The organism is Candidatus Tectomicrobia bacterium (assembly GCA_016192135.1).
Lineage (GTDB): Bacteria > UBA8248 > UBA8248 > UBA8248 > UBA8248 > 2-12-FULL-69-37.
Window position 1 is genome coordinate 283,817 of sequence record JACPUR010000001.1, and the last position, 54,195, is coordinate 338,011.

The window sequence follows — 54,195 nt, forward strand, 5'->3', positions numbered from 1 at the left end:
GGCGCATCCGGGCGGAGGAGAACCTCCTCTGGTCCGAGCAGGTGTTCGACAGCAAGCGCCGGCTGCAGGCGCTGTTCGACGGGATCACGGACGGCATCTGCATCGTGGGCAAGGACTTTCGCATCCAGTTGGTCAATCGCGCGATGGCCCGCCTGCTGGGCAAGCGGATCGCGGACCTCCTGGGCCGGCCTTGGGGCGGCGAGAACTCGCCCGTGCCGGCGGCGCTGGCCGACCGCGCGCCCGCGGCCGGCACCTTCGAGGACGGGCGGCGGGGCTTCTCCGAGCGGAAGATCGCCCTGCCCGACGGCGGGCGCATGGACATCGACATTTACACTTACCCCATCTTCGGCGCGGAGGGCGAGACAGCCCAGGTCGTCCTCTACCTCAAGGACGTGACCGAGCGGCGGGCCCTCGAGCGCGAGGTGCAGCAGCGCGACCGGCTGAGCATCGTGGGCAAGATGAGCGCCCAGGTGGCCCATTCCATCCGCAACCCGCTCTCGGCCATCAACCTGAACGCCGAGCTCCTGGAGGACGAGCTGGTCCGCTTCGGCGAGGCGGAGACGGCCGAGGCGTGGGCGCTCCTGCGCTCGATCAAGGCCGAGGTGGATATCCTGCGGCAGGTCACCGACGACTACCTGAAGTTCGTCCGCATGCCCCGCTCCGACCGGCGGCCGGGGGACGTGAACGACCTCCTGGACGATCTGCTCCTGTTCTACGCCGAGGAGGCCTCCACGCTGGGCATCGAGCTCCGGCAGGAGCTCTCGCCCGACCTGCCCGAGGTGGCGCTGGACGAGGCCCAGATGAACGTGGCCCTCCACAACCTGATCCGCAACGCCTTCGACGCCATGCCCGGCGGCGGGCGGCTCACCGTCCGGACCCGCCTCGCCGGCGGAGGCGTCGTCATCGAGCTGAGCGACACCGGCTGCGGCATCGCCCCCGAGGACCAGGCCGTCCTCTTCACCCCCTTCTTCACCACCAAGGCGAACGGCACGGGCCTAGGCCTCGTGCTCTCCCAGCAGATCGTGAGCGAGCACAAGGGCGTCATCCGCTTCTCCAGCCAGCCGGGGCGGGGGACCACCTTCAGCATCGAGCTTCCCGCCGCCGCTCCCACGGAGGCGCACGTAGAGGCATGAGGCCCAACAGCGGGATCCACGTCATGGTGGTGGACGACAAGCGCGGGAGCCGGGAGGCCCTCGAGAAGATGATCGCCAAGGAGGGCTTCCGCGTCTCCCTCGCCCACGACGCGGAGACGGCCCTCCAGGCCCTCGAGCGCGAGCCGGCGGACGTGGTGATCACCGACCTGCGGATGCCCGGCATGGACGGCATCCACCTCCTCAAGGAGGTGAAGCGCCGCAACCCGCGCACGGAGGTCATCCTCATCTCGGGCGTCGGCACCGTGGAGTCCGCCGTCGAGGCCATGCGCCAGGGGGCCTACGACTTTCTCACCAAGCCGCTCGAGCGGGTGGTGGTGCGCAAGGCCATCGAGAAGGCGGTGGAGATGCAGGAGCTCATGCGCGAGAACGAGGACCTCCGCGCCCAGCTCCAGAGCTTCCGGGACGACTCGGGCCTCATCGGCAACCACCCCGCCGTCCGCGCGGTGAAAGAGCTCGTCCGCCAGGTGGCGCCCACCTCGGCCAACGTCCTCATCCTGGGCGAGAGCGGCACCGGCAAGGAGCTCGTGGCCAACGCCATCCACTCCCAGAGCGAGCGCAAGGCGGGGCCCTACATCAAGCTCAACTGCGCGGCGCTCCCCGAGACGCTCCTCGAGAGCGAGCTCTTCGGCTACGAGCGCGGCGCCTTCACCGGGGCGGCGCAGCGCAAGGAGGGCCGCTTCCGGCTGGCCCACGGCGGCACCCTCTTCCTCGACGAGATCGGCGACATGCCCCTCGTTCTCCAGCCCAAGATCCTGCGCGTGCTCCAGGAGGGGGAGTTCGAGCGCGTGGGCGGCACCGAGACGCTCCAAGTGGACGTCCGCATCGTCGCCTCCACCAACCGCAACCTCGAGAGCGCCGTCGCCGAGCGTTCCTTCCGCGAGGACCTCTACTACCGCCTGAACGTCATCAGCATCCACATGCCCCCCCTCCGGGAGCGGCGGAGCGACATCCCCCTCCTCGCCGAGCACTTCCTCCAGCGCTTCGCCTCGAAGAACAGCCGCCCCGTGCAGGGCTTCTCGCGCGAGGCGGTGGATCTGCTCGCGGGCTACGACTGGCCGGGGAACGTGCGCGAGCTCGAGAACACCGTGGAGCGGGCCGTGGTGCTGAGCCGGGGCGAGATCCTCTCGGCCGAGGACCTCCCCCCCAGCATCATCCGGGCCCTGAAGGCGCCCGACGAGCGGCCCTTCCCGCCCGAGACGCCCGTCCTCACCATCCCGGTGGGCACGCCGCTGGCCGAGATCGAGCGGCGCGTCATCCTCGAGACGCTGCGCCAGGCGGGCGGGGACAAGAGCGAGGCCGCCCGCCAGCTCGGCATCGCCACCCGCACCATCTACCGCAAGCTCGGCCAGCCGGACGGGAAGGGGTAGGGAACATCTTGCAGGGGAATCGGATGTCATTCTGAGGGCCAGAGGCCCGAAGAATCTGCTTCTTACTTAAAAGCAGATTCTTCGCTTCACTTCGTTCCGCTCAGAATGACGGCCGGGAGGCATTCGCAGGGGCGCTCCATTGAACGCCCCTGCATGCGCGCCCCCTACCTCCCCGGCCCCATCTCCTCCTTCCGGTACCCTTCCGGCACCTCGAAGAGCGAACCGGGGAAGGACTTGCGCGCGATCTCCTGGACCTCCATCCGCTCGGAGGCCTTGTCCTCGGAGAACGAGACGGTCTCGACGGGGATGCCGGGCGGCTCCGAGCCCTGGAACACCCCGAAGACGGCGCCCATCTGCTTGGCGGTCTTGGACATGAAGGCGAAGAAGGATTCGAGCGTCTGGGCCTCGGGGGGATCGACGCCGATGGAGGCGGCGCGCGCGAAGCACGTCTCGGCCTTCTTGCGGCCGTCGACGAGCATCTCGTAGCGGTCGCAGGTCCACTTCCCGGCGCGCGCGTTCGAGGCGATCTTCCGGTATTCCACCTTGGAGGGGGCGGAGTGCTTCTTGAGGGCCTCCCCCATCATCCCCTCCATGAGCTTCCGCTCCTCGGGGGAGAGGTCCTTCATCTGCTCGCGCAGGCCCTCCATGGCCTTGCCCATATCCTTGCCCACCTTCTCGGCCTGCTGATGCGTGAGCTCGGTGTAGGTCTTCTCCCGGGAGTTGAGGCTCCAGAGGAGGTTCTTGTCCCGCCGGTAGATGGCGACGTTCCCGCCCTCCTCGATCCGGAGGGCCTCCTTCTCGATGGACATCCGCGCGGGGGTCTGGCTGTCGGAGGCGCCCGAGAACGTCAGGAGGAACCCCGCCCCGGCCGGGGGGGCCGCCGCGAGGGAGAGAACCATCCATGCCCATGCCGCGCACGCGGCGATGGCCGTCCGCATCGATATTCCCCTTATTTCGGGAGGGTCCGGCGGCCGCCCTCGATTATCCCACATTTCCCCCCGGCCCGTGAGGCGGGGAAATACCCGGATGGCCCGCCCCCGGGTGCCTGATTTACAATTAAAAGAATGAGGCCGCTCCGGGCCGCCGGGGGCGGCGGTGGAGGGCCTGGCCATGGTGATCGAGGGCCGGAATCTCATCGGCGGCGAATGGGTTTCAGCGGCGGGCGGCGCCGCGTTCGAGAGCGTGAACCCCGCGCGGACGGACGAAGTGATCGGCCGCTTCCCGCGCTCGGGGGCGAAGGACGCCGAGCGGGCCGTGGCGGCGGCGAAGGAGGCTTTTCCCGGCTGGCGGGCGCTCTCGCGCATCCGGCGGGGGGAGTTCTTCGACGCCTTCGTCCAGCTCGTGAAGGCCGAGCAGGAGCCCCTGGCCGATCTCCTCGCCCGCGAGTGCGGGAAGCCCCGGAACGAGGCCCTGGCCGACGTGGTCGAGGGTATCCACATGGCGCAGTACGTCTTCGGCGCCTCGCGGATGCCGCTGGGCGAGGTGCTGGCCAGCGAGTTCGCCGCGAAGGACTCCTCCGTCGTCCGCAAGCCCAAGGGCGTGATGGCCGTCATCACCCCCTGGAACTTCCCCTTCGCCATCCCCCTCTGGCTCCTGGGCCCCTCCCTGGTGGAGGGCAATACCGCCGTCTTCAAGCCCTCCGAGGACACCCCCGCCGTGGGCCACCGCCTCGCCGAGCTGATGCGCGAGGCGGGCTTCCCGGACGGGGTCGTGAACCTCCTCCAGGGCACGGGCGAGGAGGCGGGCGACCCCCTCATCCGCCACAAGGACGTGGAGGCCGTGCTCTTCACGGGCTCCTTCGAGGTGGGCCAGCTCATCCGCAAGGCCTGCGCCGAGAGCGAGCACCGCCTCGCCGTCTGCGAGATGGGCGGCAAGAACGCCCTCATCGTGCTCAAGGACGCGCGCATGGACCTGGCCGTCCGCGCGGGGCTCCTGAGCGCCTTCAAGACCGCCGGCCAGCGCTGCGTGAGCGCGGGGCGGATTCTGATCGAGGAGCCGCTCTACGAGGAATACTGCCGCCGCTTCGCCGGGCTGGCCGCGCGCATCCGGGTGGGGGACCCCCTCGACCCGGCCATGTTCATGGGGCCCCTCATCAACGAGGCCGCGGTCCAGAAGGTCACGGGCTACAACAAGCTCGCCCGGGAGGAAGGGGGCGAGATCCTGCTCGACCGGGCCGAGCTCCCCGACGGGGAGCGCCGCGGGGGCCACTTCATGGGGCCCTTCGTCTACAAGCTGGCGCCCAGCCCGAAGAGCCGCGTGCTGCGCGAGGAGGTATTCGGCCCCCACGTGGCCCTCGTGCCCGTGCGGGACCTCGACCACGCCATCGAGGTCTACAACGACACCCCCTACGGCCTCGCCTGCGCCGTCGCGACCGAGGACTACCGCAAGGCGCGGCGCATCCAGCGCGAGTGCGAGTTCGGCCTGGGCTACGTAAACCTGCCCACCATCGGGGCCGAGGTGCACCTGCCCTTCGGCGGGGTGAAGCGCAGCGGCACGGGCATGCCCTCGGCCGCGGCCCTCTTCGCCGCCGTCACCCACCAGGTGGCCTGGACGGTGAACCACGCCGAGGAAATCGAGCTGGCCCAGGGGCTGTCGTCGAAGGTGGATTGACCCGGTGGTTCGCCAACCTCTGCAGGGGCGGGGTACTCGGCTCCGCCGAAGGCTTCGCCGGAGGCAGCTGCCTCGCCCTGGGGGGAAAACGGCTCCACCCTCGCCTCTGTAGGGGCGGTTCGCGAACCGCCCCTACGGAAACCAAGCCGCCACGGCCCTTGCGCCGTTTCCCCTCCACCTCCGGGAAGGACCCAAAAACCGGTGGAGTGAAGTGTCACCCATGTACCCGGTTGCACAGAGGGGGAGATCGTCTCGGGCCGTTCCCTCCCCCCGCCCCCTCCCGGCGGGAGGGGGAAATTCGAAAGGCCTTCACCGTTGACATCCCGCGGTGCCTGGGAGCCGCCGTTCGTGTAGGGGCATTCAATTGAACGCCCCTGCGGATTCATCAGGCGGCGAGGGGATTCGATTTCCGTAGGGGCGACCGGCCGGTCGCCCCTGCATTTTGCCCTGCAGAATTGTGGCGAGGGCGGTTCGCGAACCGCCTCTACGGTCAGGGGTCACGCCGTTCAGATTATTTCCCCGGCTTCCACTCGCGCGCGAGGCGCTGGGCCTCGGCGATCTGGGCGGGGGTCATCTTCTGGGCGAGGGCGTCGCGGGCCTGGGCCGCCTGGTCCTGCGCCTCCCCGGCGGGAAGCCGCGCCGCGGCCAGGTTGAGCCACATGTGGGCTCGCACGTGGTCCTGGGGCACCCCCCGGCCCGCCTGGTACATCACGCCCAGGTTGTAATAGGCGGGCGGGAAATCCTGCGCGGCGGCCATGCGGTACCATTTCACCGCCTCGGCATGATCCTGAGGCACCCCGCGGCCGTTCTGGTGCATGAAGCCCAGGTTGTTCTGGGCCGAGGCGTGGCCCTGCCGGGCGGCCAGCCGGTACCAGCGCACGGCCTCGGCGTCGTCCCGGGGGACGCCCTGGCCCCGGGCGTACATGAAGCCCAGGTTGTTCTGGGCGGCGGGGCTCCCTTGGCGCGCGGCCAGCCGGAACAGCCGGACCGCCTCGCCGGGGTCCCCTTTCACTCCCCGGCCGTGCTGGTAGAGGATGCCCAGGTTGTTCTGGGCCGTGGGATCGCCTTGCCGGGCCGCAGGGTGGTACCACCGGGCGGCCTCGGCGTAGCTGCGCCCCACCCCCCGTCCCTCGTCGTACATGAGGCCCAGGCGAAGCTGAGCGGGGGTGCTCCCCCGAAGGGCGGCCAGCCGGTACCATTTGACCGCCTCGGCCGCATCCTGCGGGACGCCCCGCCCCTCCTCGTGGAGCTCGCCCAGGCGGAACTGCGCCTCCGGCTCCCCCGCCTCGGCCCGCGCCTGGAGGGAGGGCTGGGGGGGCTCCGCGGCGCGCTTTTCCTCGGGCCTATCCAGCGCGGCGCAGCCGGCCAGGGCGAGGACGAGGACGAGGAGAAGGTACGCGGCGAGAAGGCGTTTCATGGGTAGGGCTCCCGGGCGGCGTTGAATTATAGGGGCCGCGCGGGGATTCTTCCAAGGGGGCGGGATCTTGGGACGAGGCGCGCGTCCATGTTCTGTAGGGGCGAGGCATGCCTCGCCCCTACAGACCTGCGCGTCCACCTCCCTGTGATAAGCTTCCCCCGTCCCCCATTCGAAATGGGGCTGGAGGTTCCATGCGCGGGCGCTTCGTCACGTTCGAGGGGATCGAGGGGTCGGGCAAGTCCACCCAGCTCGGCCTCCTGCGCGCCTGGATGGAGGAGGGGGGTCTCCCCGTCCTCGCCACCCGGGAGCCGGGAGGGACGGCGCTGGGCCGGGCCATTCGCCAGGCGCTCTTGACCCCTGGCGAGGGCGCGGTGGCGCCCGAGGCGGAGCTTCTCCTCTACGAGGCCGACCGGGCCCAGCACGTGCGCGAGACCGTCCGCCCGGCGCTGGAGCGGGGCCTGAACGTGCTCTGCGACCGCTTCTTCGACTCCACCACGGCCTACCAGGCCTTTGGAAGAGGGCTCGACGGGGAGCGGGTGCGCGCGCTGAACGCCTGGGCGGCGGGGGGATTGGCGCCGGACCTGACGTTTCTTTTCGATCTTCCGGTGGAGGAGGGGCTCCGGCGGGCGCGGGGCCGGGGGCCGGGCGACCGGCTGGAGCGCGAGGCGCTGGAGTTCCACGAACGGGTGCGCCGGGGCTTCCTCGCGCTGGTGGAGCGGGAGGCGGGGCGCTTCCGGGTGATTCCCCCGGGAACGATTGAAGAGACGCACACGCGCGTTGTCGAGGCCGTGAAGGAGGCTTTCGGATGGGCTGGGAGAACCTCCGCGGCCAAGACGCGGCCGTAGCCGCCCTCCGGCGCGACCTCACCTCGGGGCGGGTGGCGCACGCCTATGTCTTCCACGGGCCGCCCGGCGCGGGGAAGGGCACGGCCGCGCGGCTCTTCGCCCAGGCCCTCCAGTGCGAGGCGCCCGAGGCGGAGAGGCCCTGCGGGGCCTGCCTCCCCTGCCGCAAGGTGGCAGGGGGCGTGCACCCGGACGTGGTGACCGTCCGGCCCGAGATGGACCGGAGCGGCAAGCCCAAGCGCTCCATCGGCATCGACGCGGTGCGCGAGCAGGTGCTGGCCCGGGCCTACCTCCGCCCTCAGGAGGGCCGCCGCCAGGCCTTCATCCTGGACAACTCGGACGAGCCGGTCACCGTGGACGCCTTCAGCGCCCTCCTCAAGACGCTGGAGGAGCCCTCGCCGGACACCCTGCTCCTTCTTCTCACCCCGAACCTGCAGGGCCTGCCCGCCACCATCGTCTCCCGCTGCCGGAAGGTGCGCTTCCGGGCCCTCGCCCGGGCGGACCAGCGCGCCGTCCTGGCCTCCCTCCAGGAGGCCGGTCGGTGGGAGGGGGAGGGGATGGAGCCGGACGAGGTCATCTCCCTCACCATGGGCCGCCTGGGGCTGGCCCTGGAGGGCGGGGCCGAGGCCTTGGCCCGGCGGCGGGAGGCCGCCCTGGAGTTCATCGAGGGGCTCTCCGCCCCTCCCGGGAAGGCGGACGAGGTCCAGCTCCTCCTCCTGGCGGGGGGGCAGGTGGCCGGGGGGGAGGCTTCACGGGAGGCGGCGGTCCGTTTTTTGGAAATGCTTCGCGGGCTGCTTCGGGATATACTGATCCTCCAGGCGGCGCCCGGGGCTGTGGAGCCCTGGCACGCGGACCTGGAGGAGACCCTGGCCGGCATCGGCCGCCGCTGGGGCATGAACGGTCTGACCGAGGCGCTCGACCGCGTGGAGGCGGCCCTCCACGATGTCGGGGTGGTGAATACGAACCCGGCCCTGACCCTCGAGGCCTTGGTGTTCGCGCTGCGGGCCACGGTGGCCCTCAACGCATAAGAGGTTGGAATGACAGAGGAAACACCAACCGGGACCTTCCAGAAGGGTTCCGATCTGCTGCCTGAAGGATATCAGCCCCCCGATCCCCGCGAGAAGATCAAGGTGGTGGGCGTCCGCGCGCGCGATGCGGCGCGGCCGGTCTACCATCTGATGGACGGCCTCTGCCTCCGCGTGGGGGACAAGGTGGTGACCGAGTCCGCCGCCGGCGAGGCCGAATGGGGCGAGGTGGTCGAGAGCCCCCGGGTGCTCGAGGCCCGCTACGTGCCGGGCCCCCTGGGGAAGGTGCTCCGCCGCGCCAGCGAAGAGGAGGTGAACCGCGTCGCCCGCGCCGTCAGCCTCGAGGCCCGCGCCAAGGCGCTCTGCCTGGAGAAGATCAAGGAGTTCGATCTCCCCATGCGGCTCATCGACGTGAAGTACGCCTTCTCGAACCAGAAGGCCACCTTCTTCTTCTCGGCGGAGGGAAGGGTCGATTTCCGGCGCCTCGTCCGCGCCCTGGCCGAGCAGCTCTCGGTGCGGGTCGAGATGCGGCAGATGGGGGCCCGGGACGAGGCGGGCATGATCGGCGGGTGCGGGGACTGCGGGCGGCAGTACTGCTGCTCGACCTTCCTCAAGGCCTTCGACCCCATCTCGGTGCGAATGGCGAAGGACCAGAACCTGAGCCTCAACCCCTCCAAGCTCTCGGGCGGGTGCGGGCGGCTCAAGTGCTGCCTCCGCTTCGAGCACTCGCACTACCTGGCGGTGAAGAAGACCCTGCCCGCCTGCAAGAAGAAGGTGGGCGGCTGCAACTGCGGGGCGACGGTGATCCGGCAGGACCTGCTGAAGGAGGAGATCACCCTCGCCCTGGAGACGGGGGACCGGCTGACGGTCCATTCGAGCCAGCTCACCCGCCTGCCCACGGGGCAGTTCGCGCTGAAGACGCCGATGGAGGTGCCTGTGGCGGCGGCGAAGGGCCGTCCCGGCGGGCGAGAATGACCAAGCCTTTCTACATCACGACGCCCATCTACTACGTGAACGACAAGCCGCACCTGGGGCACGCCTACACCACCGTCGCGGCGGACGCCAAGGCCCGCTTCCACCGGCTGCGCGGGGAGCCCGCCTTCCTCCTGACCGGGACGGACGAGAACGCCCAGAAGGTCGAGCGCGTGGCCCGCGCCGCGGGGGAGGACCCGCTCGCCTTCTGCGACGCCTACAGCGCCAAGTTCCGGGAGCTGTGGGCCAAGCTCAACATCCGCTACGACGACTACATCCGCACCACCGAGGAGCGCCACAAGCTGGGGGTGCAGGAGATCTGGCGGCGCGTCCGGGAGGCGGGCGACATCTACCTCGGCTCCTACGCCGGCTGGTACGCCGTGCGCGACGAGGCCTTCTACGCCGAGGAGGAGATCAGCGAAGGCCCGGACGGCAAGAAGGTCGCCCCCACCGGCGCCGAGGTGGAGTGGGTGGAGGAGCCGAGCTACTTCTTCCGCCTGGGCAAGTACCAGGAGCCCCTGCTCGCGCACTACCGCGCCCATCCGGAGTTCGTCCAGCCCGAGACCCGGCGGAACGAGGTGGTCCGCTTCGTCGAGAGCGGCCTGCGCGACCTCTCCGTGAGCCGCACGAGCATCAAGTGGGGCATTCCGGTGCCGGACGACCCGGCCCACGTCGTCTACGTCTGGTTCGACGCCCTGAGCAACTACCTCACCGCGGGCGGCTTCGGCCCCGGGGGCGCCGCGCCGGGAAACCCCTGGCCCGCCGACCAGCACTTCATCGGCATGGACATCATCCGCTTCCATGCCGTCTTCTGGCCCGCCTTCCTCATGTCGGCGGGGGTGCCTCTCCCCAAGCAGGTCTTCAGCCACGGCTGGTGGACGGTCGAGGGGCAGAAGATGTCCAAGAGCCTCGGGAACGCGGTGGATCCCCACTGGCTCATCGAGGAGTACGGGGTGGACCCCATCCGGTACTTCCTCCTGCGGGAGATCGCCTTCGGGCTGGACGGGGACTTCTCCCACCGCGCCCTCATCGAGCGCATCAACAGCGACCTCGCCAACGACCTGGGGAACCTCCTCCACCGCACCCTGAGCATGGTGAAGCGCTACCGGGGGGGCCGCGTCCGCCGCGCCCCGGGCGGGGAGGGGGAGGCCGAGGAGGCGCTGCGGCGGAACGCGCGCGAGTGCGCCGGGCGCTATGTGCAGCAGATGGAGGCCACCAATTTCCAGGAGGCCCTGCGGGCGGCGCTCCAGGTGGTGGGCGCGGCGAACAAGTACCTGGACTCGAGCGCCCCCTGGGCCCTGGCCAAGGAGAAGCGGGAGGAGCGCCTGGACGCCGTGCTCTACCACGCGGCGGCCTCGGCCCGGCTCGCGGCCGTGCTCGTCTCGCCGGTCATGCCCGCGGCGGCCGAGAAGATGGGCCGCCAGCTCGGCCTCCCCGAGGGCTGGCTCTCCGGGCCCTTCGACAGGCTCGCGGCGCTGGAGTCCCTGCCGGACTCCCTGGAGACGAAGCTGGGGGAGCCCGTCTTCCCCCGCATCGAGGAAGATGCGCGGGAGGAGATCCAGCGCAAGGTGGCGGCGCGCATCGCGGGGGGCGAGGCCCTTCCGGTCCCGGCGGGGGAGAAACCCGGCCCGAAGGCCGGGGAAGGGGAGGCGGACGCCGGCGGGGAGGCGGCCAATCTCGTCACCATCGACGACTTCCGGAAGCTCGACCTGCGCGCCGCCAGGGTGATGGCGGCCGAGGCCGTGCCGAAATCCAAGAACCTGCTCAAGCTCCAGGTGACGCTGGGGGGCGCGCCGCGCACGGTCGTGGCCGGCATCGCCCGGCACTACGCGCCGGAGGCCCTGGTGGGCCGGACGATCATCCTCGTGGCGAACCTCGCGCCCGCCAGGCTGATGGGCATCGAATCGCAGGGGATGCTCCTCGCCGCGCGGGACGGCGACCGACTGCTGGTCGCGGGCGTCGAGGGCGAGATTTCCCCCGGCGCAAAGATCCAGTGATGAGCCGGTCATTTTGAGGGGCGCCCATCCGGCGGCGGGCCGTTCAATCCGAGAAGGGAATTTTCTTTGCCCCCTCCCTCCGGGAGGTCGGGCCCGCATGGGCCCGAGGGGGGAGGGAAGGCCACCAAGCGATTTCCCCCACCCCAGCCCTCCCCCGGAGGGGGAGGGAAAGACAGCGGGAGCGATTTCCTGTCTTGCTTCCAAAGGGAGGAATGACAGGAATCATTCCCGGCTTTGCAGCCTGAAGGGCCTCCCCGGGAGGCCGAAGGAAACGTGATGAGCGAACAGAATCCCGGCGGCGCTCCGGGCGGAAGCCCGGGCGGTTCGAACGGAGGGGGCACTCCCCGCCCGGGAGGCGGCTTCCACCGCCGGCGCCGCGGGCGCCGGTTCGGGCGAGGCGGCCCGCCCCGTCCCGGCCAGCGCCCGCAGGGGCAGCCGGAGGCCGGGGGCGAGGGGCAGCTCCCGGCGGCCCTGCCTCCCCCTCCCGCCGCGCGCGAGGACGGCCTCGTCCTCGTGGACACGCACTGCCACCTGGCGGACGCGGCCTTCGACCGCGACCGGCGGGCCGTGGTCGAGCGCGCCCACGCCCAGGGGGTGGCCTTCATGCTCTCGGTGGGCTCGGACGCCGAGAGCAGCCGGAAGACCATCGACGTGGCGGGCTCCTTCCGCGGGGTGTACGCCGCCGTCGGGATTCACCCCCACGAGGTGAAGGGGATCGACAATAAGACGCTCCCCGCCATCGCCTCCATGGCGAGCCACTCGCGCGTGGTGGCGGTGGGGGAGATCGGCCTCGACTACTACCGCAACAACTCCCCCCAGAAGGCGCAGCGCCACTGGTTCCGCGAGCAGGTGCGCCTCGCCGTAAAGGCGGGCAAGCCGGTGATCGTCCACTGCCGCGACGCGGGGGAGGACGTGCACGCCATCCTGGCCGAGGAGAAGGTGTGGCGGGCGGGAGGGGTGGTGCACTGCTTCACGGGCGACGCCGAGCTGGCGAAGAAGTTCCTCGCCCTCGACCTCCACCTCGGGGCGGCGGGGCCCCTCGCCTTCGACGACGGCCAGGCCCTGCAGGAGGTCTTCGCCCAGGTGCCCATCGAGCGCGTCCTGGTCGAGACGGACAGCCCCTACCTCGCGCCCCCGCCCATGCGGGGCAAGCGCAACGAGCCCGCCCTGGCCTACCAGGTGGCCGAGACGCTGGCCCGGATCCACGGCCTGTCCACCGGCGAGGCGGCCCGCATCACCACCTCGAACGCCCGGCGGCTCTTCGGGATCGGGCCCGAGCGGAAGGGCGGCAGCTTGGCCTACGCGCACGAGGGCCGCCTCTACCTCAACATCACCAACCGCTGCCAGAACGCCTGCTACTACTGCGGCCTGCTGAGCGACCGCGTCTTCAAGGGCCACGACCTGACCCTGCCCTCGGAGCCCGCTGAGGAGCCGGGCGCCGCCGCCATCCTCGAGGCGGCGGGCGACCCCTCCGGCTACGACGAGGTGGTCTTCAGCGGCTTCGGGGAGCCCACCCTCCGGCTCGACGTGCTGGCGGAGGTGGCGCGGGGGCTGAGGGAGAAGGGGGCGAAGCGCATCCGCCTCGTCACGAACGGCCTGGGCAGCCGCACGGCGGGCTACGATATCGTGCCCGAGCTGCGGGGGGTCCTGGACGCCGTCTCGGTGAGCCTCCAGGCGGCGACCCCCGAGGCCTACGCCAAGGTGTGCAAGACCCAGGGCATCGAGAACCCCTACCCCTCGGTCAAGGACTTCGTCCGGAGCGCGCGGCTCCACTTCCCCGAGGTGGAGGTCACCGCCGTCCGCATGCCCGGCATCGACATCGCGGCCTGCGAGAAGGTCGCCCGCGAGGAACTGGGCGTGCCCTTCCGGGCGCGGGAGTACGTGCTGACGGATTAGCTTCTCCAAATTCCTTTCATAAGAACCCGCCCGTCGTTTCGGACACTGGTTTCGTCACCACCTCCGCCCCAGCAGGAAGCCGGCCACGAGGAGCCCCGCCCAGCCTCACCCACATGGGGGACCCTCCCCCCCAATATGGGCCGGGGCCCGCGCGGCGGTCCTCGCCCGGCCCGCGCCCTCTGGAGAAGCGCCTCTGGACCGGCTGGAAAGGACCGGACGATACATGAAAGGGAAGAAGCCAGCCCTCTTAAATCCGATCGGCAGGGGCGGGTCCTTCAGGCCCATGGGCGCTTCTTTTTTCTCTCTGCCACGAACCAGCGCGAAATTGGACGAAATTGCGGTAAGCGGCCCTCCGCCTCCGGGGTGTATCTTGCCCGAGGGGCGCGGCGCGCCCGCGCGTTTTCGCGGGGCGCAGAGCCCACACGCCCATGGAGGGAGTAACGGCGAGTAACGCTTAGTAACGGGAAAAGCCCATGAAAGGAATATGTGGCGCGGTAAGACCACCTCCGGGCGTTCATCTGTAGGGGCGGGTCTGAAACCCGCCCCCGCGGGACCGGGAGGTCCATCGGGTGGCCGTCCCGCGGCCTGTCGCGGTTAGTCTCGCTTATTGACCCAAAAAGCCCATCAAAAATAAGGTGCCGCAGCCGGATCAGGGAGAAATTTGGGCTTATCCGGCTCAGATCCGGATGTCCACGAGGCGCCCCCGGTGGGGGAGGGCGCCGGCCGGAGGAAGCCCGCCGAGGGGAGCGGGCCGGAGAAGGACGCCCTCCTCGATGGGCTCGAGGCCGAGGACGGAAAGCCCGGCGGGGGACCCGCCTGGGCCGGCGCGCGGCGGAGCGGACGTCCGTGCCGGCCCGAGGACGCCTCCCCGTCCCTCAAGCCCGGCTGAGCCGGAAGCCCGCCCAGGCCAGGTAGCCCGAGATGAGGAGCGCCGCCCAGCTCACCCACATCGGGGTGGTCCAGGCGCCGACCACGGCCGGCCAGCCGTAGAACACCCGGAACAGGTGCAGCAGGGCGATGATGGCGAAGATGGCGGCCGTGAACTGGTGGTAGGTGTGTCGCGTCATGGCGTGATCCTCCTGATTCACGCATATGGCCTCCGCCCGACGCCCGCGCACTCAGGTCAAGGCCGGACCCGGGTCAAATTTGAATATCGATGAGCCTCCCCCGGTGGGGATGAATCCCGGCTGGGGGAGTTCCCTGCGCCGGGGAGGGATGGAAGAGCGCGGCTCCCTCGTCGAGAGGCTCGAGGTCGAGGACGAGGGGCCCGGCGGCGAAGGGCGCTGGGGTCCGGCCGCCCGGCCGGGCGGGGCCGCTTTCCGCATAAGGAGGCTGGGGCCAGGGGCGGCCCGGGACGCGGAGGTCCATCCCTCATCCTCCAGGCGTCGCGGGGGTCACCGGCGCCCCCGAGCGAACGGCATGGCTGCCGGCGGGACGGGAGAGGCGGCGATCCGGACGAAATGATCCCCCGCCTCGGCCTCTCCTCCGCGCTCCCGGCGGATACCCTCCCCGCGGAGCTGGATGATCTTTCCCTCCGGGGTGTAGGGCAGGAGGAAGACCTGCCGCGTCCCGCGCAGGGTGCCCACCCGGATGGTGCCGCCCTCCCAGAGCCGGGCGCGCGGCACGGCCGCCTCGCTGTGGATGTCCGGCCCCCGGCGCCGGAAGACGGGATGGGGGCGGATCGAGACGGAGAGGTAGAGGTCGCCCGGCGCCGCGCCCGGCGCGCCCAGCCCCCCGGCGGCCCGCAGGCGGAGGATCTCGCCTTCTTCCACCCCCGCCGGGACGCGCGCGCGCAGCCGCGCGCGCTCCAGGGATTCGCCCTTCCCCCCGCAGCGGCGGCAGCCCCTCCCCGCGCAGCGCGGGCAGGGGAAGGGCTTGGGGTAGCGCAGGAGGGCCTCGCCCCCCAGGGCCGCCTGGAGGAAGGGGAGGGCGAGGCGGAAGGAGAGGTCGCGCCCCCGCCGGGGCGGCGCGGGAGGGGCGGGCGTTTCATCCTCGGCCAGCGCCAGATGGTAGGCCTCGGCCAGCTCCCGGAAGCGCTCCTCCAGGCCGGGGCGGCCGGGATGGAGGTCGGGATGGCAGGCCAGCGCGTGGCGGCGGAAGGCCCGGCGGATCGCCTCGCGCCCCGCGTCCGGGGAGAGGCCCAGCGTCTCTAAGGCGCGGGCCCGCCGGGGGAAAAGCGAGAGGGCCATGAATCGGGTCTCCGGCTAAGGTTCCTTGCACGCCCTGAAATCCGTCCGGTCGATTTGTACTGCCAATGGCATGCAGTTCAATGTGGGAAATGTACTGCCAATGGAATGCCAAAATCAAGCGGAAAAATCTGATGTCCACCGAAAATTTTGGCTTGATTTATGGTGCCATTGGCACTACATTTGCTTGGGAAAAGGCCGGTAGACCCTGTCTTTGTAGGGGCAGGGCATGCCTCGCCCCCGGGCGAGACGCGAATAGAGAGGCGGCCATGGACGACCCCAAGACCCCCGCCAAGCGCCACCACGACCGCCCCATGCAGATCCGCATGACCCAGGAGCTGCTGGACCTCATCCAGCGCGCCTCCGAGAAGTCGGGCCTCTCCACCTCGGGCTGGGTGCGGGACCGCCTCGCGCGCGTCGCCCGCCGGGAGCTGCGGGGCATTCCGGACGAAACCCCCCGCCAGTCCTACCGGGACAAGGGCAAGCCGTAGTCCTGCTCCGGCCGGGTGTGCTACCATCGGGCATCCGACGCGCGAGACGCCTTCTCCCGCCCTGCCAGGCGGACGGACGGATCGGCGCATGTGTGGCCCGCCGCCGGGCTTCCAGCGGATTTCACATCCAGGCGGTTTCGCGCAGGCGCCGGGGGGAGGTCACGCTCCCCGCGTCCCGCCAGGGGGGAAGCTCCGCCGGGAGGCGCCGGGCGGGAGAGGAATCCCGGGGAAATCCCGGGCCGGGGGGAGGACGCCATGAACAAGATCGAGTGCATCGGCCGCATTCCGCTTTTCCAGGGCTTCCCCCGGCACCTGCTCCGCAAGATCAGCACCTTCTGCGTCGAGCGCAGCTACGGGCCCGGCGACCTGCTCTGCCGCGAGGGCACCAAGGGCCTGGGCCTCTTCTTCATCGTGGAAGGGAAGGTCGAGATCTTCGGCTCCGCCTCGAACGGCAAGGAGAAGCGCCTCGCCACCCTGGGGCCCGGCGAGGTGGTGGGCGAGATGATGATCCTCGACCGGAGCCCCCGCTCGGCCAGCGCCCGCGCCCTCGACGACGTCACCTGCTACCTCATGCCCGAGTGGGACTTCCGGCGCCTGCTCAAGGCCTACCCCGAGATCGCCGTGCGCCTCCTCCCCACCCTCGCCGGCCGTATCCGCGCGATGGACAAGGCGATGCTGAGCTGACGGGAAGGGTGGATGGGCCAGGCGATCCGTAGGGGCGGCCCCCCGTGGCCGCCCTTCAACGGGGCAGGCACAGGGGCCTGCCCCTACGGTTTCATCCTGCCAGTGACGTTTCGCGGGGGGGGCTTGCATGCCCATCCGCCTGAAGCGCGCCTACGAGCCCCCCTCGCCCGGGGACGGCCTGCGCGTCCTCGTGGACCGCGTCTGGCCCCGGGGGCTCACGAAGGACGAGGCCCGCATCGATCTCTGGCTCAAGGACGCCGCCCCCTCCACCCCGCTCCGCAAGTGGTTCGCCCACGACCCCGGGAAATGGCCCGGGTTCCAGCGGCGCTACAAGGCCGAGCTCAGGCGGGAGCCCGCCCGGAGCGCCCTGGCCGAGCTCAAGCGGCTCGCCAGGGAGCACAAGACCGTCACGCTCGTGTTCGGCGCCAAGGACGAGAAAAGGAACCAGGCGGTGGTGATCAAGGGGCTCCTTGGAGGAGTGTGATGACCAACGGGCAGGATGACGAGGAAGATCAAAGGGAAAATTTGGAACGCCAATTCGATTTGTTGCACAGGGAATATTACGGAGCCGAATCATTCTATGGGACGTTAGAGTCAGGATATATGGTTGCACAATCCTTCTTCTTTGTTTCGGCTGCCACTTTGCTGCTTTTTGGGAAGCCTCTTCTGGTCAGTATTTTGGAGGCGGGGCTTTCTTTTGCGGCTTTTTGGATGAGTTTTTTTATTCGAAGGATATATCGAAATAACTTTTTGTATTCAACGTCGAGGGGAAAAGTACTGGATGAACTTGCACGTGATGTTAATTATGGCTTTCGAGCTCGAGTAGAACAGTTGGTCAGCGACAGTAGAACTCAAAGGAACTGGCATTGGAGGGGTTGGCCCTCACGAGATTGGATACCTTTCATCTTTCTCGTGTTTTGGTCGGTAGTTTTTGGCATAAGCGTCATATGCGTTGTCGTATTTTCGTCGCCTTGGGTTGTCAAACTTTTGATTGTACTTCGAGAGATTTCTAAAGGAGTCTAAGTGCGGAGAAAATTTTTTAGGTTCCCCCCCCTCATGCTGCCCTCTTCGGCCCTGGGATCTTCTCAATCACCTTCTTCATCCGCTTCCCGGCGAACCAGAGGTCGTGCTCCTGCTGGAGGCTGAGCCAGAGGCCAGGGCCGTTGCCGCAGAACTTGCCGAGGCGCAAGGCCATCTCGGGGGTGATGGAGGACTTCTCGGCCAGGATGCGGTGGAGGGTCTGGCGCGAGACCTTGAGCTGGCGCGCCGCCGCGCTCACCGAGAGCCCAAGGGCGGGCAGCACGTCCATCCGCAGGATGACCCCAGGGTGGATGGGGGGCAACAGGATTCTTCGTTTGCGGTTTCTGCCGACGAAGTATTCCTTGCGCCTGGGCATGCGTTTCCCTTTCCTGCGCGCGATGCGGATGTCTATTATAGGATAGAAGCAGATCCTTCGCTTCGCTCAGGATGACGGCTCAGCCGACGTCCTCTGTAGGGGCGGCCCCCTGTGGCCGCCCTTGGTGGGGCAGGCACGGGGGCCTGCCCCTACGTTCGTCTTGCGTCTCTCCATCTCCCCCACCCCGGCACGAACCTGGGCACGCGCCTTTGGTACTCCGCGTACGCCGCGCCGTGGGCGGCGAGGAGGCCGCGCTCCTCCCAGCGGACGGCGAGGAGGACGTAGAGGGTGAGGCCCGCGCAGAAGAGGAGCCGCCCCTGGGTCATCCGTGGGGCAGCCCAGATGGCGAGGAGGGTGCCAGAGAGGACGGGATGGCGGATGTGCCGGTAGAGGCCGCGCTCCATGAGGGGGAGAGGAGTGTAGGGCCTTCGGGTGAAGTGGAGCCAGGGCTGGCGCAGCCCGAAGAGGTCCCAGTGGTTCACCTGGAAGGTGGCGAGGGCGACGAGCGCCCAGCCCGCCAGGTGGAGGGCGAGGAGGAGGAGGCCCGGGGGGCCCTGCGCCTCCCACGCGGGGGCGGACAGGGGGCGCCACCCCCAGTAGAGGAGGATGAGGGCGAGGCTCGAGGCGAGGACGTAGGTGGGGCGCTCGATGGGGCCGGGGGCGAGGCGGGCCCAGCGCCGCTTGAGCCCCTCGCGGGCCATGAGGCTGTGCTGGAGGCCGAAGAGGGCGAGGAGGGCGAGGTTGCCGGCCGCCGCCCGCCCGGGTGGCGCCGGGGGGCCGGAGTCGATGGTCCTGGGGAGGAAGGATGCGTCCGCGATGAAGCCCGCGCCGTAGAGGACCGTGGCGAGGAAGGCGGTGTAGCATCCCATCCCGTAGAGGAGGACCGGCCAGCGCGGCATGGGGGCTTTCCCTCTTGGCGGGTTGACGCTGCGCGGGCGGGGCCGCGATGATGAATCCGGGGCGCCGCCGGGGGGGATTCTACCTTGAAGCGATTGCCGCGGGCCTCCCTCTGTTTTTTCGTCCTTCTCTTCGGCCTCTTCTTGCCGGGGCTGGCGCCCGCCGCCCCGGACTGCCCGCCCTTCACCGAGAGGAGCCGCACCATTCCGGCGGGGAAAGGGCGCCGCGCCGTCCTCCCCCGCCCCGCCTGCCTGGACAAGCAGGCCCGGGAGAAGGAGCGGTCCATCCCCCTCCCCCCGAAGTGCCCGGATTCGGGGACGCCCGTCCACCGCTTCGGGAGATGGGAGTGCCGGGAGGCGAGGTAGGGCCGCTCGCTTGTAAAACAGCGCCCATGCCGGACGGGCGGGATATTCCGCCGATCCCCGTAGGGGCGGTTCGCGAACCGCCCCTACACGGATTCAAACGTTCCCCTGGATTTTCGCGCCCGTTCGTCCTACGCCTTTTCCTCCAGCGCGCTCACGAGCAGTTCCAGCGCCGCCCGGGCGAATGCCCACATGTTGGCCTCGCGGCCGGCGCTCCGCGTCTCGACGGTGAGGGACTTCTCGGCCGGCCCCGCGACGGCGATGCACGAGTGGCCGGCCGGGTCGCCGTAGCGGTTGCCGGAGGGCCCGGCCGCCCCCGTCTCCCCGACGGCCCACGTCGTCTGGAGGCGCTCCCGGGCGTGGCGGGCGAGGCGCCGGGCGTACTCCTCGGTCGAGGGGCGGATGTCCTTGAAGCCCTCCGCCGGGACGCCGAGGAGGATGGTCCGCGAGGCGTAGGTGTAGACCACGCACCCGCCCTGGAAGTAGGCCGAGGCCCCCGGCTGGGCCAGGAGGGCGGCGGAGATGAGGCCGGCGGCGGAGCTCTCGGCGACGGCGACGGTTTCCTTGCGCTCCTTCAGGAGCTCCCCGGCGCGGCGGCCGAGGGCGGCGAGATCGGGCATGGCGGCGTCTCCTCTGTAGGTAAATGCCCCTGAGGAGCATGGTCTGTAGGGGCGAATTTTGTATTCGCCCCTCGCGCCAGGGGGACGAACGGGGCGAACACGAGGTTCGCCCCTACGGATTCCTGATTTTCCTCCCGGTCAAATCGTCCGCTGGCTGAGCTCGATGCGGACCTCCTCGGGTCCCTGGATGTAGCCGGTCCAGCGCCCGCCGAGGCCGCTGGGCCCGGGCTCGCGGATGAACCGGGCCCCGCGCCGGCGCACGAACTCGGCCGCCTCCTTCGTGTCCTCCACGGTGAAGGAGAAGTGGTCGAGCCCCATGATGGAGCCCTCGCAGGAGGGGCCGGGCTTCTCCCCGGGCCGCGCGCCCCGGCAGAATATCTTGGCCGTGCCCACCCGCACGACAATGTTGGGGGCGCCGTGGAAGTCCGGATCGTCGAGGATGCGCTCCCCGCCGAAGACGCGCTCGAAGTACCCGGCCATCCCCTCGGCGTCCCGGCAGATGAGGTGCACGTGGTCGAACGAGAAGTCCATGGGGCCTCCTTGGAGGATGCGGCCTAGGAAAATCCGTGCGCCGCTGCGTGATTCGCCGTGCATGTCTCCCTCTCCCCTTGGGAGAGGGCCGGGGTGAGGGCAGGTTCCCTTCCCGTCCGTGGCTTTCCCTCACCCTACCCTCTCCCGGAGGGAGAGGGAACGGCGACCCCGCTTTGCTTCCTCTTGGCCCATTGGCCTACCGCCCCTCGAATTTGGGCGCGCGCTTCTCGAGGAAGGCGGTCGTGCCCTCTTGCTTGTCCCGGGTGGTCATGAGGCAGCTCTGGGCCAGGCGCTCGACGAGCATCCCGGCGTCCGGACCGTGCTGGACGCGGGCGTTCAGGGCCACCTTGGCGAGGCGGACGGCGAGGGGGCCCTTGGAGAGGATCTTCTTGGCCATGGCCCGCGCGGCCGCCAGGAGCTCCCCGTGGGGGACCACCTGGTTCACCAGGCCGATGCGGTGGGCCTCCCGGGCGTCGATGATGTCCCCCGTCAGGATGAGCTCCTTGGCCTTGCCGGGGCCCACGAGGCTCACGAGGCGCTGGGTCCCCCCCGCGCCGGGCATGATGCCCAGGTTCACCTCGGGCTGGCCGAAGCGGGCCTGCTCGCTGGCGATGCGGATGTCGCAGGCCAGGGCGAGCTCGCAGCCCCCGCCCAGGGCGAAGCCGTTCACGGCGGCGATGAGGGGTTTCTCGGCCGCCTCGACCCGCACGAGGGCCCGGGAGGGAGGGGCGGCGAGGCCGTCCAGGAGGGTGCGCTCCTGGATCTGGCGGATGTCCGAGCCGGCGGCGAAGGCCTTGTCCCCCGCCCCGGTGATGAGGATGACACCCGCCGAATCGTCCCGCTCCAGCTCCTCCACGGCCCGGGCCAGCTCCTCCCAGGTCTTGGGATCGAGGGCGTTGCGTACCTCCGGGCGGTTGATGGTGAGGAGGGCGACGCCCTCGGCGATCTCCACGAGCAGGTTGTCGAACGGCACCGGGAACTCCTCCTCCGACGGCACATGAAGAGCGGGGCGGGCCCTGAAGCCGGCCGCGCCCGGACGGGGAAATGAAGGACTGGAAGATAGCGCAGGGGGCGGGGCGCGTCATCTGGAGGGCGGCCCCGGCGCGGCTGGCGAGGGCTCTCGCGCGCCGAAGTCTGGCGAATTAGGCTCAAAATCAAAGGGTTTTCCGCAAAATGGGGTGTCATGAAATTTTTGTTAGCAATTTAGTGCAATGAGTGCTAATTTCTTATTGACAGCGCCGAGCCATTTTTGTATATATCTGAGCGACAGGACGCATTAAAACCTTAGTGTCTTACACTCATACTTAAGGTTGCCTGAAGCCAGACCTAGGGGCTTGACGTACGCGTAACGCGCGGAGGCGGCGCATCTGCATCGCACCGATTTCCCGCGAGCCAGGCGAAGAGGAAGGGCCGAAGCGGCATACCCGGAAGCTCGAAAGGGCAAGTTTGTGGGCAAAGTGAGCGAAGGAGGGAGAAGAATGGCGAAGGTGAAGACGAAGGTTCAGCCCCTGCAGGACCGCATCCTGGTGAAGCGCCTCGATGCGGACGAGGAGAAGGTCGGCGGCATCATCATCCCGGATACGGCCAAGGAGAAGCCCCAGGAGGGCGAGGTGGTGGCCGTGGGGCCGGGCAAGGTGACCGACGACGGCAAGCGGCAGCCGGTCGGAGTAAAAGAGGGCGACAAGATCCTCTTCGCCAAGTACGCCGGCACCGAGGTGAAGATCGACGGCGAGGATCTTTTGGTCATGCGCGAGGACGACGTCCTGGCTGTCCTGCGCTAGGTGGCGGTACCTGCCACCGCCCAAGCGGCGGGCCGCTTGGGGCGAGCTAGGCGTCCATCCACCCGCAAGCACGAGGAGCACAAGGCATGGCGAAAATCATCCTGTTCGACGAGGAAGCCCGGGCGAAGATCAAGCGCGGCGTGGACCAGCTGGCCGACGCCGTCAAGGTGACTCTCGGCCCCCGGGGTCGCAACGTGGTCATCGACAAGAAGTTTGGTTCCCCCACCTCCACCAAGGACGGCGTCACGGTCGCCAAGGAAATCGAGCTCGAGGATCATTTCGAGAACATGGGCGCCCAGATGCTGAACGAGGTCGCCAGCAAGACCTCCGACGTGGCTGGTGACGGCACCACCACGGCCACCGTGCTGGCCCAGGCCATCTTCCGGGAGGGCCTGAAGAACGTCACGGCCGGCGCCAACCCCATCGACCTCAAGCGCGGCATCGACACGGCCGTCGAGCGTGTGGTCGAGGAGCTCAAGAAGCTTTCCAAGCCCGTCCGCGACAAGCGCGAGATCGCCCAGGTCGGTACTATCTCGGCCAACAGCGACTCCACCATCGGCGACCTCATCGCCGAGGCCATGGACAAGGTCGGCAAGGACGGCGTCATCACCGTCGAGGAAGCCAAGTCCATGGAGACCTCCCTCGACATCGTCGAGGGCATGCAGTTCGACCGCGGTTATCTCAGCCCCTACTTCGTGACCAACCCCGATCGCATGGAAGCCTCGCTGGACGAGCCCTACCTTCTCTTCCACGAGAAGAAGATCTCCAACATGCGCGATCTCCTGCCTCTCCTGGAGAAGATCGCGAAGATGGGCAAGCCGCTCCTCATCGTGGCCGAGGAGGTCGAGGGCGAGGCGCTGGCCACCCTCGTCGTGAACAAGCTGCGCGGCACGCTCCAGTGCGCCGCCGTCAAGGCCCCCGGCTTCGGCGACCGCCGCAAGGCGATGCTCGAGGACATGTCCATCCTCACCGGCGGCAAGGTCATCAGCGAAGACCTCGGCATCAAGCTCGAGAACGTCACCCTGGATGACCTCGGCCAGGCCAAGCGCGTCACCATCGACAAGGACAACACCACCATCGTCGAGGGCAAGGGCAAGGCCAAGGACATCGAGGGCCGCGTCAAGCAGATCCGCAACCAGATCGAGGAAACCACCAGCGACTACGACCGCGAGAAGCTCCAGGAGCGCCTCGCCAAGCTGGTGGGCGGCGTGGCCGTCATCAACGTCGGCGCCGCGACCGAGGCCGAGATGAAGGAGAAGAAGGCCCGCGTCGAGGACGCCCTGAACGCCACCCGCGCCGCCGTCGAGGAGGGCGTCGTGGTGGGCGGCGGCACCGCGCTGCTGCGCTGCCAGAAGGTCATCGACTCGCTCCAGCTCGAGGGCGACCGCAAGGTCGGCGCGCAGATCCTGCGCCGCGCCATCGAGGAGCCCATGCGCCAGATCGCGAACAACGCCGGCGCCGAGGGCTCGATCGTGGTCCAGAAGGTGCTCAACGAGAAGGGCAACGTCGGCTTCAACGCCGCCACCCTCGAGTACGAGGACCTGGTCAAGGCCGGCATCATCGACCCGACCAAGGTCGTGCGCTCCGCTCTCCAGAACGCCTCCTCGGTGGCCGGCCTCATGCTCACCACCGAGTGCGTCATCTCCGACAAGCCCGAGGAGAAGAAGGGCATGCCCGGCGGGATGCCCCCGGGCGGCATGGGCGGAATGGACATGTAAGGAGCCGCCTCGGCGGCTGAGACGAGAAGCACCGGGGGGCGCCCGCGAGGGCGCCCCCCGGTTGTTTTTCAAAACGAAAATAGCAACGGTGAGATGTTGGTTAACAGCGGAGAATCCCCAATCACCTATCGAGCAAGCTTCTAAGTTTGTCGATTTCAAGCTTTGACAAGGGTGTTCTGGAGTGAGGCAATTCATGAAATTCGGTTTGCAGAAATTTCCAGCTATCAGAGATCACTATTCCGGATAGGTTAAGAGTTGGGTCATCGAAACATCGCTCAATTCCCAATTGGGCAAAATGTCTGTCTGCTCCCAGGGGATTCCTGCCGAGAAACAGAATCGAGGGATTTCCTCCGGCAACGCCGAGTTGACGTCCCCGCCCCACTTTTTTGTGAACTTTATTAAATACCTGCGCTATCAGCGTATTTGGGTTTGCAGTATGGGGGCCTGGAACTCGGGAAAGAATCTCTTGCGTGGTTAACGTGACTTCGATGAGGATTGGGCGGTTGTCTATCTTTATCTCTCCATCGACCTTGCTACCGCCATTGCCGACTGAAACCTCGATGTCGGTGAGAATTTCCTTCTTGGCAAAAAAACCAAGAACGGATAGCTCAAAGGCATGGTTTTGAAACTTTTGACTAAACCGAGTGGCGCATAGCTCCTTCAGTTTGTTTGCTACCTCGCTTTGCTTGAAAGGTAGCGCTTGCAAACTCGCTAGGCGTTCTTCGAGGATAGGCAGGAAGGTTCTAACTGGATCACGGCCAAACAAGGCGATAGCTATCTCTTGTCCCCTTTCAAGGTCCTGGGGATGTCCCTCTTCTAATAGCTTCTGCGCGCTTTCAAACCATTCGATGCCGCGGAACGGGTGACTTAACATAAAAAACATGAATGCGGCATCGGATGTGAATGGTTCACTAAGATCGGCTTTTTCAATCTCCTGTTTGATTCTATAAAACCATGTCTGGTCGAAAATTCCCGCCAAAACTCTTGTCTTGGACAATGCTTCATATACGGATTGTAATTGATATTGCAGGCGTGCCCGATCTTCTTCTGACATATGCTCCTCAGGTATATTTTTTCTGATTTTATTCAAACCGAACGGGCGGTATAGTAGCCGACCTTAAGTGAATCAAAAACTAGGAAAACTCGTTGAAGTATCCGTACCTACTGCAACCCGACAATCCTCTTATCTTCGTCTTTTTCCCCGCCTTGCTCCCCTTATCCCTCTAGCCCTAGAATGATGTAGTGAGGATTTCCTTTCTCTTGGAGCCAACGATGACTACCGTGATCGCCGAGATCGAGGCGAAGTTCCGGTCCTTGAGCGACGGGGAAAAGGCGGAGGTGCTCCGCTCTCTCCTCGCCGAGCTGGACGGGCCGGCCGAGGCTGGCGCCGAGCGCGCCTGGCTGGAGGAGGCGAGGAAGCGTCACCGCGAGTTGGCCGAGGGCAAGGTGCAGCCCGTTGCCGCCGACCGTGTGTTTGAGAATCTGCGCTCCCGCCTCGACGGATGAGGCTGGAGTTCCACCCGGAGGCGGAGCGGGAACTCATCGAGGCGGCTCTCCGCTACGAGCTTCAGGTGCCGGGGTTAGGCCGGCGATTCGGTGTTGAAGTGAGGCGGGCTTGCGACCTTCTTCTGGAGCAGCCCGCGCTAGGGCATCCGGTGGAGCCGGACCTCCGCCAATTTGTTCTGGATCGTTTTCCCTTCACCCTTATCTATTCGCTACCACCCGAATCAGTCCGCGTTCTTGCCATCTCTCATCATCGGCGGCGGCCCGGTTATTGGCGTTCAAGAATGTTATCTTAGAGCCATTCCCCCCGCCTTGCCCCACGCCCCCCCGGGCCCTAAAATACACGCCGTTGGGGCGGGCTTTCGCCCCCTTGCCGCCAGGTAGGACGCGATGAGCCGCGAGAGGCGCTCGCCGGGGGTCGCCCTCCCCCTCCTGATATCCCTTCTGCTCCATCTCCTGGCGTTCGCCGCCTTCAGCCTTCAGGCGCTCTGGCCGGCCCGGCTGGCGGAGAGCCGCCCGCCCGCCTTCCGGGTGGTTTCGGTCGAGCTGCCCAAGCCCGAGGAGACGGTGCCGGAGAACCCGGAGAGCCGCCTCCTCTCGGACGCCAACCGCAAGGAGAGCGGGGAGGCGCTGACCGGCCCCGAGCCCCGGCTCCCCCGCGAGGCGGAGGACAAGGTCCCGGCCCGCCGGGGCGCCCCCCAGGAGCAGACGGCCTCGCTCCCGCCCTCGCCGCCCTCTCCCCCGGCGCCCCCCGTGCCCGAGGTCCAGGCGGTCCCCCCCACCCCCCGGGAGCCCGCGCCCAAGCCCCCCGAGCCCGAAGCGAAGCCGCCCGAGCCTCCGCAGGCATCCCGGCCGCCCGGGCCCCGGCCGGCGCCCCGGCAGGAGCAGGCGAGAGCGGTTCCTCCGAAGGAGGAACCGAGGGAGAAACCGAAAGAGGAGCCCCGGCGGGAGCCGAAGAAGGAAGAGGCCAAGCCCCAGCGGGCGCGGCCGCCCCAGCGCCCGGCCCCGCCCCAGGACCCCCTCGCCATGTTCCGGGCCCGGCCGAAGGGCCGCCCGGACGCGCCCAACCTCAAGCTCTCGGACGAGGAGGCGGATCGCATCGCCCGCGCCTCGCTCGAGAAGGATCTCAAGAAGGAGGAGATCGGCGAGGCCATCTCGCTCGACACGCGGGACTTCCGCTTCTCCTCCTACTTCGCCCACATCAAGGAGCGCATCCAGAGCCACTGGAGCTGGCCCCGCGAGGCGCGCGATTACTCGGGGAGGCTGGTGCTGCGCTTCATCCTCTCGGCGGACGGCCGGCTGCGCCAGGTGGAGCTCCTCACCTCCTCGGGGTACCGCATCCTGGACGACGAGGCCCTCTCCGCCGTCACAAAGGCGGCGCCCTTCAAGCCCTTCCCGCCGGGCCTGGGGCGCAAGTTCCTCAACATCGAGGGCACCTTCGTCTACGAGCACGCCGGCCGCCGGGTGGTGCCGTGAAATGACTTTGTTGACACCCCCCCACTCCCCGCCTACCATAACCCGGCCCGGGGACGCGCCCCGTCGTCCCCCGCACAGAGGCAGTACATGGTGGAACGCCTGAGCAAGCACGTCGAGGACTACCTGAAGAACATCTACAAGCTCCAGGCCGAGTCCGCGCCCGTCTCCACCAAGTCCATCGCCGAGCGGATGAACCTCTCGCCGGCCTCGGTGACCAGCATGACCCAGAAGCTCCACCAGATGGAGCTGCTGGACTACACCCCCTACAAGGGCGTCACCCTGACGGCGCGCGGGGAGAAAGTGGCCCTCGAGATCATCCGCCACCACCGCCTGCTTGAGCTCTACCTGAACCAGAAGATGGGGATGGAGTGGCACAAGGTGGACGCCGAGGCGGAGGAGCTCGAGCACGTGCTCTCGGAGGAGCTCGAGGCCGCCATGGACCACGCCCTCGACTATCCCACTCTCGATCCCCACGGGGATCCAATCCCGGCCAAGGACGGCACCATGGTGAGCGCGGAGGAGGAGGTGCTCACGGACATCCCCCCCGGCCGCGCCACCCGCGTCACCCGGGTGCTCCAGGACGACGCCGAGGTGCTCCGCCGCCTGGGCCAGCTCGGCTTCTATCCCGAGGCCGCCCTCGAGGTACGCCGCCAGGACCCGCTCGCGGGGACCGTCACCGTGATCCTCGGGGGAAAGAGCGTCACCATCGGCCGCGAGATAGCCCTGCGCATTTTCGCCGCGAAGTAAGCCCCCTCAGGGGCGCTTTCCCGATGCAAGGTTTCCTGCGTCGCACCTGCCCCCTCCCGGTAGGCCCGCAGGGCCGCGCTCGATGACGAGCCGGCGGGCCGCCCGCCTGAATTTCCCCCGCCTCACCCGCCCGTCTCTCCCTGAGCCGATTTCCGCCCAGCCCGGTCCCGCTTCCCGTTGCGGGCGCGGTTGGTGGGGCCTAATTTATAAAAGAAGACCTTCATGTTGCGGCCGGCCGGCCGCGCTTATTGTCTCAAAAATCCGCCGCCGATCCACAGAGAGGCAAAAATATGGCAACCCAGGCCGACAAGCTGCACCGGACCGCCAACGATCTTCCCGCCGAGACGCGGAAGGAGATCATCCCGCTCCTCCAAGCGTCCCTGGCGGATACCCTGGATCTGCAGACCCACATGCGGCAGGCCCATTGGAACCTGAAGGGCCCGAATTTCTACTCGCTCCACAAGCTGTTCGACGAGGTCGTGGCTTCGGCGGGGATATGGATCGACGAGATCGGGGAGCGCATCGTGATGCTGGGCGGCCAGGCGAGGGGCACGGCCCGCGCCGCGGCGGCGGAGACGCGCCTGCCGGATTACCCGCTGGACATCACGGCCGAGCGGGATCATCTCCAGGCGGCGGTCGCGTCGCTCTCGACCTACTGCGGCTCGACGCGCGACTGCATCGGAGCCTGCCAGGACCTGGGCGACGAAACCTCGGCCCATATCTTCATCGAAACGTCGCGCGCCGTGGACAAGTACCTCTGGTTCGCCGAGGCCCACTTGCAATAGCGGGGCCTTCAGCGGGGCTGGCCGCAACAAGGAGAGGGGCGGGCCTCCCGGTCCGCCCCTCTCCTTGTTGCGGGCCGCCGTCAGGCGGCGTGCCTGAAAACATTCTTGACCGTGAGGGGCAGGCTCTGGTCCGCCAGCCACTGCGCCATACGCTCCTCCTCCTCCAGGATGCGCCGGCAGACGGAGGCGATCTCTGGGTCGCCGAAGTCCTCGGCCGCGACGATCAAGGCCTTGTACGAGGCGATCTCCAGGTTCTCCGACGCGTAGTCCGACAGGGCGTTCTTCACCTGCTCGTCCTTGAACAGGCCGGCCCCCAGACCCTGCTGCTTCCCGAAGAGCGTCCCCATCATGTTCTTCAGGGTGGATGTGGTCTCGCCCAGACGGGACACGCAACCTTCCACCATCTGGGCGTGGCGGCGGGTCTCTTCCAGGTGCTGCCGGTACCGCGACTGGGCCTCCGCCGGCGTTCCGTCCTTGACCCGCTTCTCCAGGATGTTGATGAGCGATTTCTCCATCGCGTAAGCGTCATTCAGCCAGGAAACTAGAATATCCTTTCGTGCCTCGGCCATGTCATTCGCTCCTTTCGTCTAACATGAAACCACGCGCGGCAATGCCCGCTTGGGTGAGGCTCCGCCCCGGACGGGGGCAGCCCTTCCGCCCGCACGCATGTGCCCCAGGGGGGAAGGGCCCCTTCATCCTCGCGAAGATGCCCGGCGGTCATGAAAAGGCGGCGGATTGAGCGGTCTGGCGATCGGATGAGGAAACGGCGCAAAAAAAGCTTTTCAATCACTAAAAGTGGGATGAGGTGTGCGTCCTGTCAAGCGAAATGCGGCCCCGACCCCGGGAGGCGAAAGCGAAGGGGCGAAAGGGCGGCCCGCGGGCCTTCATCGCCGGGGCGGCTTGGGGTATGCTTTCCCCGTTTTCCTCGCGCCGATGCCATTCATCCGAAGGAGGAGCCATGCCTGCCGCAAAGAAGGCCGCCGCCAAGAAGTTCGACCATCGCTTCCGCGCCATCTACGATAAGGACGTGCCCTGGCAGGAGGACATCGCCCACGACCTCCTCACCCTCCCCAAGGGGGTGAAGGTCAAGATATTCGCCTACGACCCCGTGATGAAGCGGATCGATATGAAGGTGAAGTTCCCCAAGGGCTACGTCGAGCCCGTCCACACCCACAAGAGCTGGCACTCCATCCTCGTCACCGGCGGGCGCATGTGCGTGGCGGGCAAGGATCTGCGCCCGGGCGACTACGTCTTCGGCTGGGACACGATGCACGGCCCCTACGAGTATCCGGACGGCTGCGAGGTCTTCGTCGTCTTCATGGGAGAGGGCACCCAGCACATCTGGAAGGAGGAGAAACACCTCCGCCACAAGAACGTCTGGCGGGCCGAGACGGCCGCCGGGAAGAAGGGCGTGAAGCACGGCCAGGAGGCGCGGGAGCGCGCCCTCGCGCGGTTGGCCAAGGGCAACGGCAGGAAATCGGGCGCCGCGAAGAAGGGGGTATCCAAGGGCAAGGGGAGATAGGCCCCATGGCGGCGAGAAAGGACTCCTTCGGCCATCGCTTCCGGGCCATCCCGAACCGCACCGTCCCCTGGCAGGACAAGGAGGTGAAGCCTCTCCTCAACCAGCCCGACGGGGTGAAGATCAAGCTCTTCCACCGGGACCCCGGAATGAAGCGGCTCGACTTCATCGTGAAGTTCCCCAAGGGCCACGTCGAGGGGCGGCATACCCACAAGAGCTGGCACACCTGCCTCGTCATGAAGGGGCGGGTCATCGTGGACGGCAAGACCTACCGTCCGGGCGACTACGTATTCGGCTGGACGGAGGCCCATGGCCCCCTCCACTACCCGGACGGCGCCGAGATCTTCGTCGTCTTCATGGGAGAAGGCTCCCAGCACGAATGGGTCGAGCCGGAAGGGGACGGAAAGGCCGGCCGGGCGGCGCCCCGGGCCAAGAAGAAGTCTGTCCGGCGCTGATCCCGCGGGGAGCATGCATGAGCCTTCTGCGCATCGCCGTCATCGGGGCGGGGGCCTGGGGCACCGCGCTGGCCGATCTTCTCGCCGAGCGCGGGCACGAGGTCACCCTCTGGGTGTACGAGTCCGATCTCTGCGCCCGCATGGCGAGCTCGCGCGAGAACGATATCTACCTTCCCCGGGCGCGCCTGAACGGAGGGCTGCGCTTCACGTCCGATCTCGCCCAGGCCGCCTCGGCCGGGCAGGACCTCCTCCTCTCCGTCATGCCGAGCCACGTCGTGCGCGCCGTCTGGCGGAGGATGGCGGAGAGCCTGCATCCGGACGCCATCATTGTGAGCGCGACCAAGGGCATCGAGGAGAAGACGCTCCTCCTGCCCACCCAGATCATCGCCGAGTGCATGCGGGAGGGGGGCGCGGGGGACCGTCCCCTCGCTGCCCTCTCGGGCCCCACCTTCGCCCAGGAGGCAGCGGACCGGAAGCCGACCGCCGTCGCCGCGGCGTCGGAGGATGAGGAAGGGCCGGCCTGCGTCCAGGCCGCCTTCGCGGGCACCTGCGTCCGCGTCTACACGGCCCCCGATCCGATCGGCACCCAGCTCGGCGGCGCGCTCAAGAACGTGGTCGCGCTCGCGGCGGGCATCGCCGACGGCCTCGAGCTGGGCTACAACGCCCGCGCGGCCCTCATCGTGCGGGGCCTGGCCGAGATGGCCCGCCTGGGCACGGCCATGGGCGGCCACCCCGAGACCTTCGCCGGCCTCGCCGGGCTGGGAGATCTGGTGTTGACATGCACGGGCGACCTGAGCCGCAACCGCACCGTGGGGATGCGGCTCGGCAAGGGCGAGAAGCTCGAGGGCATCCTCGCCTCGATGACGGGGGTGGCCGAGGGAGTCCACACCGCCCCCGCCGCCGCCGGCCTCGCCCGCCGCCACGGCGCGGAACTCCCCATCTGCGCCCAGGTCCACGCCGTCCTCTTCGAGGGGAAGGACCCCCGGGAGGCCGTCAAGGAGCTCATGGCCCGGCCCCTCAAGGCGGAGCGGGTGTAGGGGAATGCGCCGGGCCGTCCATGTGTTGGGCGGGCGATAGCCTCTGCCGGAGCGTCCGTCCGTGACCCCGGCGCGTCGGAACGCGGAGCAGGTTTTTTTCAGGAGGAAACCTTGAGCGCATGCGTCGTGGTACACGTAGAGGTGAAGGACCCGGAGAAGTTCAAGGAGTATTCCGCGAAGGCTCCGGCCACGGTGGCCGCCCACAAGGGCGAGTTCATCGTGCGCGGGCGGGTGGCCGAGGTCTTCTGCGGGGAGCACGACCGCAAGCAGGCCGTGGCCATCCGCTTCCCCAGCGTCGAGGCGGCGCGCGCCTGGTATCGCTCGCCCGAGTACCAGGCCCTCATCCCGAACCGGGACGCGGCCGCCGAGATGACCTTCATCTGCCTTGAGGAGGCGGCCCCGCCCTCGCGGTAGGGGAATTCGTGTTCGCATCCCGATGGATTCCCGGCAGGGGCGTACGGCGATACGCCCCTAGCGCCGCACCGAGGCTCTTGCTGCATTTCGTAGGGGCGAGGCATGCCTCGCCCCTGCCGAACCGTCATGGGAGAAGATGACATGCCCCGAGGCAAGGTGGTGGGCTTGATCGGCATCGGGCGGATGGGGCTCCCCATCGCCATCCGCTATTCGAAGGCGGGCTGGACGGTGCTCGGGCGGGACATCGCGCCGAGGCAGCAGGCCGCCTTCGCCAGGCTCAAGGGCGCGCGCAAGGCCTCGCTCGCCGAGATCGCCCGGGAGTGCCCCGTCGTCCTCTTCTGCGTCCCCTCGTCCAAGGAGGTCGCCTCCTGCCTCAAGGGCCGGGACGGCCTCCTGGCCAACGCCTCCGGCCGGCTCGTGATCTACGATCTCACGACCTCGGATCCCCTGGAGACGCGGAAGAACGCCCGGGCGGCCGGGACCAAGGGCCACGCCTACCTCGACGCCGGGATGAGCGGGGGACCGGGCGGCATCCTGGAGGGCAAGCTGACGCTGATGCTGGGGGGAGACAAGAAGGTCTTCGAGCGCACGAAAGCGGTCTTCGGCCCTTTCACCTCGAACCTCTTTCACCTGGGCGAGGTGGGCGCGGGCCACGCCATGAAGCTCCTCAACAACATGGTGCTCCACACCATCTACCTCGCCACCTGCGAGGCCGCCCGCCTGGCGGAGAAGCTCGATCTCTCGGTCGCGGACATGATCCGCATCTTCAACGTCTCGACCGCCTACAGCTACATCAGCCGCCACCGCTTCCCGAACAACATCCTGAACGGCTCCTGGAACGCCGCCGCTCGCGTCTACAATCCCTACAAGGACGTGGGCATCGCCGTGAAGCTCGGCCGCAAGCTCAAGGCCCGCATTCCCCATGCGGAGGAAACTTACGCCTTTCTCGCCAAGGCCGTGAAGCGGGGGATGATCGAGAAGGACTACTCGCTGCTCTACAAGGACTTCGGGAAAATCCAGAGGGTGAGACTGGGGAAGAAGTAGGGGGAACGGTTCGGGGCGGGGCCAGGCGCGGAGTCCGGCGGGCCCGGCCGATCTGCCCGCGAAAATGACGCCCCCCTTTCCGCCGCGGGAAGGGGGGCGTTTTGTTTCTTTTCGCTGCGCCCGGCCCCTTGGGTGGCCCGGCGAACCCGCGTCCGCGCCTTCAGGCCGAACAGGCCAGGCTGGCCGCGATGCCCGTGAAATCTTCGTACGTCTGGAGGTATTGGTCGACCATCCGGATGTGGCTGAACCGCTTCTGGGCGTGCGCCCGGATGGCCGCCCGGTCGAGCTCCAAGGTCCGGGGGACGAAGGAGGCCACCGACTCGGGGGAGTCCCCGTAGAAGCCGGTTTTCCCGTAATCGATCACTTCGCTCACGGCGCCCCGGTTGCAGGCGAGCACCGGCGTGCCGCACGCCATCGCTTCGACCATGACGTTCCCGAAGGGCTCCTCCCACTCGATGGGGAAGAGCAGGGCGGCCGCGTTCTTGAGCAGTTCATTCTTCTGCGCGTGGGCCACGCGCCCGATGTAGGTGACGTGCTTCCCGTCGATGCGGGGGCGGATGTGCGCGGAAAAGTAATCCTCCTCTTCCAGGTTTTCGGGCGCCCCCGCCAGGACGATGGGGAGCGAGGCCTTCCCGGCGATTTGGATGGCGCCCAGCGGATTCTTCAGCGGGGACATGCGGCCGAGGAAGGCCAGGTACTTGCCGGGAAGATACGAAGGCTCGTAGGCGTTGACGTTGACGCCGTTATAAATGATCCGGATGTTCTGGCGGCGCGCGGGCGGGACGGAGGCGATTTGAGAGTGGGTTTGGGCGATGATCGGAACGTCCGGATAGCGGCTCAGGATCCACAGATCGTCGGGCGTCAGCGCGCTGTTGATCCTGTGGAAGATGGGGGTCCTGGAAAGGGTTCCGATGGGGATTGCGCGGCACCCCAGATGGCAATGGATGATGTCGAATGATTCGGCCTCTCGAAGGGCCTCCACGAGGTTCGCGTTGGCGTAACCCTCGTAGGTCCAGGCTTCTCCCCGGGCCATCGCGTCGATGAGGTTTACGTCGCAGGCCGGGCGGAGCCTGCCATCCGTTCGGGAGTCTCCCGAGGCGAAAAGGGTCACTTCATGGCCGCGCCTTACGAGCTCCTCGGTCAGCAGGTGGACGATGGCCTCCGTTCCCCCGTAGTGGGAGGGCGGGACGCTGGCCCACAGGGGGGCGATCTGGGCGATTCGCAGGGGTGCATGGCGGACGGTCGCCATGGAGAGGGGCCCTCCAAGCCATGAGGCTTGCGCGATGGGAGAGGCGGCTTCTCCCGCTAGTGGTTTTCGGGTGCGGGCGCTCGGCGCGGCGGGCGCCCCCGGGGGGCGAACGTCCTCACGCGCGCCCCACCCCAGGCGGCTCGGGCTGGTGAGGCAAAAGGGGGCATGGGAGGAACTCAGCTGTCCCTTTTGATTCGACAAACGGACTGCGTCGCGTTCCGGTTCCTGCGAAATGGGAGGGGAATTCCGTTTCGGGGCGCTTTTTTGAAGAAGGCCACTCTTTTTTTGCGTGCATTCGGCGTTCGAGAACGGGCTTTCGCGGTTTCTATGCGGCGGGGACCGGGGCGCCGGCGAGTTCCAGCATCCGGGTGAGGACGCGCTCGGCCGAGAAGAACTCTTCCGCGATTTCCCGGGCGGCGCGGCAGTGGGCCGGATAATCCGCCCGGATCTTCTCGAACGCCTCCAGGATGTCTTCCATCGTCCGGAAGGGGAAGAGACCCCGCCCCGCCGGAAGGACCGCCCCGAAACCGGTGTCCTGCGTGACGGCGGGCCGTCCCGCCGCCAGGAAGCAGGCGGTGCGGTCGCTGAACCAGCCCGTCCAGGGGCGGACGTACTGGTCCTTGGCCACCGTGAACTCGCCGCGGGCGGCGAAAATATAGTCGCGGTACGAGTGGATGCTGGTGGTGAGGGAGATGGCGTCCACCACGCGCCAGCCGTGCGATCGGAGCATCCGGAGCACATCCTCCTTGTTCGTGGCCAGCGCCATCTCCAGGGGCTCGCGGGTGCGCCCGGGAAGCTCCACGAACTTCAACAGTTCGAGGTGCTTGCTCCACAGGTAGGTTTCCCCCTCCCATACCGCGTCCTTGCCCGTCTGCTGCCAGCTCGTGATGGTGGTGAAGGGAGCGCCCGGCGCGGGCGCCTCCGGCCCCCGCCACCAGTCGAGGACGACGGGCTGGCGCGTGGGCAGGAAATCGTGCCGGGTCGCCGGGATGCGGCATCCGGGCTTGCCGATATTTTCCCCGAAGGTGAACAGGTGGGTGTGGGCATCCAGCATCCCGGCCATCGATTCGCTCCCCGAGGCCACCTCCACCTGGGCCAGGAAGGGGTCCGATTCCGCGTAGATCCGCATGGGGACCCGCATGTGCTCCTCCCGGAGGATGGTCGTCCCCGTCACGTTCACCAGCATCTCCGCCTCGCCGAGCAGCCGGTCGAGGGCGGCGGGAGAGAGGCCGTGGAGGCTCCCGTCGGCCGCCGAGCGGTAGGACCACCGGCCCTTCAGGCCGCACCAGGACAGGAGGCCGTCCAGGTAGCGCGTGGTGTAGGCGCAGCTGCTGGAGATGGCGTTCTGCTCGGGGTCGAATGGCCAGGATCCCGTGTCCTCGATGTAGTAGACGTCGTAGCCCAGCCGGCGGAAGCCCTCGATGTAGTGGAGGGCCTGCCAGGCCACCCCGGCGAAGGGCGATTGGCCCATGAATCCGATGACGATGAGCTTCGGTTTTTTCGGCATCCGGGCGTTCCCTTGGCGCCGGCGGGCGGCTCCGCGCGCTCGAGGATAGATATACGTGGTTGTCGGGCGGGGGACTAGGGCCGGGGGAGCTCCCAGCCCGGAGGCTTGGAGAAGAGTGAGAACAAGGCGTCGATGGCCACGCCGTTCTTCTCTCCCCGGTGGACCTCCTCCGAATCGAGCGCGCAGCCCACGTTCAGGAAGAGGTCTCGGTAGGTCCGCACGTGCCAGCGGGAAAGCAGATAGTCCTGCGTGCCTCCGCAGGTGCTCACGAGCAGGAGCCGCCCTCCCGGCCGGAGCGAGTCGACCGCCTGGGCGGCGAACCAGCCCACCTCGAAGAACGTGTAGAGCCATCCGAAGTAGTAGATGACCTCGCTGATCACGATCAGGTCCCAGGGGCCGCCGGCCCCGAGGTCCATCTCCATGGCGTTCGCCACCCGGAACTCCACGTTCCCCGCCCCCGCGGAGGACCGCCGGGCGCGCTCGATGGCCGAGGGAGCGATGTCCACGCCCACGACGCTGTCGCACAAGGAGGCCATCCGCCGGGTGAAGGCCCCTCCGCCGCAGGCGATCTCGAGGGCGCGGGGGTAGCGGCGCCCCTCCAGCATCTCCAGCAGCCGGGCGTACTTCGCCTTCTCGAAGGGGGACGACTCGAAGTCCCAGAAGTCCCCCTCCTTCCAGATGTTCTCGAAGAAGCCCTCGGCCTTCGAGTGGATGAGGCTGCGGTCCCGGTTCATGGATTCTCTCACTCCGCGGCGGGAGTGAGAATGCCCGATCGGATCGCCTGCTGCACGGCCCGGAACGAGCAGAGGGAGATTTCCAGCCCGGGCAGCGCCTCGCGCACCTTCGGGCTGCAGAGGACCCTTACCTCCTCCGCGCGCTCGGCCAGGTAGGGGGAGGCGAAATCCGCCCCGATGCCGGGATGGCAGCACAGCTCCGTCACGCCCGCCGGAAGCTCTTCCAGGAGGCCGAGCAGATGCCGGACCGTGAGGAAGTCGGGGATGGAGCGGCCCTCGGCGGTCTGCCCGTAGAACCTGCCGCAATAGGATATCTCCGGCGTGACCTCCCGCAAGGGAACCCCGAGCCGCTCCGCCGCTTCCATCAGGATGGAGCGGACGGGCTCGGTGCGGTGGAAGTGCTGGTGGGAATCCAGGTGCGTCGGTTCCATGCCGGCGAGCTTCCGGAAGGCCTGGATCTGCCGCCGGACCTCCCTGCGGACGGCCGCCTTGTCCTGGCGCGGGACCACCTCGTAGAGCAGCTCCCAGTTCCCGCCGGGGCAGACCCACTCGCCCAGGTCCACGTGGAGGCCCAGGCTGAGCGCGGCGTTCCCTCGTGCGTAGGCGGCCGCCCCGGCGGCGGCGGGCCCCCGGACCATGAGGCTGGCGCTGGTGAGGATGCCGTGCTCATGCGCTTCGATGATGCCGGCGTTGATGCCCCGGCTCAGGCCGAAATCATCTCCGTTCACGATGAGAAGCTTGGCGGCATCCACGGTCTAGGCGGCCTCGGGTAGAAAACGGGTGATTTACAGTCCGGCTTGGCGCAGGAGCGCCCCGAGAACGGTCTCGGCCCGGAAGTGCGTCTCCGCGATTTCCCGCGCGGCGCGGCAGTGGCGGGGGTAATCGCTGTCTATCTCGTCGATCGCGGCGAGGATATCATCCATGTCCCGGAAGGAGAAGAGGCCCTCGCCGGTCGGGAGGTTCTCGTCGAAGCCCGTGTCCTGGGTGATGACGGGCCTGCCGGCCGCGAGGAAAGTGGCGCTGCGGTCGCTGAACCAGCCGCTCTTGAAGCGGATGTTCTGGTCCTTCGCCACGGTGAACTCCCCCCGCGCGCCCCGGATGTAGTCGCGGTAGGGGAGGATGTCCCGGGAGATCGCGAGCGCCTCCGTCACCTGCCAGCCGTTCTCGCGCAGCCAGGCGACGGGGTCGGAGTCGTCGTAGGCGAGCGCGAGCTCGAAGGGGCGCCCCGCGCGGCGCGGCAGGTCCGCCACCTTGAGGAACTCCGTGTGCTTGGTCCAGGTGTAGGTCTTGCCCTGCCAGACGATGTCCTTGCAGGTCTGCTTCCAATGGGTGACGGTGGTGAAGGGGCGCGGCTTGCCGTTGGCCGGGGCCTTCTCCGGCTCCCACCAGTCCAGCGCGACGGGCTGCCGCGTCGGCCGGTAGGCGAAGGGCCCCGTCGGGAGGGGGCAGATGGGCCTGCCGATGTTCTCCCCGTAGGTGAAGTGGTGGGTGTGGGCGCTCAGCAGGCCGATGGTGAAGCGGTTGCCCTGGGCCACCTCGATCTGGGGCAGGACCGGATCCGTCTCGATGAAGACGCGCACCGGGACGCGCAGGTGCTCTTCGCGCAGGATGGTCGCGCCCGTCACGTTCAGGATGGCGTCGGCCCGGCGGAAGATATCCCCGGCGGAGGAGGCGAGGGGGCCGTGGAGGCTTCCGTCCACCCCGGAGCGGTAGAGCCAGCGGCCGCCCATCCCGCACCAGGACATGATTCGGTCGAGGTAGCGCAGCGAGAAGCCGCAGTCTTCGGTGACGGTTTGCTGGTCGGCGTCGTAGGGCCAGGCGCCGGTGTCCTCGACGTAGTGGACCTCACACCCCAGGCGCCGGAGGCCTTCCAGGAAGTGGAGGAACTGCCACGCCACCCCGGCGAACGGCATCCGGGCGGCAATGCCCATCAGAACGACAGAAGGCCGGCCTTTCATGACGCTTACTCTCCCGGTGCGGCGGGAATAGGCTCATGCCGTGCGATCTCCATTTGCTGCCGATAGAGGCTGGCGTAGAGGCGGTCGAGCGCCACCAGCTCCGTGTGCGTCCCCGACTCCACGATCCGGCCCCGATCCAGGACGATGATACGATCGGCGTTGCGGATAGTCGAGAGGCGGTGGGCGATGATGAAGGTCGTCCGGTTTTCCATGAGGCGGTTTAGGGCCTCTAGGAGCAGGCTTTCCGTCCGGGCGTCCAGGGCCGAGGTCGGCTCGTCCAGGATGAGGATGGGAGCGTCCTTCAGGAAGGCGCGCGCGATGGAGAGGCGCTGCTTCTCCCCGCCCGAGAGGGTGGCGCCCCTCTCCCCGACCACCGTGTCGTAGCCCTCGGGGAGGCGCTGGATGAAGTCGTGCGCGTTGGCGGCGATGGCGGCCGCCTCGATCTGCTCCCGGGTGGCGTCCGGCCGGCCGTAGGAGATGTTCTCAGCGACGCTGAGCGGGAAGATGAAGGACTCCTGGAGCACGATGGCCACCTGCTCGCGCAGGCAGCGCAGCCGGATGCCCCGGATGTCCTGCCCGTCCACGGTGATGCGGCCGTCCCGGGGGTCGTAGAAGCGGACCAGGAGGCTGACGAGGGTGGTCTTGCCCGCCCCCGTGGGGCCGACGATGGCCAGCGTCTCGCCCGGGCCGGCCTCGAAGGAGATGTCCTTGATCGCCAGCTGCCCCCGCTCGTAGCCGAAAGCGACACTCTCGTAGCGGATGCGGCCCTCGAGTTTCACCTCGCGGGCGCTGGGCCGGTCCTCCACGTCGAGGGGGGTGTCGAGGATCTCCAGCGCGCGCTCCGCCCGCGCGGCCGCGTCCTGGATGGTCGAGGCCGTGTAGGTGATGGCGTTGAGCGGCGTATACAGCGACTGTAGGTAGGAGAGGAAGAGGATGATGGTCCCTACCGTCACCTTCCCCTGCAGCACGTAGAGCGCGCCCAGGTACATGATCCCCGCGGTGCCCACCGAGGTCACGAGCCCGACGAAGAGCTTGAACCACATGTCCGCGTGCGCGGAGCGCTCGTAGGCCGTGACCGTCTGGTCCGCGAAGGAGCGGAAGCGCGCCTGCTCGATCGGCTCCCGGGTGAAGGCCTGGACCGCCGGGATCGCGCTCATGGCCTGTGCCACCATGGCCGCCATCTGCCCTTCGAGGTGCCTGCGTTCACGGCCACGCTGCTGCATCGGCTTCCCAAAAATCCGGATGGAGAGGATCAGGAAGGGGGCCACCCCCATGGCGAGCAGCGTCATCGTGGGCTCAAGGCGCCACATGATGACGAACATAGCCGCCAGCATGACCAAGGATTGAAGGGCAGGCAGCAAGGCGCCGCCGATCAGGGAGTTCGCGCAGTAGGTGTCCCCGGTCACCCGGGCCACGGTGTCGCCAACGGGCCGGCGGTTGTGGAAGGTCAGCGAGAGGCGCTGGAGGTGGTGAAAGATGTCCGCCGCCAGATCGTACACCATCCGCTGGCCCAGCCGGACGGTGGAGACGAGATTGATCTGGGTCATGAGCCAGGCCAGCAGGAAGAGGATCAGGGTGCTGGCGCATACCCAGACGAGCAGCCCCTCCGGGGTTTCGCTCCCCGGCATGTAAGAGAATATCCCGTCCACCGCGCCGGAGTGCTGGCCGAGCACCTGGTCCAGCAGGATTTTCATCGGCCAGGGTTTCAGCACCTCCAAGCCGATTTCGAGGAACAGGGTCAGCAGGACGGTCCCGAATTGCGCGCGATGGGGCCATAAATAAGCAAGGAGGCGCCCGTACATCTTCATGCGGTGCGCGCCCCCGCGGGGCGGATTTTGCGTACTCATATATTCGAGTTGTCCCCGTTATTTTCGGCGAGAATCACTCCCTCGCCCTTCTCCTTCAAAACGCGCAGAAGCTTGCCGGCCGCCGCCGCGCAATCGCGCAGGACGGCCGCCCCCAGAAAGAAAGCGCTCGTCCCCAGGATGCCCGCCGCCAGGTACGCCCCCTCCCGGGCCGCCTCGAGCCCGAGCAGGGCCAGCAGGCCGCCCAGGGCGGCGCCCCCGGCCGAAGGCCTGGGCCAGATGCGGAAGCGGAAGAGCTGTTTTCCGGCTCCGTGCTCCTCCACCGCCGTCCGCAAGCGGACCCCGCCCAGCAGGCCGCCCCGGACCTCGAGATCCCACCGGTCGAATTCTCCCCCCGGCAGCACCTGGGCCCGGGCCTTCCGCAAGCCGTTCATGAGGGACTTCAACATATCATCCAGGGCGCACCAGCGCTCCCGCCAGAGTGAGACCCGCCGGGGCCCCGGCAGGGCGAGGCAGGCGAGCCGGGCCGAGCGCCAGGGGGTCAAGCCGAAGGCCAGCCGGCCCCACAGGCGCGCCAGGGGCTGCATCAGATGGAGGTACATGGTCAGCCCTTGGCGCTTCCATCGCTCCTCCCGGGTCCCGAAGTGCGAGCGGGCGGCGCTCAGGGCGGCCTGGCCCAGCGCCGTCAGCACCGCCAAGGCCAGGGGCACGCCCGCCCACAGGAGGAGCGGCCGCCAGAGCAGGCCGAGGAGGGTCATGCATCCGAGCAGGGCGGTGATCAGGTACCACTCCGGCATGAGGGTGAGGCACGCGAGGGGCGCCGGGGAGGGCTTGTAGAGCGACTGGAAGGGGGCGCTCCCCCACACCCCGTGGAACACCCGGCTCCGCAGGGACGAGAGATGCTGGATCAGCCCCTGTCCATAGATGCGGCCCGCCCACATCGCGTGGCCCGCGGCGTTGTACTTCTCGGGCCACTTCCGCTCGAGCATGGCCTCGGCCTTCCCGTAGCCCTTCTGCTGGCGCCAGTAGGCCCGGACGGCGTTCCGCCGGTGGTGCCACACCATCGCGGCCGGATGGAAGCCGATGGTCCAGCCGCGCTCCTGGATACGCCAGCAGAGGTCCACGTCGTCTCCCGCCACGCGGAACTGCGTGTCGAAGCCGCCCACCGCCTCGAGCGCGGCGCGGCGGAAGGCCATGTTGCATCCCGGGATGTGCTCGGCCACGCTGTCGGTCAGGAGGACGTGGTTGGGGCCGCCGGGCGCGTTGGCGACGCAGTCGGCCACCAGGCCGTCCTCCGCCGGCGGCAGGTTCGGGCCGCCGACGGCGGCGTGCCCGGTCCGCAGGAAGGTCGCCGCGAGATAGGTCAGCCAGTGCGGGTCGGGCCGGGCGTCGTCGTCGATGTAGGCCACGATCTCGCCCGCGGCGTTTTGCCAGCCCGTGTTGCGGGCGCTGGAGAGGCCCCGGTTCTCGGTGCGGATGAGGCGGAAGGCGGGGAAGCCAGAGGCGATCCGGGCGGTGGCGTCCGTGGAGCCGTCGTCCACCACGATCACCTCGTACTCGCCCGGGTAGTCGAGCGCCTGGAGCCCCTCGAGGGTGTCGCGGATGGTGCGGCCTCCGTTGTAGGAGCACACCACCACCGAGGCCCTGGGCCAGGGGAGCGACGCCTGGAAGGGGGCCTCCTCGAACGCCTGCCGGACGGAGAGCAGGGCCCGCTTGGGCTCCCGCTCCCGGGTGGTCAGGCCGAAGTCCCAGTCCTCGATGTCGAAGCCGCCGCGGTACCACTCGTCCGTCCAGGAGAAGACGAAGGCGCCGGCGCAGCCTCCTTCGAAGGAGGCGCGCACCTGCCACTCGAGCGCCTGGGCCTGAGCCTTCTCCCCGTTGCGGCGGCTGTCCAGGCCGATCTCGGCCATGACCAGGGGGCGATCGCCCGCCAGGTTGTGCAGCCGGGCGAGGTAGGCCTCGTAGGTCTCCCGCCGCTCCAGGTAGACGTTGAACGTGACGAAATCGAGGAAGGGGAGCTCCAGGTATTCCGTCGTGGGATAGTTGACGTAGGTGACGAGCCCGTCCGGGTCCTCCGCCTTGACGGTTTCATAGAGCCGGCGGATGAAACGCTCGACCTTCCGGCGGCCGTGCCAGCGGACGATGGGGGCGGGAATCTCGTTCCCCACCGTGTAGCAAAGAAGGGCCGGGTGTCCGGCCAGCTTCCTCGCCTCCGAGCGCATGCGGTCAATGATGGACCAGGCCGTCTTGCGGCTGTCCAGGAAGGTGACGTGCTGCTCCCAGGGAAGGCCGGCCATCACGTAGAGGCCGTGGCGCAGGGCCAGATCCAGCATCCACCTGGGCGGGACGGTGTAGGTCCGGACGGCGTTCAGGCCGTTCGCGGCCATCATGGCGAAGTCCCGCTCCGCCGCCTCGGGGCGGTGGAACTCGTTGCCGTAGGCGTCGGGGCGGAAGGTACCGTAGGTCACCCCGCGCACCCAGAGCTTGCGGCCCCCGGCGCAGAGGAACTTCCCGCGCGCCTCCGGGCGGCCTGCGCCTTCGATGGCTTGGGAGGGCGGGGCGGCGAGCGCAACTCCGGCGGCGGAATGGCCGTTCCCTTCCGCCGCCGCGGCCATATGGGTTTCTTCAGGTCTCATCGAGGGTTCCGCGGCGGCGTCAACGAGCGTGGGAGCCGTTTACCGCCAGGCATGGCGCCAGCGTATTCGCCGGGCCGGTATGCCACGCCCAGGCCGTCTGGACGATGGTCCGCAGATCGGCGAAAAGCGGTTTCCAGCCGAGAACCTGGCCGGCCCGGGACGGATCGGCGACCAGGATGGCGGGGTCGCCCTCCCGGCGGGGCGCGGTCCGCAGGGGCAGCTCGTGGCCGCTCAGGCGCTCGACCGCGCGGATGACGTCCAGCACGGTGTGGCCGTTGCCGGTGCCCAAGTTGAGCGGGGTGCTCTCGCCGCCGGCCAGGAGGTACTCGAGGGCCTTCACGTGGGCGTCGGCCAGGTCGCAGACGTGGATGTAGTCGCGCATGGCCGTGCCGTCGGGGGTGGGGTAGTCCGTGCCGAAAATCTCGACCTGCGGGCGGAGCCCCAGGGCGGCCTGGATCACCAGGGGGATGAGGTGAGTCTCGGGATCATGGTGCTCGCCGATCTCCCCCTCCGGGTCGGCGCCCGCCGCGTTGAAGTAGCGGAGCGCCGTCCAGCGGAAGCCGTGGACCTCGCCGTACCAGCGCAAGGCCTTCTCGGCCATGAGCTTGGTTTCGCCGTAGGGATTGATGGGCGCCTGCGGTTCGCTCTCCTGGATGGGGATGCGGGAGGGGATGCCGTAGGTGGCGCACGAGGAGGAGAAGACGATGTTTCTCACCCCCGTCTCGCGCATGGCCTCGAGGAGGTTCAGTGTGTTGATCACGTTATTGCTGAAATACTTGCCGGCGGCGCGCATGGACTCGCCGACGTAGGCGTAGGCGGCGAAATGGATGACGGCCTTGATGCAGTATTCGCGCAGGGCCCGCCTCAGGATGGCGGAATCGGCCAGATCCCCCTCCACGAAGGAGCCCCACTTCACGGCCCAGCGGTTCCCGTTGACGAGGTTGTCGTACACGACCGGTTGATATCCCGCGCGCGACAGAAGCTTGCACGTATGGCTGCCGATGAATCCCGCGCCACCTGTGACCAGAATTGCCGGATTCATTTCCGAAGAACTCCTTTTCGCCTTCCAATCCCATCCGGCGGCCCGTCTCCAGATTGGAGCCGGACTTTTGCCCGCCGGGCCCCAGTGGCCTGAGAGGATGGGCGACGGTTTGTAGACTGCGTTTAGCGGCTGATGAACGTGAGGCGGCTGTCTACACGGGAGGGCTCAGAGCGCCGCGCAGGAGTAGGCGGGAAAAGGAGAGAATCTTTCCAAGGCGGTGCATAAAAGCCTTCAAACTCCCCCAGGAGGACGACGAATTCCACGACCCTTTGTCGCCCATTCGCCGTTTTCCGCCCTTCGAATTGGGCGCCTCCAGATACTCCTGGCGGGACTAAAAGTCAATACTTTCAAGTTCCATTGGAGCGGGGCGACCCCACGCCGCCCGCCTTACTGGTGTAGCAATCGATCAGCCGCCGGGAAAAGTTCCCCCGGATGTTCTGGATGGGCGGAACCGCCCGTCCGGGGCACCATCATACTGCGAGTCCGGACGAAAAACGAGAGGATAATATTACTGAAAAGAAAGCAGGGAAAAGTACCGAAAATCGGACGAAATTTAGGGCGGGAACCTTACAGACTCAGTAATTTCCGGGCCAAAATCTAATACCGGCGTCTTCGAATTCGCTCGGAGGCGCGGGCCAAATCCCACTGCAGGACAGCCACCAGGCCAGCCACCGCCATGAGGATCAGTACGGGCGCCATGATCCCCTCCAATTGCGCCAAGGGGGCGCATGATGGTGTAGGTGCTAAGCCTGAATTATAGACAGCCGGCGGTCCGAGGCAGTGACGCGAGTCACAGGACCGGCCTCTATCTCATTGATTTTATTGTCGCAAAATGCGATGCCGCCCCTGCAATCCTAGCGGTCCGGAAGGATGTGGTAGAGTCTTTCCCCATCCCGTTGTGGCCTATCGGCACGAAGCGTCTATTCCTGGAGGGGGCGCGATGATCAAATTCGACATGGCTCCGGCCGCCCGGAAGCTGGTGGACCACGTCATGGCCGTCAAGGCCGGGGAGAAGGCCCTCATCGTCACCGACTCGGGCCGCTCCCCCCGCATCACCGAGGCCCTCGCCCACGCCATCGCCGGGACCGGGGCCAGGCTCGCCATCGTCGAGATGGCCCCCCACGCCATGGGGGGCGTGGACCCCCCCGCCCACGTCACCGCCGCCGTCCAGGCCTCGGACGTGGTCTTCTTCCAGACCACCTCGGCCACCTTCCACACCGACACCATGCGGAATGCGCTTGCGGGGGGCACCCGCACCCTCGAGATGTGGGGGTTCGAGGAGGAGATGATGGCGGCGGGCCCCCTCGGGGTGGACTACGCCGAGATGGAGCGCGTCACCGCCGCCCTGGCCGGGCGGATGACGAAGGGCCGGAGGGGGCGCTTCATCACCCCCGAGGGCACCGACTTCTCCTTCTCCATGGAGGGGCGCCCCGGCCTGGGCCTCCTCCAGCTCGCCCGCAACCCCGGCGAGCACTGTGCCTGCCCGGGCGGGGAGGCCGCCGTCTGCCCCGTCATGGGCTCGGCGGAGGGGGTGATGGCCAATCCCTTCTCCATCGAGCACCGGGCGCTCGGCTTCGTCGCGGAGCCCATGCGCATCGAGGTGCGGGGCGGCCGGGCGCACTCCGTCACCGGCAGCCCCGCCGGGGAGCGCTTCTGGAGCTGCATCGCCGAGGCGGGGGAAGGCGCCCGGAACGTGGCCGAGTTCTCCATCGGCACCAACAACGCCTGCCGCAAGCGCACGACCGTCCGCGAGGCCAAGAAGGCCCTCGGCACCTGCCACGTGGCCTTCGGCGACAGCCAGAGCCTGGGCGGCGAGGTCAACGCCCCCTTCCACGTGGACATGATCTACGACAACCCCACCGTCTGGATCGACGACGAGATGGTGATGCGGGACGGGAAGATATTGGTGTAGGGCGCAAGGGAAAGGGAGGCTCATGCACTCGCGCATCGGCATCTGGGAAGGCTCGCCCGAGGAGCTGGAGCGCTGGATCGCGCGCTCCCGGGAGCAGGTCAAGCCCGACATCCAAAAGGACCCCGGCCTCGCCGCCGCCTATTGGCTCGTGGATCGCTCGAGGGGCCGGGGCATGATCGTCACCCTCTGGGAGAGCCGGGAGGCCATGGAGGCGAGCGAGCAGGCCCGCCTCAAGCGCCAGTCCGGCACCACCGCCGCCACCGGCGCCCGGGTGGCGACCGAGCGCTACAAGGTGGTGGACTCGCTCGTCATGTGAAACGGGAAAAGGGCATTCTGAACGAGCCTTGGGGTGATGTGTCTTTTGTAGGGGCGAGGCATGCCTCGCCCCTACGGACCAAACCGGATTCCGGCAAGGAGTTCGTCATGCTCCGCCACGCGCCGAAGATCGCCCTGGGCGGCCTCCTCGCCCTTCTCCTGGGGGCCGGGCTCATCCTCGCCATCATGGGGGGCCTGCTCCCGTCCGGGGAGCACCACCGCCTCGTGCGGCTGGGCGTGGTCCTCTTCCTGGGCGGGCAGGGGCTCCTCGTCGCGGGCCTGGCGGCCTGGGCGGCGCGGAAGGTGATGTAAGCCTATCTCTCCGGCAGCCGGATCACCGACCGCAGCGTCTCGCCGCGCTCCATGGCCTCGAAGGCGGGCTCGGCGTCCTCGAGCCCGATGACCTTGGTGACCATCCGGTCGAGATCGAGCTCCCCCGTCTCGTACCAGTGCGCGAGGAGGGGGAAGTCCCGCGAGGGCAGGCAGTCCCCGTACCAGCTCACCCGCAGCGCCCCGCCCAGCCCGAAGAACCGCTGGATCGGAAGCTCCATCTTCATCGTGGCGTCCGGCACCCCGATGAGCACCGCCGTCCCCGCCAGGTCGCGCGACCAGAGGGCCTGGAGGAGGGTCTTGGGCGTCCCCACGGCCTCGAAGGCGTAGTCCACCCCGAGGCCGCCGGTCAGGCGCTTGATCTCCTCGACCGGGTCCCCCTTGGTGGCGTCCACCACGTCGGTCGCCCCGAACTCCTTGGCCCAGGCCAGCTTGTTCGCGGCGATGTCCACCCCGATGATGCGCCCGGCGCGGGCGAGCCGGGCCCCCTGGATGACGCTGCAGCCCACCCCCCCGCAGCCGAATATGGCCACCGTGCTCCCCCGCCGCACGCCCGCGGTGTAGAGGGCGGCGCCGACCCCCGTCATGACGCCGCAGCCGATGAGGCAGGCCTGCTCGGGCGGGCACGACGGAGGCACGGGGACGGCCTGCCTCGCCGCCACCACGGTGTGGGTGCAGAAGGTGCCGATGCCGATGGAGGGGCTGAGCCTGGCGCCGTCTTTTTTCGCGAACATCCGGGGCTGGGCGTTCAGGCTCGCGGCGCAGAGGTGAGGCCGGCCGATGGCGCAGAAGCGGCAGCTCCCGCAGGGCGCCCGCCAGGCCAGCACCACGTAGTCCCCTTTCTTGAGGCCCGTCACCCCGGGGCCCACCTCCTCCACGATCCCCGCCCCCTCGTGCCCCAGGAGGTAGGGGAAGTCGTCCCCGATCTTCCCGAGCTTGTAATGGAGGTCGGTGTGGCAGACGCCGCTCGCCTGCACCCGCACGAGCACCTCGCCCGGGCCCGGCGCCTCGACGACGATCTCCTCCACCTCGCAGCGCGCGCCCGCCTTCCTGGAAATCACGCCGTGGCCGGTGATGGACATGATGGGCCTCGAATTTTGAGGGTTCTCTCAGGCGTGGCCGTGGAGGAGGCATTCTAGCGGATGGCGCGCGGAGGTGTCATTCAGGTGATTCGCGGAGGCCTACCCGGAATCCGCAGGGGCGGGTTTGAAACCCGTCCCTGCGGATTCCAATGGCCCGGCCCCCTCAATCCCTCAGCGGGGGCTTGGTCTTGTCCGGGACGTCCACCTCGAAGACGTTCAGGGCCATGGCGACGGCGGTGAAGTAGCCCACGAGCATGGTGAGCTCGACCGTCTCCTGCTCCCCGAAGTGATCGAGCGCGGCGCGGAAGCTCGCCTCGCTCACCCGGCCCCTCTCCTGAAGCTCCGAGACGAAGTCGTAGACGATCTTCTCGTCGGGCTTGAGGCCCGCCGGCCGCCGGCGCTCGAAGAGGGCGTCGATGGTTTCCTGCGCCACCCCGGCGCTCAGGGCCTGGGGGACGTGGACCTGCCATTCGTACTGGGCGGTCCAGGCCCGGGCCGTGGTCAAGACGGCGATCATCCGGAGGCGGGCGGGGATCTTGGTGACGAAGCGCATGTACTCGCCCACCTTCTGGAAGCGGTTGGCCGCCTCGGGCGCCCGCAGGAGGACCGTGAACGGCCCCATCACCTTTCCCCGCGGGCCGGCGGCGATCTCGTCGGCGACGCGGCGCTGCGCTTCGTTCATCTGCTCGTAGGTCAACATGCTCAGCCGGGCCATGGCGCTCCTCGGGTGCTCGGGGGGGAATGAGGGCCGGCGGAGAAGATACGCGGCGGGAGGGGCCGGGACAACCGGCCGGCTAGTCCTCCGGCGCGGCCGGGGGAGCCGGCCGGCGCCTGGGCTCGTGGCCCTGCAGGCCAATCTCGGCCGCCGAGACGGCCGAGGGCGGGGCCTCTTCACCCCGGCGGAGCACCTCAATGAAGCGCTCCACGGTCGGGCTGAGGGGCTTCCCGCGCCGGTAGATGAGGGCGATGGGGCGCCGGATGGGCTCCCCCTCGATGGGGATGCCCACCAGGGTGCCGATGGCGAGCTCCTTCTGGAGGGCGGGCTCCGGCAGGATGCTCACCCCGGTCCCGGTCGAGACGGCCTGCTTGATGCTCTCGACGTTGTCGAACTCCATGACCACCTGGGGGCGCACGTCCGCGCGGCGGAAGGCGCGGTCCACCGCCTTGCGCACGGCCAAGTCCCCGTCGAAGTGGACGTAGGGCTCCCCGGCCAGCTCGGCCAGGCGGACGGCGCGCTTGCGGACCAGGTGGTGGGCCGGCGGGCAGACGAGGAGCATCAGCTCGTCCTGGAGGGGGACGACGGTGAGCGCCCGGTTCGCCGGGGGATAGGAGAGTACCCCCACGTCCGCCGAGTCCTCCAGCACCGACTGGACCACCTCCTCCGGGTGGAGGCACTCGAGCCGCACCCGGGCCTCGGGGTGGATCATGCGGAAGTTCTGCATGCGGGCCCCCATGGCGTGGAGGCCCACGGAGTAGATGGCGGCCACCCGGATGGTGCCGGCGATGCGCTTCTCGCGGCCGCCCAGCTCGGCCCGCACCCGCTCGAAGCCCTCCAGGAGCTTCCGGCAGGCGCGGTAGAACTTCACTCCCTCGGGGGTGACCTCGAGGGGACGCTTGCTCCGGTCGAGAAGCCGGACCCCCAGCTCCTCCTCGATCTGGCGGACGGCCTGGCTGGCGGCGGACTGGGTGACGTTGCTCTCCAGCGCCCCGCGGGAGAAGCTCTGGTGGCGGGCGACATGGCAAAAAAGCTGCAAGGTTTCGAGGTTCATGGCGATCCCCTCCACCATCTGGAACTTATGCTGAAGCATTAGCGCCGCTAATGCAAGACGGGCCGGGCCACGCGCTTTTTCAGCAGGAAAGGATTTGCCGAAGGAGGGGAATATGCTTCAGCTGGCCGCCTATGCCCCCGTCCCCAGCCGGTCTAGCATCCGCAGGAGGCCGTCCAGGATGGTGTAGGGGTGGGGCGGGCAGCCCGGCACGTAGAGGTCGACCGGAAGGAGGTTTCCCGCCCCGCCGTGGACTTCCGGGTGCCCGGCGTAGAGCCCTCCGGAGATGGCGCAGGCTCCCACCGCGATGACGATCTTGGGGGCGGGCGTCGCGTCGTAGGTCTTCTGGAGGGCCAGCCTCATGTTCTCCGTGACCGGCCCGGTGACGATCAGGCCGTCGGCGTGGCGGGGCGAGGCGACGATCTGGATGCCGAAACGGGCGAGGTCGAACACGACGGTGGTGAGCACGTTGATGTCGGCCTCGCAGGCGTTGCAGCCTCCCGCGCTCACCTGGCGGAGCTTGAGCGAGCGGCCGAACAGGCGGCGGGCTTTCCCGTCCAGGGCGCGGGCCAGTTTCAATCCTTCCTCCCGCAAGAGGAGGTCCTGGCGCTCCCGGGCCGCGAGGCGGTAATCCCGGGTGAACCGGATGGCCCCCTCCGGGCAGGCCTCCTCGCACTCCCGGCAGAAAAGGCACTTGCCCAAATCCAGGCCCGGCTTTCCCCCGCCGAGGTCGATGGCGCCGGTCGGGCAAACCTCCGCGCAGGTCAGGCAGCCTTCGGCGCAGCGGGACCCGTCCACCCGGGGCAGGCCCGCATACCGCTCGGGAAGCGAGGGCGGCTCGCCCGGATACTTCGAGGTCCGGTGTCCCTGCCTAAAGCGCGCGGTCAGAACATCCAGCATGGCGGTTCCTCAGAGGTCATGCCCGCAGTAGGACAAGTTGAAGCTCTTGTTGCACAGCGGGAAATCGGAGATCTGCTGGCCCCTCAGCGCCATCGCCAGCCCGACCCAGTTGTGGAAGGAAGGATCCACCACCTTGTACCGGCTCAGGCGGCCTTCCCCGTCCGCCGAGACGCAATGGCATATCTCCCCCCGCCACCCCTCGACGAGGGAGACGGCGAAGGCGCCCGGCGCAAGATCGCCGAGGGGCGACCGGACCGGGCCCGCGGGCAGCTCGCGGAGCAAGTTCCGGATCAGATCGGAAGACCGCTGGCACTCTAGCCACCGCACCCACGCCCGGGCGTGGACGTCTCCCGCCTGGCCGAGGGAGACGGGGACCTTGACGCGCCTGAAGACGCCCGTTGGGTGATCCCGGCGCACGTCCAGCGGGACGCCCGACGCCCGGGCGGCGGGGCCCACCATCCCCAACTCGCCGCAGACCTCCCGGGAGATCCGGCCCGTCTCCTCGAGACGGCCCATCGCCGAGGAGGAGGCCCACATCAGCTCCACCGCCCCGGCCAGGTCGCGCATCGCCCCATCCAGCCTCGCGGCGAGCTCCGGGATCATGGCCTCCGTCAAGTCCAGCTTCACCCCGCCCGGGCACACCAGCCCCCGGCCGAACCGGTTCCCACAGAGGAAGGCGGTCATATTCAGGAAGTCGCCCCGGAGGCGGCCGCAGTAGGAGGCCGTGGGCAGGAAGCCCACGTCCCCGGCCAGGGCGCCCAAGTCGCCGGCGTGGTTCGCCAGCCGCTCCAGCTCCAGGGCGATACCCCGGACGGTTTCCGCCCTCGGCGGGACGGCGCAGCCCGCCAGCGCCTCCACCGCCTGGCAGTGGGCGGTCGCGTGGCCCACGCTGGTATCGCCCGCCAGCGTCTCGATGTAGTGGATCCGCTTCTTGGCCTCCCCACCGGCCAGCGCCCGCTCCACCCCCCGGTGCTGGTAGCCAAGGCCGATCTCCAGGTGGAAGACCGCCTCGCCGTGGCACTGGAAGCGGAAGTGGCCCGGCTCGATCACTCCCGCGTGGACCGGTCCGACCGCCACCTCGTGCACTTCCTCTCCCTCGACGCGGTAGTACGCCGCCTGCGCGGTTTCTGGCCGGGGAGCGCCTAAGGAGGGAAACCGCACCGGCTTCAGCCACGGGTGCCCGGCGGGACGGAGGCCCGTCTGCTCGAAGATTTCCCGCTCGAAGAGGTGGGCCTGGGGACAGAGAGGGGTCAGCGAAGGGAAGGAATCCCCCCCCACCCTCGATCCCGCGGCGTACAGTTTGCCTTCGGCGTCATCCGCGAGGACGAGCAACAGGGCCGGGAACGCATTCTCCGGCCCGGAATCGGTGAAGTAGGCGGCGATCCGCAGGCCGTCCTGGAGTGCGGCGGAGGCGCGGCGGTGGAAATCCTCTGCCGGCCATTCCGGAATTTGAGCCCGCGGGGCGGCCTCGCCGCTCTTGAGCTGGAGGAACCCGGCGCGGCTCACCGGCCGCCCTCCATGTATTGGAGCGCGTCGGACAGGAAAACTTGCAGGAAGTCCGGGATGTGCAGCCCCAGGAGAAGGACCAGGCCCATGAGGACGAGGATCGGCGCCCCGGTCAGGAGCGTATCGCGGTAGGCGGGGGCGGCGGTTTCCTCTCCGTCGGGGGCGGCGCCCTGGGAGGCGGCGAGCACGGTCCTCCCCAGCCCCATGAAGACGAGGAAGAGCAGGAAGAGAAGCGCCCCCCCGACCCAATGCCAGCCTTCCTCGAAGATGCCTCCGAGGATCAGGAGGAGGCTGACGAAGGGGCCGAACGGCGGGGTGCAGGCCACGGCGAACAGGCCGGCGAGGAACAGCGAGCCCGAGAGGGGCAGCCGGCGGACGGCGCCCCGGACGCGGTCCGTCGTCTTGGCGCCGAAGGCCCTGTGGATGTTGCCGGCCGAGAGGAACAGCACGCCCTTGGCCAGGCCGTTGTTGACCAGGTGGAGCAGCGCGCCCAGGAGGGCGGTCCCGCCGATGCCCGCGCCCAGCGCCAGGATGCCCATGTGCTCGACGCTGGAGTAAGCGAGCATCCGCTTGATGTCCTTCTGGCGCATCACGAAGGCCGCCGCCACGGCGACCGAGAAAAGGCCCAGCCAGAGGAGCAGCTGTCCGGCGAAGGCTCCCTCGCCCGCCGCCTTCAGGAGCCGGAGCGCCCGCAGGATCAGCAGGAAGGCGCAGGCCGTCATCCCGCCCGAGAAGAGCGCGCCCGCCAGGCCCGGCGCCTCGCCGTAGGCGTCCGGCTTCCAGGTATGCATGGGAGCGAGCCCCATCTTTGTGCCGTATCCGATTAGGAGCAGAGCGAAGGCCGCCCGGAGCCAGGGCCGCGAGAGCAGGGGCGCATTGGCGAGCAGGTCCTCCACCAGGAGGGAGGTGGGAAGCCCTTGCCGGACGGAGGCGTAGGCGAGGAAGAACGTCCCGAGGAGGGCGAGGGCGATGCCCACCGAGCTGATGACCAGGTACTTCCACGTGGCCTCGAGGGAGCTCGAGTTCCGGTTGAAATAGACGAGCGGAGCGCCCGCCAGGGTGGTCGCCTCCATCGCCACCCACATCAGCCCCCAGTGGTGGGCCCAGATGGTCAGCGTCGTCATGCTCAGGAACAAGAGCAGGCAGGCGCAGAACACGCGGTTGTCACGGTCGGAGCGGAACCGCAGGTAGCCGGCGGCGAAGAACGCGCAACACGCGAACAGGACGCTGACCAAGAGAAGCACCACCCGCCCCAGCGGATCGAGCGCCAGCCATCCGCCGAACTCCGGCCCTCCGGGCCGGAGCGCGGCGAGAACGGTCAGCAGGAGATGCCCCAGGGCGGCGGCGGGCAGCAGCCAGGGCCTGGTTCGGTTGGAGCTCCAGGCGAACGCCGCTCCCGCGAGGGCGGCCGGCCAGGCGATGATGAAGTAGGGCATGGGTCAGTCCTTCAGCGCCGTCAGACGGTCGGTGCTCTCGGTGGAGAATTCGCGGTTGATGTGGTGGATCACGATTCCCATCGTGAAGATGGCCACGAACAGATCCAGCAGCACCGCGACCTCCACCAGGAAGGGCAGCGGCTCCAGCAACAAGAGCCCGAAGATGAAGATGCCGTTTTCCAGGACGAGGTAGCCCAGCACCTGGGTGAGGGCTTTCCGGCGGGTGGTCAGGACGAGGAAGCCCGTCAGCACGGTGGAGATCGAGGCGGACGTCAGCAGGTCGCCGCCCGGCCCCGGGGTGACGGGAAGGCGGTAGGACACGAACATGGCGAAGCCGGTCCCCAGCGCGCCCAGCACCAGCGACGCCGGAAAGGAGATGTAGGGTTCCACCTCGCGCCGGATGCTGAGTTCCTCCAGCGCCCGGACCAGCATCCTCGGCAGAATGACCCCCTTCAGGGCGACCGTTCCCAGGGCGACCAGGACAAGGCGCAGGTCGAGGTGAGGGCCCAACAGAAGGGGGAGGAGCCCCAGGACCGTCCCTTGGACGCAGACCACACGGATCACTCCGCGCAGGCTCGCCTTCCCCAGGATGAAGAAGTTGAGCAAGATCAGGGCGATGAACACCCCGTCGAGAAGGGTCGTCATGGCATGTCCTTGACGGCCAGCAGGAGGGCGAAGGCGGCGAGGAGGCCTCCCCCGATGAGCAGCCGGGGGACGTGCACCAGCCGCAGGCGCGCCATGACCGACTCCACCACACCCACGAGCACGGCCACCGCCGCCAGGAGAGCGGCGTAGAGCCCCCAACCCCACGCCCCACCGAGCGGCAGGGCCGACGCCAGGAGGCCCGCCACGAGGGAGGAGAACAGGAAGAACTTGAGCGCGGCGCCATACAAGACGGCCCCCAGCGCGGGACCGCTGTGATCCAGCACCATCACCTCGTGGATCATGGTGAGCTCCAGGTGGGTGTTCGGGTCGTCGAACGGGATTCGGCAGTTCTCGGCCAGCAGCACCAGGAAGACCGAGGCCGCCACCAGGAGCAGCGCGACCCGCGCCGCCGGGATGGGGCCCGAGCCCGCCGCCAGGATCATCCG

57 protein-coding genes (2 of these 57 only partly in view) are annotated in these 54,195 nt (G+C 68.4%); 29 read left to right on the forward strand and 28 right to left on the reverse strand.

Translation table 11 applies throughout. The features are described 5' to 3' along the window. On the forward strand, positions 1 to 1,133 hold the 3' portion of the coding sequence (locus HYZ11_01275; protein ID MBI3126220.1) for a PAS domain-containing protein. The gene continues 1,024 nt to the left of window position 1, outside the view; the window shows 1,133 of its 2,157 coding nt (coding positions 1,025-2,157); the start codon falls outside the window, past its left edge; the stop codon is at positions 1,131 to 1,133. Then, the gene (locus tag HYZ11_01280; protein ID MBI3126221.1) at positions 1,130 to 2,521 is read left to right on the forward strand and encodes a sigma-54-dependent Fis family transcriptional regulator; all 1,392 of its coding nucleotides are present in this window, start codon (positions 1,130 to 1,132) and stop codon (positions 2,519 to 2,521) included. Before HYZ11_01275 ends, HYZ11_01280 begins: the two co-directional genes overlap by 4 nt. A gap of 164 nt (positions 2,522 to 2,685) precedes the next feature. Here the strand turns inward: HYZ11_01280 and HYZ11_01285 are convergent, their stop codons facing one another. Continuing rightward, positions 2,686 to 3,459 carry a DUF4412 domain-containing protein gene (locus tag HYZ11_01285; GenBank protein ID MBI3126222.1) on the reverse strand — a complete coding sequence of 258 codons (774 nt, stop codon included), beginning with the start codon at positions 3,457 to 3,459 and terminating at the stop codon, positions 2,686 to 2,688. Between the two features lie 178 nt (positions 3,460 to 3,637). On the opposite strand from HYZ11_01285, the gene HYZ11_01290 reads away from it, so the two are divergent. Continuing rightward, positions 3,638 to 5,131, forward strand: a complete 1,494-nt coding sequence (locus HYZ11_01290; GenBank protein MBI3126223.1) for an aldehyde dehydrogenase family protein — start codon at positions 3,638 to 3,640, stop codon at positions 5,129 to 5,131. Between the two features lie 511 nt (positions 5,132 to 5,642). On the opposite strand, the gene HYZ11_01295 is transcribed toward HYZ11_01290, so the two are convergent. Beyond that, on the reverse strand, positions 5,643 to 6,548 hold the full coding sequence (locus HYZ11_01295; protein ID MBI3126224.1) for a sel1 repeat family protein: 906 nt from the start codon (positions 6,546 to 6,548) through the stop codon (positions 5,643 to 5,645). 191 nt (positions 6,549 to 6,739) lie between these two features. Here HYZ11_01295 and tmk point away from each other — a divergent pair, with 191 nt between their 5' ends. The 6 genes from tmk (at position 6,740) to HYZ11_01325 (ending at position 14,169) form a co-directional block, all read left to right on the forward strand. Then, complete coding sequence (gene tmk / locus HYZ11_01300; GenBank protein MBI3126225.1) at positions 6,740 to 7,393, forward strand: dTMP kinase; 654 nt, start codon at positions 6,740 to 6,742, stop codon at positions 7,391 to 7,393. Next, a complete protein-coding gene (locus HYZ11_01305) occupies positions 7,354 to 8,418 on the forward strand; it encodes a hypothetical protein (protein ID MBI3126226.1) in 1,065 nt (354 codons plus the stop codon). The genes tmk and HYZ11_01305 overlap by 40 nt, the downstream gene beginning before the upstream one ends. Before the next feature lie 9 nt (positions 8,419 to 8,427). Then, complete coding sequence (locus HYZ11_01310) at positions 8,428 to 9,390, forward strand: stage 0 sporulation protein (protein ID MBI3126227.1); 963 nt, start codon at positions 8,428 to 8,430, stop codon at positions 9,388 to 9,390. Then, positions 9,387 to 11,384, forward strand: a complete 1,998-nt coding sequence (gene metG, locus HYZ11_01315; GenBank protein MBI3126228.1) for a methionine--tRNA ligase — start codon at positions 9,387 to 9,389, stop codon at positions 11,382 to 11,384. The genes HYZ11_01310 and metG overlap by 4 nt, the downstream gene beginning before the upstream one ends. Before the next feature lie 276 nt (positions 11,385 to 11,660). Continuing rightward, on the forward strand, positions 11,661 to 13,280 hold the full coding sequence (locus HYZ11_01320; protein MBI3126229.1) for a YchF/TatD family DNA exonuclease: 1,620 nt from the start codon (positions 11,661 to 11,663) through the stop codon (positions 13,278 to 13,280). Between the two features lie 706 nt (positions 13,281 to 13,986). Continuing rightward, positions 13,987 to 14,169 (forward strand): hypothetical protein, encoded by a 183-nt coding sequence (locus HYZ11_01325; GenBank protein MBI3126230.1) that lies wholly within the window; start codon positions 13,987 to 13,989, stop codon positions 14,167 to 14,169. Here the strand turns inward: HYZ11_01325 and HYZ11_01330 are convergent. The 3 genes from HYZ11_01330 to HYZ11_01340 all read right to left on the reverse strand — a co-directional run bounded on the left by HYZ11_01330 (position 14,156) and on the right by HYZ11_01340 (position 15,469). After that, positions 14,156 to 14,347 carry a hypothetical protein gene (locus HYZ11_01330; GenBank protein ID MBI3126231.1) on the reverse strand — a complete coding sequence of 64 codons (192 nt, stop codon included), beginning with the start codon at positions 14,345 to 14,347 and terminating at the stop codon, positions 14,156 to 14,158. The genes HYZ11_01325 and HYZ11_01330 overlap by 14 nt on opposite strands. Before the next feature lie 73 nt (positions 14,348 to 14,420). Further along, on the reverse strand, positions 14,421 to 14,648 hold the full coding sequence (locus HYZ11_01335) for a hypothetical protein (protein MBI3126232.1): 228 nt from the start codon (positions 14,646 to 14,648) through the stop codon (positions 14,421 to 14,423). Between the two features lie 26 nt (positions 14,649 to 14,674). Beyond that, the gene (locus HYZ11_01340) at positions 14,675 to 15,469 is read right to left on the reverse strand and encodes a DnaJ domain-containing protein (GenBank protein ID MBI3126233.1); all 795 of its coding nucleotides are present in this window, start codon (positions 15,467 to 15,469) and stop codon (positions 14,675 to 14,677) included. A gap of 266 nt (positions 15,470 to 15,735) precedes the next feature. On the opposite strand from HYZ11_01340, the gene HYZ11_01345 reads away from it, so the two are divergent. The 4 genes from HYZ11_01345 to HYZ11_01360 all read left to right on the forward strand — a co-directional run bounded on the left by HYZ11_01345 (position 15,736) and on the right by HYZ11_01360 (position 17,664). Beyond that, complete coding sequence (locus HYZ11_01345) at positions 15,736 to 15,957, forward strand: hypothetical protein (protein MBI3126234.1); 222 nt, start codon at positions 15,736 to 15,738, stop codon at positions 15,955 to 15,957. A gap of 255 nt (positions 15,958 to 16,212) precedes the next feature. After that, the gene (locus HYZ11_01350; GenBank protein ID MBI3126235.1) at positions 16,213 to 16,641 is read left to right on the forward strand and encodes a cyclic nucleotide-binding domain-containing protein; all 429 of its coding nucleotides are present in this window, start codon (positions 16,213 to 16,215) and stop codon (positions 16,639 to 16,641) included. Between the two features lie 127 nt (positions 16,642 to 16,768). Next, a complete protein-coding gene (locus tag HYZ11_01355) occupies positions 16,769 to 17,125 on the forward strand; it encodes a DUF488 family protein (protein MBI3126236.1) in 357 nt (118 codons plus the stop codon). After that, positions 17,125 to 17,664: a hypothetical protein gene (locus HYZ11_01360; GenBank protein ID MBI3126237.1), complete on the forward strand. Its 540-nt coding sequence runs from the start codon at positions 17,125 to 17,127 to the stop codon at positions 17,662 to 17,664. Before HYZ11_01355 ends, HYZ11_01360 begins: the two co-directional genes overlap by 1 nt. A gap of 31 nt (positions 17,665 to 17,695) precedes the next feature. Here HYZ11_01360 and HYZ11_01365 read toward each other — a convergent pair whose 3' ends face one another. Both HYZ11_01365 and HYZ11_01370 read right to left on the reverse strand, forming a co-directional pair. Next, on the reverse strand, positions 17,696 to 18,037 hold the full coding sequence (locus HYZ11_01365; GenBank protein ID MBI3126238.1) for a HigA family addiction module antidote protein: 342 nt from the start codon (positions 18,035 to 18,037) through the stop codon (positions 17,696 to 17,698). Positions 18,038 to 18,186: 149 nt separating this feature from the next. Continuing rightward, complete coding sequence (locus tag HYZ11_01370) at positions 18,187 to 18,936, reverse strand: isoprenylcysteine carboxylmethyltransferase family protein (protein MBI3126239.1); 750 nt, start codon at positions 18,934 to 18,936, stop codon at positions 18,187 to 18,189. Positions 18,937 to 19,020: 84 nt separating this feature from the next. On the opposite strand from HYZ11_01370, the gene HYZ11_01375 reads away from it, so the two are divergent. Continuing rightward, positions 19,021 to 19,299, forward strand: coding sequence for a hypothetical protein (locus HYZ11_01375; GenBank protein ID MBI3126240.1), 279 nt, complete (start codon positions 19,021 to 19,023; stop codon positions 19,297 to 19,299). A gap of 128 nt (positions 19,300 to 19,427) precedes the next feature. On the opposite strand, the gene HYZ11_01380 is transcribed toward HYZ11_01375, so the two are convergent. From HYZ11_01380 to HYZ11_01390, 3 genes are all read right to left on the reverse strand, one after another. After that, positions 19,428 to 19,916, reverse strand: coding sequence for a CinA family protein (locus HYZ11_01380; protein MBI3126241.1), 489 nt, complete (start codon positions 19,914 to 19,916; stop codon positions 19,428 to 19,430). Between the two features lie 138 nt (positions 19,917 to 20,054). Next, the gene (locus HYZ11_01385) at positions 20,055 to 20,447 is read right to left on the reverse strand and encodes a VOC family protein (GenBank protein ID MBI3126242.1); all 393 of its coding nucleotides are present in this window, start codon (positions 20,445 to 20,447) and stop codon (positions 20,055 to 20,057) included. Between the two features lie 196 nt (positions 20,448 to 20,643). Further along, positions 20,644 to 21,420, reverse strand: a complete 777-nt coding sequence (locus tag HYZ11_01390; GenBank protein MBI3126243.1) for an enoyl-CoA hydratase/isomerase family protein — start codon at positions 21,418 to 21,420, stop codon at positions 20,644 to 20,646. A 505-nt stretch (positions 21,421 to 21,925) separates the two neighbouring features. Here HYZ11_01390 and groES point away from each other — a divergent pair. Both groES and groL read left to right on the forward strand, forming a co-directional pair. Then, entirely contained in the window at positions 21,926 to 22,228 is a 303-nt protein-coding gene (groES, locus tag HYZ11_01395; GenBank protein MBI3126244.1) for a co-chaperone GroES, read from the forward strand. 86 nt (positions 22,229 to 22,314) lie between these two features. Then, positions 22,315 to 23,946 carry a chaperonin GroEL gene (groL, locus tag HYZ11_01400; GenBank protein ID MBI3126245.1) on the forward strand — a complete coding sequence of 544 codons (1,632 nt, stop codon included), beginning with the start codon at positions 22,315 to 22,317 and terminating at the stop codon, positions 23,944 to 23,946. Positions 23,947 to 24,067: 121 nt separating this feature from the next. Here the strand turns inward: groL and HYZ11_01405 are convergent, their stop codons facing one another. Beyond that, entirely contained in the window at positions 24,068 to 25,000 is a 933-nt protein-coding gene (locus HYZ11_01405; GenBank protein MBI3126246.1) for a hypothetical protein, read from the reverse strand. A 218-nt stretch (positions 25,001 to 25,218) separates the two neighbouring features. Between HYZ11_01405 and HYZ11_01410 the strand changes: the two genes are divergently transcribed. From HYZ11_01410 to dps, 5 genes are all read left to right on the forward strand, one after another. Beyond that, complete coding sequence (locus HYZ11_01410; protein ID MBI3126247.1) at positions 25,219 to 25,452, forward strand: addiction module protein; 234 nt, start codon at positions 25,219 to 25,221, stop codon at positions 25,450 to 25,452. Further along, complete coding sequence (locus HYZ11_01415) at positions 25,449 to 25,745, forward strand: type II toxin-antitoxin system RelE/ParE family toxin (protein MBI3126248.1); 297 nt, start codon at positions 25,449 to 25,451, stop codon at positions 25,743 to 25,745. The genes HYZ11_01410 and HYZ11_01415 overlap by 4 nt, the downstream gene beginning before the upstream one ends. Before the next feature lie 94 nt (positions 25,746 to 25,839). Then, the gene (locus HYZ11_01420) at positions 25,840 to 26,925 is read left to right on the forward strand and encodes a TonB family protein (protein ID MBI3126249.1); all 1,086 of its coding nucleotides are present in this window, start codon (positions 25,840 to 25,842) and stop codon (positions 26,923 to 26,925) included. A gap of 87 nt (positions 26,926 to 27,012) precedes the next feature. Continuing rightward, positions 27,013 to 27,672, forward strand: a complete 660-nt coding sequence (locus HYZ11_01425) for a metal-dependent transcriptional regulator (GenBank protein ID MBI3126250.1) — start codon at positions 27,013 to 27,015, stop codon at positions 27,670 to 27,672. 290 nt (positions 27,673 to 27,962) lie between these two features. Further along, the gene (dps, locus tag HYZ11_01430; GenBank protein ID MBI3126251.1) at positions 27,963 to 28,457 is read left to right on the forward strand and encodes a DNA starvation/stationary phase protection protein Dps; all 495 of its coding nucleotides are present in this window, start codon (positions 27,963 to 27,965) and stop codon (positions 28,455 to 28,457) included. 80 nt (positions 28,458 to 28,537) lie between these two features. On the opposite strand, the gene HYZ11_01435 is transcribed toward dps, so the two are convergent. Then, a complete protein-coding gene (locus tag HYZ11_01435; protein MBI3126252.1) occupies positions 28,538 to 29,026 on the reverse strand; it encodes a ferritin-like domain-containing protein in 489 nt (162 codons plus the stop codon). A gap of 389 nt (positions 29,027 to 29,415) precedes the next feature. Between HYZ11_01435 and HYZ11_01440 the strand changes: the two genes are divergently transcribed. The 5 genes from HYZ11_01440 to HYZ11_01460 all read left to right on the forward strand — a co-directional run bounded on the left by HYZ11_01440 (position 29,416) and on the right by HYZ11_01460 (position 32,926). Continuing rightward, positions 29,416 to 29,979, forward strand: a complete 564-nt coding sequence (locus tag HYZ11_01440; GenBank protein MBI3126253.1) for a hypothetical protein — start codon at positions 29,416 to 29,418, stop codon at positions 29,977 to 29,979. A 5-nt stretch (positions 29,980 to 29,984) separates the two neighbouring features. Further along, on the forward strand, positions 29,985 to 30,431 hold the full coding sequence (locus tag HYZ11_01445) for a cupin domain-containing protein (protein MBI3126254.1): 447 nt from the start codon (positions 29,985 to 29,987) through the stop codon (positions 30,429 to 30,431). A gap of 17 nt (positions 30,432 to 30,448) precedes the next feature. Further along, positions 30,449 to 31,468 (forward strand): NAD(P)-dependent glycerol-3-phosphate dehydrogenase, encoded by a 1,020-nt coding sequence (locus tag HYZ11_01450; protein ID MBI3126255.1) that lies wholly within the window; start codon positions 30,449 to 30,451, stop codon positions 31,466 to 31,468. 111 nt (positions 31,469 to 31,579) lie between these two features. After that, entirely contained in the window at positions 31,580 to 31,882 is a 303-nt protein-coding gene (locus tag HYZ11_01455; protein ID MBI3126256.1) for a DUF1330 domain-containing protein, read from the forward strand. Between the two features lie 141 nt (positions 31,883 to 32,023). Continuing rightward, positions 32,024 to 32,926, forward strand: a complete 903-nt coding sequence (locus HYZ11_01460) for an NAD(P)-dependent oxidoreductase (protein MBI3126257.1) — start codon at positions 32,024 to 32,026, stop codon at positions 32,924 to 32,926. Between the two features lie 160 nt (positions 32,927 to 33,086). On the opposite strand, the gene HYZ11_01465 is transcribed toward HYZ11_01460, so the two are convergent. From HYZ11_01465 to galE, 8 genes are all read right to left on the reverse strand, one after another. Beyond that, on the reverse strand, positions 33,087 to 34,151 hold the full coding sequence (locus HYZ11_01465) for a glycosyltransferase family 4 protein (protein MBI3126258.1): 1,065 nt from the start codon (positions 34,149 to 34,151) through the stop codon (positions 33,087 to 33,089). A gap of 349 nt (positions 34,152 to 34,500) precedes the next feature. Then, positions 34,501 to 35,682: a hypothetical protein gene (locus HYZ11_01470; GenBank protein ID MBI3126259.1), complete on the reverse strand. Its 1,182-nt coding sequence runs from the start codon at positions 35,680 to 35,682 to the stop codon at positions 34,501 to 34,503. 74 nt (positions 35,683 to 35,756) lie between these two features. After that, positions 35,757 to 36,416, reverse strand: coding sequence for a methyltransferase domain-containing protein (locus HYZ11_01475; protein MBI3126260.1), 660 nt, complete (start codon positions 36,414 to 36,416; stop codon positions 35,757 to 35,759). Between the two features lie 8 nt (positions 36,417 to 36,424). Beyond that, positions 36,425 to 37,168 (reverse strand): ChbG/HpnK family deacetylase, encoded by a 744-nt coding sequence (locus HYZ11_01480; protein MBI3126261.1) that lies wholly within the window; start codon positions 37,166 to 37,168, stop codon positions 36,425 to 36,427. A gap of 33 nt (positions 37,169 to 37,201) precedes the next feature. Further along, positions 37,202 to 38,374 carry a hypothetical protein gene (locus HYZ11_01485; protein MBI3126262.1) on the reverse strand — a complete coding sequence of 391 codons (1,173 nt, stop codon included), beginning with the start codon at positions 38,372 to 38,374 and terminating at the stop codon, positions 37,202 to 37,204. Positions 38,375 to 38,379: 5 nt separating this feature from the next. Further along, positions 38,380 to 40,182, reverse strand: coding sequence for an ABC transporter ATP-binding protein (locus HYZ11_01490; GenBank protein ID MBI3126263.1), 1,803 nt, complete (start codon positions 40,180 to 40,182; stop codon positions 38,380 to 38,382). 35 nt (positions 40,183 to 40,217) lie between these two features. Further along, complete coding sequence (locus HYZ11_01495) at positions 40,218 to 42,794, reverse strand: glycosyltransferase (GenBank protein ID MBI3126264.1); 2,577 nt, start codon at positions 42,792 to 42,794, stop codon at positions 40,218 to 40,220. A gap of 40 nt (positions 42,795 to 42,834) precedes the next feature. Next, positions 42,835 to 43,857: a UDP-glucose 4-epimerase GalE gene (galE, locus tag HYZ11_01500; GenBank protein ID MBI3126265.1), complete on the reverse strand. Its 1,023-nt coding sequence runs from the start codon at positions 43,855 to 43,857 to the stop codon at positions 42,835 to 42,837. Positions 43,858 to 44,797: 940 nt separating this feature from the next. Between galE and HYZ11_01505 the strand changes: the two genes are divergently transcribed. From HYZ11_01505 to HYZ11_01515, 3 genes are all read left to right on the forward strand, one after another. Next, positions 44,798 to 45,769 carry a hypothetical protein gene (locus HYZ11_01505; GenBank protein MBI3126266.1) on the forward strand — a complete coding sequence of 324 codons (972 nt, stop codon included), beginning with the start codon at positions 44,798 to 44,800 and terminating at the stop codon, positions 45,767 to 45,769. 22 nt (positions 45,770 to 45,791) lie between these two features. Continuing rightward, positions 45,792 to 46,085 carry a hypothetical protein gene (locus HYZ11_01510; GenBank protein ID MBI3126267.1) on the forward strand — a complete coding sequence of 98 codons (294 nt, stop codon included), beginning with the start codon at positions 45,792 to 45,794 and terminating at the stop codon, positions 46,083 to 46,085. Positions 46,086 to 46,192: 107 nt separating this feature from the next. Further along, complete coding sequence (locus HYZ11_01515) at positions 46,193 to 46,396, forward strand: hypothetical protein (GenBank protein ID MBI3126268.1); 204 nt, start codon at positions 46,193 to 46,195, stop codon at positions 46,394 to 46,396. A 2-nt stretch (positions 46,397 to 46,398) separates the two neighbouring features. Here HYZ11_01515 and HYZ11_01520 read toward each other — a convergent pair whose 3' ends face one another. The 8 genes from HYZ11_01520 to HYZ11_01555 form a co-directional block, all read right to left on the reverse strand. After that, positions 46,399 to 47,496, reverse strand: a complete 1,098-nt coding sequence (locus tag HYZ11_01520; GenBank protein ID MBI3126269.1) for an alcohol dehydrogenase catalytic domain-containing protein — start codon at positions 47,494 to 47,496, stop codon at positions 46,399 to 46,401. Positions 47,497 to 47,659: 163 nt separating this feature from the next. Beyond that, positions 47,660 to 48,211, reverse strand: a complete 552-nt coding sequence (locus HYZ11_01525) for a carboxymuconolactone decarboxylase family protein (protein MBI3126270.1) — start codon at positions 48,209 to 48,211, stop codon at positions 47,660 to 47,662. 79 nt (positions 48,212 to 48,290) lie between these two features. Further along, positions 48,291 to 49,304 (reverse strand): LysR family transcriptional regulator, encoded by a 1,014-nt coding sequence (locus tag HYZ11_01530; protein ID MBI3126271.1) that lies wholly within the window; start codon positions 49,302 to 49,304, stop codon positions 48,291 to 48,293. Positions 49,305 to 49,394: 90 nt separating this feature from the next. Next, positions 49,395 to 50,162, reverse strand: coding sequence for an NADH-quinone oxidoreductase subunit NuoB (nuoB, locus tag HYZ11_01535; GenBank protein ID MBI3126272.1), 768 nt, complete (start codon positions 50,160 to 50,162; stop codon positions 49,395 to 49,397). Positions 50,163 to 50,171: 9 nt separating this feature from the next. Beyond that, positions 50,172 to 51,668, reverse strand: a complete 1,497-nt coding sequence (locus HYZ11_01540) for an NADH-quinone oxidoreductase subunit C (GenBank protein MBI3126273.1) — start codon at positions 51,666 to 51,668, stop codon at positions 50,172 to 50,174. Next, a complete protein-coding gene (locus tag HYZ11_01545; protein MBI3126274.1) occupies positions 51,665 to 53,104 on the reverse strand; it encodes a hydrogenase in 1,440 nt (479 codons plus the stop codon). The genes HYZ11_01540 and HYZ11_01545 overlap by 4 nt, the downstream gene beginning before the upstream one ends. Positions 53,105 to 53,107: 3 nt before the next feature. Then, positions 53,108 to 53,749, reverse strand: a complete 642-nt coding sequence (locus HYZ11_01550; GenBank protein MBI3126275.1) for a hydrogenase — start codon at positions 53,747 to 53,749, stop codon at positions 53,108 to 53,110. Next, positions 53,746 to 54,195 carry the 3' end of an NADH-quinone oxidoreductase subunit H gene (locus HYZ11_01555; protein ID MBI3126276.1) on the reverse strand. Its footprint extends 468 nt past the window's final position, so 450 of the gene's 918 nt are visible here — the last part of the coding sequence; its start codon lies beyond the right edge, outside the window; its stop codon occupies positions 53,746 to 53,748. The genes HYZ11_01550 and HYZ11_01555 overlap by 4 nt, the downstream gene beginning before the upstream one ends.

What these genes read in the sequence shown, in the direction of transcription:
- HYZ11_01415 (MBI3126248.1), top strand. Translation starts at nt 25,449, where the DNA reads ATGAGGCTGGAGTTCCACCCGGAGGCGGAGCGGGAACTCATCGAGGCG.
- tmk (MBI3126225.1), top strand. Translation starts at nt 6,740, where the DNA reads ATGCGCGGGCGCTTCGTCACGTTCGAGGGGATCGAGGGGTCGGGCAAG.
- HYZ11_01505 (MBI3126266.1), top strand. Translation starts at nt 44,798, where the DNA reads ATGATCAAATTCGACATGGCTCCGGCCGCCCGGAAGCTGGTGGACCAC.
- HYZ11_01545 (MBI3126274.1), bottom strand. Translation starts at nt 53,104, where the DNA reads ATGCCCTACTTCATCATCGCCTGGCCGGCCGCCCTCGCGGGAGCGGCG.
- HYZ11_01445 (MBI3126254.1), top strand. Translation starts at nt 29,985, where the DNA reads ATGGCGGCGAGAAAGGACTCCTTCGGCCATCGCTTCCGGGCCATCCCG.
- HYZ11_01470 (MBI3126259.1), bottom strand. Translation starts at nt 35,682, where the DNA reads ATGCCGAAAAAACCGAAGCTCATCGTCATCGGATTCATGGGCCAATCG.
- HYZ11_01485 (MBI3126262.1), bottom strand. Translation starts at nt 38,374, where the DNA reads ATGAAAGGCCGGCCTTCTGTCGTTCTGATGGGCATTGCCGCCCGGATG.
- dps (MBI3126251.1), top strand. Translation starts at nt 27,963, where the DNA reads ATGGCAACCCAGGCCGACAAGCTGCACCGGACCGCCAACGATCTTCCC.
- HYZ11_01360 (MBI3126237.1), top strand. Translation starts at nt 17,125, where the DNA reads ATGACCAACGGGCAGGATGACGAGGAAGATCAAAGGGAAAATTTGGAA.
- groL (MBI3126245.1), top strand. Translation starts at nt 22,315, where the DNA reads ATGGCGAAAATCATCCTGTTCGACGAGGAAGCCCGGGCGAAGATCAAG.
- HYZ11_01370 (MBI3126239.1), bottom strand. Translation starts at nt 18,936, where the DNA reads ATGCCGCGCTGGCCGGTCCTCCTCTACGGGATGGGATGCTACACCGCC.
- HYZ11_01345 (MBI3126234.1), top strand. Translation starts at nt 15,736, where the DNA reads ATGGACGACCCCAAGACCCCCGCCAAGCGCCACCACGACCGCCCCATG.
- HYZ11_01335 (MBI3126232.1), bottom strand. Translation starts at nt 14,648, where the DNA reads ATGGACCTCCGCGTCCCGGGCCGCCCCTGGCCCCAGCCTCCTTATGCG.
- HYZ11_01510 (MBI3126267.1), top strand. Translation starts at nt 45,792, where the DNA reads ATGCACTCGCGCATCGGCATCTGGGAAGGCTCGCCCGAGGAGCTGGAG.
- HYZ11_01405 (MBI3126246.1), bottom strand. Translation starts at nt 25,000, where the DNA reads ATGTCAGAAGAAGATCGGGCACGCCTGCAATATCAATTACAATCCGTA.
- HYZ11_01285 (MBI3126222.1), bottom strand. Translation starts at nt 3,459, where the DNA reads ATGCGGACGGCCATCGCCGCGTGCGCGGCATGGGCATGGATGGTTCTC.
- galE (MBI3126265.1), bottom strand. Translation starts at nt 43,857, where the DNA reads ATGAATCCGGCAATTCTGGTCACAGGTGGCGCGGGATTCATCGGCAGC.
- metG (MBI3126228.1), top strand. Translation starts at nt 9,387, where the DNA reads ATGACCAAGCCTTTCTACATCACGACGCCCATCTACTACGTGAACGAC.
- HYZ11_01310 (MBI3126227.1), top strand. Translation starts at nt 8,428, where the DNA reads ATGACAGAGGAAACACCAACCGGGACCTTCCAGAAGGGTTCCGATCTG.
- HYZ11_01530 (MBI3126271.1), bottom strand. Translation starts at nt 49,304, where the DNA reads ATGCTTCAGCATAAGTTCCAGATGGTGGAGGGGATCGCCATGAACCTC.
- HYZ11_01525 (MBI3126270.1), bottom strand. Translation starts at nt 48,211, where the DNA reads ATGGCCCGGCTGAGCATGTTGACCTACGAGCAGATGAACGAAGCGCAG.
- HYZ11_01460 (MBI3126257.1), top strand. Translation starts at nt 32,024, where the DNA reads ATGCCCCGAGGCAAGGTGGTGGGCTTGATCGGCATCGGGCGGATGGGG.
- HYZ11_01295 (MBI3126224.1), bottom strand. Translation starts at nt 6,548, where the DNA reads ATGAAACGCCTTCTCGCCGCGTACCTTCTCCTCGTCCTCGTCCTCGCC.
- HYZ11_01380 (MBI3126241.1), bottom strand. Translation starts at nt 19,916, where the DNA reads ATGCCCGATCTCGCCGCCCTCGGCCGCCGCGCCGGGGAGCTCCTGAAG.
- HYZ11_01490 (MBI3126263.1), bottom strand. Translation starts at nt 40,182, where the DNA reads ATGAAGATGTACGGGCGCCTCCTTGCTTATTTATGGCCCCATCGCGCG.
- HYZ11_01520 (MBI3126269.1), bottom strand. Translation starts at nt 47,496, where the DNA reads ATGTCCATCACCGGCCACGGCGTGATTTCCAGGAAGGCGGGCGCGCGC.
- HYZ11_01330 (MBI3126231.1), bottom strand. Translation starts at nt 14,347, where the DNA reads ATGACGCGACACACCTACCACCAGTTCACGGCCGCCATCTTCGCCATC.
- HYZ11_01440 (MBI3126253.1), top strand. Translation starts at nt 29,416, where the DNA reads ATGCCTGCCGCAAAGAAGGCCGCCGCCAAGAAGTTCGACCATCGCTTC.
- HYZ11_01495 (MBI3126264.1), bottom strand. Translation starts at nt 42,794, where the DNA reads ATGGCCGCGGCGGCGGAAGGGAACGGCCATTCCGCCGCCGGAGTTGCG.
- HYZ11_01435 (MBI3126252.1), bottom strand. Translation starts at nt 29,026, where the DNA reads ATGGCCGAGGCACGAAAGGATATTCTAGTTTCCTGGCTGAATGACGCT.
- HYZ11_01425 (MBI3126250.1), top strand. Translation starts at nt 27,013, where the DNA reads ATGGTGGAACGCCTGAGCAAGCACGTCGAGGACTACCTGAAGAACATC.
- nuoB (MBI3126272.1), bottom strand. Translation starts at nt 50,162, where the DNA reads ATGCTGGATGTTCTGACCGCGCGCTTTAGGCAGGGACACCGGACCTCG.
- groES (MBI3126244.1), top strand. Translation starts at nt 21,926, where the DNA reads ATGGCGAAGGTGAAGACGAAGGTTCAGCCCCTGCAGGACCGCATCCTG.
- HYZ11_01320 (MBI3126229.1), top strand. Translation starts at nt 11,661, where the DNA reads ATGAGCGAACAGAATCCCGGCGGCGCTCCGGGCGGAAGCCCGGGCGGT.
- HYZ11_01280 (MBI3126221.1), top strand. Translation starts at nt 1,130, where the DNA reads ATGAGGCCCAACAGCGGGATCCACGTCATGGTGGTGGACGACAAGCGC.
- HYZ11_01515 (MBI3126268.1), top strand. Translation starts at nt 46,193, where the DNA reads ATGCTCCGCCACGCGCCGAAGATCGCCCTGGGCGGCCTCCTCGCCCTT.
- HYZ11_01305 (MBI3126226.1), top strand. Translation starts at nt 7,354, where the DNA reads ATGGGCTGGGAGAACCTCCGCGGCCAAGACGCGGCCGTAGCCGCCCTC.
- HYZ11_01550 (MBI3126275.1), bottom strand. Translation starts at nt 53,749, where the DNA reads ATGACGACCCTTCTCGACGGGGTGTTCATCGCCCTGATCTTGCTCAAC.
- HYZ11_01450 (MBI3126255.1), top strand. Translation starts at nt 30,449, where the DNA reads ATGAGCCTTCTGCGCATCGCCGTCATCGGGGCGGGGGCCTGGGGCACC.
- HYZ11_01420 (MBI3126249.1), top strand. Translation starts at nt 25,840, where the DNA reads ATGAGCCGCGAGAGGCGCTCGCCGGGGGTCGCCCTCCCCCTCCTGATA.
- HYZ11_01365 (MBI3126238.1), bottom strand. Translation starts at nt 18,037, where the DNA reads ATGCCCAGGCGCAAGGAATACTTCGTCGGCAGAAACCGCAAACGAAGA.
- HYZ11_01475 (MBI3126260.1), bottom strand. Translation starts at nt 36,416, where the DNA reads ATGAACCGGGACCGCAGCCTCATCCACTCGAAGGCCGAGGGCTTCTTC.
- HYZ11_01340 (MBI3126233.1), bottom strand. Translation starts at nt 15,469, where the DNA reads ATGGCCCTCTCGCTTTTCCCCCGGCGGGCCCGCGCCTTAGAGACGCTG.
- HYZ11_01350 (MBI3126235.1), top strand. Translation starts at nt 16,213, where the DNA reads ATGAACAAGATCGAGTGCATCGGCCGCATTCCGCTTTTCCAGGGCTTC.
- HYZ11_01385 (MBI3126242.1), bottom strand. Translation starts at nt 20,447, where the DNA reads ATGGACTTCTCGTTCGACCACGTGCACCTCATCTGCCGGGACGCCGAG.
- HYZ11_01355 (MBI3126236.1), top strand. Translation starts at nt 16,769, where the DNA reads ATGCCCATCCGCCTGAAGCGCGCCTACGAGCCCCCCTCGCCCGGGGAC.
- HYZ11_01410 (MBI3126247.1), top strand. Translation starts at nt 25,219, where the DNA reads ATGACTACCGTGATCGCCGAGATCGAGGCGAAGTTCCGGTCCTTGAGC.